The sequence below is a fragment of the Acidobacteriota bacterium genome (assembly GCA_026393675.1).
GTDB lineage: Bacteria > Acidobacteriota > Vicinamibacteria > Vicinamibacterales > JAKQTR01 > JBAXOX01.
Genome location: JAPKZQ010000042.1, coordinates 1 through 57,671 on the forward strand (window position 1 = coordinate 1; position 57,671 = coordinate 57,671).

47 protein-coding genes, 1 tRNA gene and 1 pseudogene (1 of these 49 running past the window's edge) are annotated in these 57,671 nt (G+C 64.1%); 30 read left to right on the forward strand and 19 right to left on the reverse strand.

Translation table 11 applies throughout. The features are described from left to right. Positions 1–1,328 precede the first annotated feature (1,328 nt). The 5 genes from NT151_10250 to NT151_10270 all read right to left on the reverse strand — a co-directional run bounded on the left by NT151_10250 (position 1,329) and on the right by NT151_10270 (position 7,016). Positions 1,329–2,219: a hypothetical protein gene (locus NT151_10250; GenBank protein ID MCX6539295.1), complete on the reverse strand. Its 891-nt coding sequence runs from the start codon at positions 2,217–2,219 to the stop codon at positions 1,329–1,331. Positions 2,220–2,285: 66 nt separating this feature from the next. Further along, entirely contained in the window at positions 2,286–3,554 is a 1,269-nt protein-coding gene (locus tag NT151_10255; GenBank protein MCX6539296.1) for an ABC transporter permease, read from the reverse strand. Beyond that, positions 3,554–4,711 carry an efflux RND transporter periplasmic adaptor subunit gene (locus tag NT151_10260; GenBank protein MCX6539297.1) on the reverse strand — a complete coding sequence of 386 codons (1,158 nt, stop codon included), beginning with the start codon at positions 4,709–4,711 and terminating at the stop codon, positions 3,554–3,556. The genes NT151_10255 and NT151_10260 overlap by 1 nt, the downstream gene beginning before the upstream one ends. 105 nt (positions 4,712–4,816) lie before the next feature. After that, on the reverse strand, positions 4,817–5,161 hold the full coding sequence (locus tag NT151_10265; protein MCX6539298.1) for a hypothetical protein: 345 nt from the start codon (positions 5,159–5,161) through the stop codon (positions 4,817–4,819). A gap of 160 nt (positions 5,162–5,321) precedes the next feature. Then, positions 5,322–7,016, reverse strand: coding sequence for a DEAD/DEAH box helicase (locus NT151_10270; GenBank protein ID MCX6539299.1), 1,695 nt, complete (start codon positions 7,014–7,016; stop codon positions 5,322–5,324). Positions 7,017–7,369: 353 nt separating this feature from the next. Here NT151_10270 and NT151_10275 point away from each other — a divergent pair. Together NT151_10275 and NT151_10280 are read left to right on the forward strand one after the other, a co-directional pair. Further along, a pseudogene (locus NT151_10275) lies at positions 7,370–7,618 on the forward strand (BrnT family toxin). A gap of 22 nt (positions 7,619–7,640) precedes the next feature. Continuing rightward, a complete protein-coding gene (locus tag NT151_10280; protein ID MCX6539300.1) occupies positions 7,641–7,892 on the forward strand; it encodes a BrnA antitoxin family protein in 252 nt (83 codons plus the stop codon). A gap of 46 nt (positions 7,893–7,938) precedes the next feature. Here NT151_10280 and NT151_10285 read toward each other — a convergent pair whose 3' ends face one another. From NT151_10285 to NT151_10300, 4 genes are all read right to left on the reverse strand, one after another. Then, positions 7,939–8,382, reverse strand: coding sequence for a zeta toxin family protein (locus NT151_10285; GenBank protein MCX6539301.1), 444 nt, complete (start codon positions 8,380–8,382; stop codon positions 7,939–7,941). Positions 8,383–9,047: 665 nt separating this feature from the next. After that, the gene (locus NT151_10290) at positions 9,048–9,548 is read right to left on the reverse strand and encodes a hypothetical protein (GenBank protein MCX6539302.1); all 501 of its coding nucleotides are present in this window, start codon (positions 9,546–9,548) and stop codon (positions 9,048–9,050) included. Between the two features lie 134 nt (positions 9,549–9,682). After that, complete coding sequence (locus tag NT151_10295; GenBank protein ID MCX6539303.1) at positions 9,683–10,390, reverse strand: hypothetical protein; 708 nt, start codon at positions 10,388–10,390, stop codon at positions 9,683–9,685. A 1,241-nt stretch (positions 10,391–11,631) separates the two neighbouring features. After that, positions 11,632–13,662, reverse strand: coding sequence for a VWA domain-containing protein (locus NT151_10300; protein MCX6539304.1), 2,031 nt, complete (start codon positions 13,660–13,662; stop codon positions 11,632–11,634). Positions 13,663–14,694: 1,032 nt separating this feature from the next. Here NT151_10300 and NT151_10305 point away from each other — a divergent pair. Together NT151_10305 and NT151_10310 are read left to right on the forward strand one after the other, a co-directional pair. After that, entirely contained in the window at positions 14,695–14,973 is a 279-nt protein-coding gene (locus NT151_10305; protein MCX6539305.1) for a hypothetical protein, read from the forward strand. Positions 14,974–15,296: 323 nt separating this feature from the next. Beyond that, on the forward strand, positions 15,297–15,956 hold the full coding sequence (locus NT151_10310) for a hypothetical protein (GenBank protein ID MCX6539306.1): 660 nt from the start codon (positions 15,297–15,299) through the stop codon (positions 15,954–15,956). Positions 15,957–16,125: 169 nt separating this feature from the next. Here NT151_10310 and NT151_10315 read toward each other — a convergent pair whose 3' ends face one another. The 7 genes from NT151_10315 to NT151_10345 form a co-directional block, all read right to left on the reverse strand. Next, a complete protein-coding gene (locus tag NT151_10315; GenBank protein ID MCX6539307.1) occupies positions 16,126–17,184 on the reverse strand; it encodes a hypothetical protein in 1,059 nt (352 codons plus the stop codon). Continuing rightward, entirely contained in the window at positions 17,144–18,268 is a 1,125-nt protein-coding gene (locus NT151_10320) for a hypothetical protein (GenBank protein ID MCX6539308.1), read from the reverse strand. The genes NT151_10315 and NT151_10320 overlap by 41 nt, the downstream gene beginning before the upstream one ends. A gap of 443 nt (positions 18,269–18,711) precedes the next feature. Next, on the reverse strand, positions 18,712–19,065 hold the full coding sequence (locus NT151_10325) for an HTH domain-containing protein (protein MCX6539309.1): 354 nt from the start codon (positions 19,063–19,065) through the stop codon (positions 18,712–18,714). Positions 19,066–19,648: 583 nt separating this feature from the next. Further along, a tRNA-Pro gene (locus NT151_10330) sits at positions 19,649–19,725 on the reverse strand. Positions 19,726–19,844: 119 nt separating this feature from the next. Next, a complete protein-coding gene (gene surE / locus NT151_10335) occupies positions 19,845–20,747 on the reverse strand; it encodes a 5'/3'-nucleotidase SurE (GenBank protein MCX6539310.1) in 903 nt (300 codons plus the stop codon). Positions 20,748–20,772: 25 nt separating this feature from the next. Beyond that, on the reverse strand, positions 20,773–21,996 hold the full coding sequence (locus NT151_10340; GenBank protein ID MCX6539311.1) for an MFS transporter: 1,224 nt from the start codon (positions 21,994–21,996) through the stop codon (positions 20,773–20,775). Positions 21,997–22,005: 9 nt separating this feature from the next. Then, on the reverse strand, positions 22,006–23,136 hold the full coding sequence (locus NT151_10345; GenBank protein ID MCX6539312.1) for a heparan-alpha-glucosaminide N-acetyltransferase domain-containing protein: 1,131 nt from the start codon (positions 23,134–23,136) through the stop codon (positions 22,006–22,008). Between the two features lie 99 nt (positions 23,137–23,235). Between NT151_10345 and amrS the strand changes: the two genes are divergently transcribed. Together amrS and moaA are read left to right on the forward strand one after the other, a co-directional pair. Next, positions 23,236–24,291, forward strand: coding sequence for an AmmeMemoRadiSam system radical SAM enzyme (gene amrS, locus NT151_10350; GenBank protein MCX6539313.1), 1,056 nt, complete (start codon positions 23,236–23,238; stop codon positions 24,289–24,291). 249 nt (positions 24,292–24,540) lie between these two features. Further along, the gene (gene moaA, locus NT151_10355) at positions 24,541–25,563 is read left to right on the forward strand and encodes a GTP 3',8-cyclase MoaA (GenBank protein ID MCX6539314.1); all 1,023 of its coding nucleotides are present in this window, start codon (positions 24,541–24,543) and stop codon (positions 25,561–25,563) included. Between the two features lie 155 nt (positions 25,564–25,718). On the opposite strand, the gene NT151_10360 is transcribed toward moaA, so the two are convergent. Then, on the reverse strand, positions 25,719–26,804 hold the full coding sequence (locus NT151_10360; GenBank protein MCX6539315.1) for a DUF3810 family protein: 1,086 nt from the start codon (positions 26,802–26,804) through the stop codon (positions 25,719–25,721). A 130-nt stretch (positions 26,805–26,934) separates the two neighbouring features. Between NT151_10360 and NT151_10365 the strand changes: the two genes are divergently transcribed. From NT151_10365 to NT151_10435, 15 genes are all read left to right on the forward strand, one after another. Then, positions 26,935–27,387 (forward strand): hypothetical protein, encoded by a 453-nt coding sequence (locus NT151_10365; protein ID MCX6539316.1) that lies wholly within the window; start codon positions 26,935–26,937, stop codon positions 27,385–27,387. Positions 27,388–27,840: 453 nt separating this feature from the next. Then, positions 27,841–30,150 (forward strand): carbamoyltransferase HypF, encoded by a 2,310-nt coding sequence (hypF, locus tag NT151_10370; protein ID MCX6539317.1) that lies wholly within the window; start codon positions 27,841–27,843, stop codon positions 30,148–30,150. Continuing rightward, positions 30,141–30,437 (forward strand): HypC/HybG/HupF family hydrogenase formation chaperone, encoded by a 297-nt coding sequence (locus tag NT151_10375; GenBank protein MCX6539318.1) that lies wholly within the window; start codon positions 30,141–30,143, stop codon positions 30,435–30,437. Before hypF ends, NT151_10375 begins: the two co-directional genes overlap by 10 nt. Further along, positions 30,424–31,569 (forward strand): hydrogenase formation protein HypD, encoded by a 1,146-nt coding sequence (gene hypD, locus NT151_10380; protein MCX6539319.1) that lies wholly within the window; start codon positions 30,424–30,426, stop codon positions 31,567–31,569. Before NT151_10375 ends, hypD begins: the two co-directional genes overlap by 14 nt. After that, complete coding sequence (hypE, locus tag NT151_10385) at positions 31,566–32,603, forward strand: hydrogenase expression/formation protein HypE (GenBank protein MCX6539320.1); 1,038 nt, start codon at positions 31,566–31,568, stop codon at positions 32,601–32,603. Before hypD ends, hypE begins: the two co-directional genes overlap by 4 nt. Positions 32,604–32,623: 20 nt before the next feature. Beyond that, positions 32,624–33,466 carry an enoyl-CoA hydratase-related protein gene (locus tag NT151_10390; protein ID MCX6539321.1) on the forward strand — a complete coding sequence of 281 codons (843 nt, stop codon included), beginning with the start codon at positions 32,624–32,626 and terminating at the stop codon, positions 33,464–33,466. 278 nt (positions 33,467–33,744) lie between these two features. Continuing rightward, the gene (locus NT151_10395) at positions 33,745–34,782 is read left to right on the forward strand and encodes a cytochrome c3 family protein (GenBank protein ID MCX6539322.1); all 1,038 of its coding nucleotides are present in this window, start codon (positions 33,745–33,747) and stop codon (positions 34,780–34,782) included. Further along, the gene (locus NT151_10400; GenBank protein MCX6539323.1) at positions 34,779–35,465 is read left to right on the forward strand and encodes a cytochrome b/b6 domain-containing protein; all 687 of its coding nucleotides are present in this window, start codon (positions 34,779–34,781) and stop codon (positions 35,463–35,465) included. The genes NT151_10395 and NT151_10400 overlap by 4 nt, the downstream gene beginning before the upstream one ends. A 4-nt stretch (positions 35,466–35,469) precedes the next feature. Then, a complete protein-coding gene (locus NT151_10405; protein MCX6539324.1) occupies positions 35,470–36,447 on the forward strand; it encodes a M48 family metalloprotease in 978 nt (325 codons plus the stop codon). 12 nt (positions 36,448–36,459) lie between these two features. Next, complete coding sequence (locus NT151_10410; GenBank protein MCX6539325.1) at positions 36,460–37,044, forward strand: hypothetical protein; 585 nt, start codon at positions 36,460–36,462, stop codon at positions 37,042–37,044. 110 nt (positions 37,045–37,154) lie between these two features. Next, entirely contained in the window at positions 37,155–39,026 is a 1,872-nt protein-coding gene (locus tag NT151_10415; GenBank protein ID MCX6539326.1) for a HAMP domain-containing protein, read from the forward strand. Beyond that, a complete protein-coding gene (locus tag NT151_10420) occupies positions 39,019–39,678 on the forward strand; it encodes a response regulator transcription factor (GenBank protein MCX6539327.1) in 660 nt (219 codons plus the stop codon). The genes NT151_10415 and NT151_10420 overlap by 8 nt, the downstream gene beginning before the upstream one ends. A gap of 291 nt (positions 39,679–39,969) precedes the next feature. After that, entirely contained in the window at positions 39,970–41,571 is a 1,602-nt protein-coding gene (locus NT151_10425) for an ATP-binding protein (protein ID MCX6539328.1), read from the forward strand. Positions 41,572–41,587: 16 nt separating this feature from the next. Continuing rightward, positions 41,588–42,142: an archaemetzincin family Zn-dependent metalloprotease gene (locus NT151_10430; protein MCX6539329.1), complete on the forward strand. Its 555-nt coding sequence runs from the start codon at positions 41,588–41,590 to the stop codon at positions 42,140–42,142. Next, positions 42,135–43,511 (forward strand): sigma-54 dependent transcriptional regulator, encoded by a 1,377-nt coding sequence (locus tag NT151_10435; GenBank protein MCX6539330.1) that lies wholly within the window; start codon positions 42,135–42,137, stop codon positions 43,509–43,511. The genes NT151_10430 and NT151_10435 overlap by 8 nt, the downstream gene beginning before the upstream one ends. Here NT151_10435 and NT151_10440 read toward each other — a convergent pair whose 3' ends face one another. After that, positions 43,512–44,690: an ATP-binding protein gene (locus NT151_10440; protein MCX6539331.1), complete on the reverse strand. Its 1,179-nt coding sequence runs from the start codon at positions 44,688–44,690 to the stop codon at positions 43,512–43,514. It abuts the gene before it with no gap. A gap of 511 nt (positions 44,691–45,201) precedes the next feature. On the opposite strand from NT151_10440, the gene NT151_10445 reads away from it, so the two are divergent. From NT151_10445 to NT151_10470, 6 genes are all read left to right on the forward strand, one after another. Further along, a complete protein-coding gene (locus NT151_10445; protein ID MCX6539332.1) occupies positions 45,202–45,426 on the forward strand; it encodes a hypothetical protein in 225 nt (74 codons plus the stop codon). Between the two features lie 109 nt (positions 45,427–45,535). Next, on the forward strand, positions 45,536–46,453 hold the full coding sequence (locus NT151_10450) for a 4Fe-4S dicluster domain-containing protein (GenBank protein ID MCX6539333.1): 918 nt from the start codon (positions 45,536–45,538) through the stop codon (positions 46,451–46,453). Further along, entirely contained in the window at positions 46,446–47,669 is a 1,224-nt protein-coding gene (hybB, locus tag NT151_10455) for a Ni/Fe-hydrogenase cytochrome b subunit (GenBank protein MCX6539334.1), read from the forward strand. The genes NT151_10450 and hybB overlap by 8 nt, the downstream gene beginning before the upstream one ends. 27 nt (positions 47,670–47,696) lie before the next feature. Further along, positions 47,697–48,422, forward strand: a complete 726-nt coding sequence (locus NT151_10460; protein ID MCX6539335.1) for a glycine cleavage system protein H — start codon at positions 47,697–47,699, stop codon at positions 48,420–48,422. Next, on the forward strand, positions 48,415–48,771 hold the full coding sequence (locus tag NT151_10465; protein ID MCX6539336.1) for a hypothetical protein: 357 nt from the start codon (positions 48,415–48,417) through the stop codon (positions 48,769–48,771). The genes NT151_10460 and NT151_10465 overlap by 8 nt, the downstream gene beginning before the upstream one ends. Beyond that, a complete protein-coding gene (locus NT151_10470; GenBank protein MCX6539337.1) occupies positions 48,743–49,516 on the forward strand; it encodes a glycine cleavage system protein H in 774 nt (257 codons plus the stop codon). The genes NT151_10465 and NT151_10470 overlap by 29 nt, the downstream gene beginning before the upstream one ends. A 231-nt stretch (positions 49,517–49,747) precedes the next feature. Here NT151_10470 and NT151_10475 read toward each other — a convergent pair whose 3' ends face one another. Continuing rightward, positions 49,748–51,118: a tryptophanase gene (locus tag NT151_10475; protein ID MCX6539338.1), complete on the reverse strand. Its 1,371-nt coding sequence runs from the start codon at positions 51,116–51,118 to the stop codon at positions 49,748–49,750. Between the two features lie 843 nt (positions 51,119–51,961). Here NT151_10475 and NT151_10480 point away from each other — a divergent pair. From NT151_10480 to NT151_10490, 3 genes are all read left to right on the forward strand, one after another. Continuing rightward, positions 51,962–55,282, forward strand: coding sequence for a S41 family peptidase (locus NT151_10480; protein ID MCX6539339.1), 3,321 nt, complete (start codon positions 51,962–51,964; stop codon positions 55,280–55,282). 17 nt (positions 55,283–55,299) lie between these two features. After that, positions 55,300–56,328 carry a DUF5924 family protein gene (locus tag NT151_10485; protein ID MCX6539340.1) on the forward strand — a complete coding sequence of 343 codons (1,029 nt, stop codon included), beginning with the start codon at positions 55,300–55,302 and terminating at the stop codon, positions 56,326–56,328. Positions 56,329–56,654: 326 nt separating this feature from the next. Then, a protein-coding gene (locus NT151_10490; protein ID MCX6539341.1) for a sigma-54 dependent transcriptional regulator crosses the window boundary here: on the forward strand, positions 56,655–57,671 show its 5' portion. It continues 318 nt past the right edge of the window; the window shows 1,017 of its 1,335 coding nt (coding positions 1–1,017); it begins with the start codon at positions 56,655–56,657; the stop codon falls past the right edge of the window.

Below are 57,671 nucleotides of genomic sequence, written 5' to 3' on the forward strand. Positions count from 1 at the left end.
ACCCACCGCATGGAGCGACAACCCCTCATCCAGGAGCGCCAGCGCCCGATGCCGCCGATCTTCCAGCAAGTCCGCCGATCCTCGAAGTCGCATCGCGCACCTCGAGGAACATTGTACCATTATTTATGCAGCAGTCTTTAAAGGGACATCATGTGCAGCCTTCCGCCATCGCATGGTCGCCCGACAGTCAACGGGTGGCTTCCGCATCAGGAGCCACGGACCAGAAGATTCTGATCTGGGATGCGAAGTCCGGCAAGGAGCAACACGCTCTCCGTTGGCATAGCCGAAGCAAGGGGTGGGACAGAACGTGGGTGGAGGGCCTCGCATGGTCCCCGGACGGTGAGGCAATAGCCTTGGGAACGACTGATGGAACTGTATTCCTTTGGGATCTGGATCAAGGAAACACCTCCGTTGTTTTGGAAGCACAGAGTCCTCTCGCCTGGTCACCGGACAGCCGCTTGCTTGCCACCAGGGATGGAAGCGGCAGGCTGATTCTCTGGACGAAGACCGGGACGAAGAGCCTCGAATTGGAAGACGAGTTCGGAGCTGATTCCTGCCCGGCGTGGTCGGCAGATGGGCGCGTCCTTGCTGCCGCAGCGCGGGATGGAACAATTGTGACGTGGCGGCTTCCTCAGGGTCATCAGAGTAGAGTGCTGTCAGGCCCAGGCCCATTACGTCACCTCGCGTTGTCCTCCGGCGGCGAACACGCAGCTTCGGGTCATGAGAACGGGGACGTTTGTTGTTGGGAGACGCAATCCGGAGTAAAGGACCTTGTTCTCGGAGAGCCCGGAAATGTGACCGCCCTGGTCTTCTCTCCGTGCGGTCGGTTTCTTGGAATAGGGTGGGAGAACCGAAGAGTGTGTGTGTGGCGAGTCGACAGTAAGAAGGTGATCGCTACCGCGTTCTGTCTTTCCCCGGTGAGATCGCTCCAGTTCAGCAAGGACGGTCGTGTCTTTCGAGCCTGCGACAATGGCGACACAACCGGTAATCGCCCGAGTCCTTACATCTTTGAACTCTGCAACGGCGATACCGGACCTGCAATGAGCCTTGCGCCAGCGTCGACGTCGGGCAGTGCCGGGTGACGACAGGCATTCCTATCAAGCCGGTTCGCGGCGGACTGATTCGAGGCACGGTCGATGTGGCAATCCACCACATGAGCAGAGAGAAGCGCGACAAGCTCAAGGGCGGGGAGGCGCCGGTGCGCGTGACCGCTGTCGGCAGCGACCTGGTTGCCATTCGCAACGGCATCGTCCAGAGGTGTGACGCCCGTGTCGCTGACGCGGTTCATGTCCGTGCCGGGGGCGATCAGGCGCAGATTCTGTCCCCGGTCACCCCTTTCCGGTCAGCGTGGCTCTATGGCGTCGGCCGAGGCCCAGTGCCTGTTCCTGTTCGGCTGCAAGCGAAGGCGCGTCGATCCCGAGCCACAGCAGGGCGCGGCACGCCTCCCATCCAAGTTCCTCGCGTCTCCAGTCCGGGGCCGTTCGGGCGTCCCGCACGGCCGGAACAGGTTCCTGCAACAGTCGTCGAAGCCGCTCGCCATCGTGCTCGCCGAAGCCCGGCTCCTCAGCCGCAAGCGCTTCGATCCACCAGTCCAGGGCCTCGGGGGTATCGACGTAGCCTTTGCAGAAGAGCGCGAGCGAGCGCACCTCGGCCGAGCCAGATCGCCCGCGCCTCGAGCGCCATCGCGCCTGCCACGCCCGCGCGCCACGCCTCGATCCCGTCCGCCGCGCGGCGGTGGTCGGCCAGTCGCTTTCGCATCGCCTCGCACCAGTGGTCCACGGCACCCACGAAGCGGGCGGCAGCCTTCGGGAATCTCGCCGCGGCCTCGATGGCCCGCGCCGTGCCGGCCACGCGCTCGGCGTCACCACGTCAAGGGCCGTCACCCGGACGTGAAGGGGGCCGCTCGTGGTGCGCAAAGACGGCTCGCGTCGGCTTCGATCAGGATGTGTCCGCGCGGCATCTGGCAGATCCAGTCGCACCGCATAGAGGCCGGCTGGCAGATCGGCCAAACGATCTTGAAGCACGGCCCGCAACGGGAGCGGGGCGTTCTCCAGTCGGGGGATCGCCTCGGGTTCGCCTGTCCAGAAGACCAGCGTGTCGGACAACCAGTCGGTGCGAGGCACGAGCCGTCCTGCCTGCCGGGTTCGCTGGTTCTTGCGGCGTGTCGCGCGGCCGCCCGTGGCCTGGGCATCGAAGTCGTCGGGGACTCCTCTCTTCATGCGTCGCCTATTCAGGGGTTCTCGCCGGTGCGATCGACATTGAGATCGACGAACGACGCGACGCCGCTAGTCTGCCCGTAGCGCCTCGGCCGGGTCCACCGAGGCGGCTCGCCTGGCCGGTCCGACTCCGGCCACCAGTCCGACCAGCGTCAGGAGCGCGATGGACGTCGACGCGGTCACCAGCGAGATGTGCGGGCGCGCGCCGGCGGGCACTTGCGGGATGAACACCGCGATACCGGTCAGCGCCCACGCGATCAGGATGCCGGCAAGGCCGCCAGACAGGGTGATGGCCAGCCCTTCGAACAGGAACCCTATGAAAATGGCTCGCCTGGTCGCGCCGAGCGCCCGGCGGACGCCAATCTCCTGACGCCGTTCGCGCACCGAGACGAGCATCACGTTGGCGACTCCGACAGCTCCAACGAAGAGTCCGATACCGCCCACGAGCCCGACCACGAACTTCAGCGTCGTCAGGACCATGTTGAGTTGTGCCATCCGTTCGATGGTATTGATGACCTGGAATTCTCCGCTCGTTTCGCCGCGCTGCTTCCGCTGGCGATCGAGAATTCTTTTAGCTTCGGCCACCGCGGCATCCGCCGTGTCAGGCGAACGCAGTCGAAGCCGCAGCATGCCCGCGTTCTCATTGCCCTTGAAGGCTGCAGCGCATGCTTTGAACGGCACATAGATAAAGCGGTCCGGCGGAGCCGGCACGCCGGCGGTTGGATCGCCGATCCAGGCGAGCACGCCGCTCACCACGAAGGGCCATTCGCCAATCACGATCGTCTGGCCGATGGGCGACTCCTGGTTGAAGAGGTCCACGGCAACATCGGCACCGAGCACGGCGACGCGCGATCCGTCCGCGTATTCCCCTTCGAGAAACAGCCGGCCTCGCGCGACGTGGACGTCCAGGATGTCGAAACCGCTCTGGGTGAGGCCACGGACGCTCGAGCCCTGCGTGCTCCGGCGTGTGGTGCGGATCACACCGTAGCCGTAGTTTTCGGCCGAGCCGATGTCGAAGTACGCGCTCGATTGCAGTATCGTCTCCACATCCGCGGGTTGCGCCGTCACCGCGAACCCGCGTGGGTCGCGCGTCGATCGCTGCGAACTGGCTGTGACCTGGATGACGTTTCCCCCGACCACACCGAGTGTCTCGAGCATAAAGCGGTGAATGCCCGAGACAATGGACACAAGCAACACGACCGCCGTGATGCCGGTGGCAATCCCGAACGACGACAGCGCCGCCTGCATCCGGCGACTGCGCAGGCTGGCCACCGCTTCGCTGAGGATATTGCCAAGAACGACGATGCTGGCGCCGACGCCGCGAACGACCCTGCCCATCACTGCGCCCGGCAGACCACGGTCTGCCCTTGCTCGAGGCCGGACCGAATCTGAATCCGATCTCTCTGGATGACGCCGACCTCGACGGTGAACCAGCGATCGCCGGTCTTGGACCTGACGGTGACGTAGGAACGCCCGGACGAATCCGCCCGCACACAGCGTTCCGGCACGGACACCGACTGGCTGCTCGCGTTGAGCACAATCTCGGCCTGAGCCGGCACGTTGACCCAGCCGCCCGGCGGCTGGGACTTCAGGGCGATGATCACAGGAAACGTCGTGAGCTTGGTCGATTGGTCAACGTCGCCCGCTGTGGAGACCGACTGCACGGCGCCTGGCAGCACTTCCGCGGCGTCCGAGTCGAGACGCACTCTCGCCACCTGCCCGATGCGCAGGCGTTTTGCATCCGACGCCGTGGCCTTGGCATAGAGCGCCGACTGGCGCGCGTCGCCCAGCGTCATCAAGACGGTTCCGCCCATGGAAGACTGGCTCACGCCGGCGACGCCGCTTCCGATTTCGACCTGTCGCCGCAGGACGAACGCCTCGAACGGCGCGCGGATGGTGGTGTGCTGCAGTTGAGTTCGAACCTGGTCGACGGCTGCGCGCGCCTGGGCGATTCTGGCCTGACTACTGTCGATGTTCCGCTTCGCCCGCTCGAGTGTCCGTTCCGACACCCGCAGGTCCAGTTCGTGCTGTTCGAGCTGGTCCTTCGGAAGGAGTCCCCGCTTGTAGAGCGCCGTCGAACGCTCGAGCGTCTTGCGCTTCAACGCGACCGTGTCTTCGTCGAGCTCGAGCCTGGTTGCGGCGTCCTGTAACTCCGCCTGGCGGAGGTTGGCCTCGGCCTGATCGACCGCCGTTTGCGCCAACTTCGAGTCGAGCCGAACCAGTTCCTGACCCTGGGACACGCGGTCGCCTTCCTTAACGGAGACCGCTTCGACGATTCCCGACGCCTCTGCCCGGAGGTCGATCGTCACGGCCGGCCTGACCTGGCCCGAGACAACCAGCACGTCCTCCATTGCCGCGAGCTGGGCCTGGAACGTCTCTTCACGCGCGCCGGCCGCCGGCGGGCGCGGCCGCAGCTTCGCCCACGCCGCGTACGCGATCGCCAAGACGATCACCAGAGCGACGAGGTACTTCATCACGCGGCGCATGGTCTTCATGTCCTTCGTGCTCGACAGTGTCCGCATCCGAACCTGGTTGGCGTCGAGAGTCTACTGGAATCTGATGAAGCGCCCGGAGGCACGACGATCCTTCTGTGTGTTCTCCTACCGCTTCTTGGCGGGTCGCTTGGTCGCCCAATACTTCTTCATGCGGTCTGACGCCGCCTGACGCTGCGCGGCCGTCCACCGAGACTCCTTCTTGGCCTTGGCCTCGGCTCGGTCGCGTCCCTTTTTGAGGATGAAGCTGATTGGCAGTTCGTCTTTGTCAACACTGTCGCGGACGTGAGGGAACAGGTCGACGAGCAGCTTCGCTTCGTAGACCAGGCCACTCATCGGTGCCGGGGCGCCGGGCGTGGCCCGCGCAGACACATGAGCGCTCTTCTTCAGATGAGTGCCTTTCTTCAGATGAGCGCCTTTCTTCAGATGAGCGCCTTTCTTCGTTTTCGCCACGGCTGATCTCCTTCTGCAGTTGCCTGAACACTATCGGCAATTCGAGAGCCGCCGGTCTGTCTCCTATTGCACAGGCGATTGTCGGCTCTCTGATCGACTTCGTCAGCATGTTGGTCGGAGACGCCGAGACCGAGGCACGGCCCGTGCGGCCGCGGCCGTTTCACCCTCGATCGTGCCGCACGGTGACGCGTTGACCACGAATCTTGGTCGCCCGTAACGCGATCAGGATGGGATCGGCCAGCGCGGCGGGCACCTCGACAAGGGCGTGAGTCTCGGCGATCGTGATTGCGCCGAGCAAGTGTGATGGGATACCGGCTTCGCCGGTGATGGCCCCGACCAGGTCCCCCGGTCGGATACCCGCAGCCTTGCCGGCGCCGACGAACAGGACGGCCATCGGTCCCGCGTGCTCGCTGGTGCGCGGGCGTGACTTCGCGACGTGCGGGTGTGCACGGTCGCCACCCCGGTCGCGTTCACGGGGGCGATCGCGCGCCGGAGCGCTCGCGATCTCGGCCGCGGGCATCGTGGATTCGGCCGCCTCGTGCACCAACGTCACCGCTGCGGCAGCGACATCGAACACGTCGAAGTCCTGCGCCAGCGCCTCGACGATTGTCCGGGCGTCTTCGAACCCCCCTTTGGCGAGTTGTTCGCGCAACTGCTCGCGCGTGGCATCGAGGCGACGGGCACGCAGGTCAGCCAGGCTCGGCAGTGGCAGGACGTCGATCTTCTGCCTGGTCAGTGCTTCGACGGATCGCAAAAAGCGGTACTCGCGCTGGTCGGCCAGGGTGATGGCGACCCCGTCGCGACCGATGCGTCCGGTGCGTCCGATCCGATTCACGTACACCTCGGGTGAGGTTGGCACGTCGTAGTTGATGACGTGCGACACGTGCTCGATATCGAGGCCGCGGGCCGCGACGTCGGTGGCCACCAGGATCTCGGCTTGTTCCTTCCGGAACACCTGCATGACACGGTCCCGTTGCTTCTGTTCCATCCCGCCGTGGAGCGCCTGGGCGGCGAACCCGTGTGCGTTCAGCGTGTCGGCCAGTTCATCGACCTCGATGCGCGTCCGGCAGAAGACGATCGCCGACTTGGGATTCTCGAAGTCGAGGATCCGCCCGAGCGCCGCCATCTTCTGGGCGCGTCCGACGACGTAGGCGGTCTGACGGATGCGGGGAAGTTTGCCGGCGGCGCGTTTCTCGTGGGCGATGGTCACTCGGCGGGGATTCCTGAGGTGCTTCCCCGCAATCGCGGCGATGCGCGGCGCCATGGTCGCCGCAAAGAGCGCGGTCTGCCGAGTGTCCGGCGTCTGCGTGATGATGGTCTCGATGTCGTCGGCGAAGCCCATGTCGAGCATCTCGTCGGCTTCGTCGAGCACGAGCACCTCAAGAGCGGTCAGGTCCAGGGTCTGACGCCGCAGGTGATCGAGGGCGCGTCCGGGTGTGGCGACGACGATGTCGGCGCCGCGCCGAAGCGCGCGGATCTGCTGGTCCATCGGGGCTCCGCCGTACAGGGGCACGACCGTGAGGGGGAAACCCTTCGCGTACTTGTGAATCGCTTCCGATACCTGCATCGCCAGTTCGCGTGTCGGGACGAGCACGAGCGCCCGAGCGCCCGCCGGCTTGCCCGTGGTGTGGATGGCAAGGCGGTCGAGTATGGGCAGCGTGAACGCGGCGGTCTTGCCGGTGCCGGTCCCCGCGAGGCCGATGAGGTCGTGTCCTTCGCGCAGGAGCGGGATGGCCTCGCGCTGGATGGGGGTCGGCTCTTCATAGCCGAGGGCTGTGACGGACGCGACCAGTTTCGGGGCAAGTCCAAGCGAAGAAAAGCCGGATACAGTAGCGGTCTTGGGCGGAGTCGTCATCTCACTATCTTAACCGCTTGGATGGACGCCTGCCGGATCGCCACTCCTGTCCCATCGCACACGGGGTCACCAGGGGTCGGACCTGATTTCAATTATTGTGATCCGACCGGGATTGCACTTCCTGCAACTCTGCGTCCTGAGCCGCGTTCACATTTCTGCACACGACCACCGTCGACCCAAGCTTCGCACAGCATAAGCCACGACGCTGCACCACGTTGTAGCGGGACACGGACCACTCCACAAATGGCCGCGGTCTTGCAAACGATGTCGCGATGGCCAGACCGAAACGCCTTGATCGTGGAGGGATGGTATTCCACGTTCCTAACCGCGCTGCATTGACGTGGGCAGCGAGTATGCATATTATACATATATCGGTCGCCTGGGATCCGCGGAAGGCGAGGGCCAACCTGGCGAAGCTCGGGGTTCGGTTCTCGGACGCCGACGCGGTGCTGTCGGATCCGAACGGGATGAGCCGCGACGACCCGACCCCCGAGGGGGAGCCACGCTTCGTCTCACTTGGCTTGGATGCAATCGGGCGGGTGCTCGTTGTGGTGTATGCATATGACGGAGAGGACGTGCGCCTGATTTCGGCGCGATCGGCCACCCCAAACGAGAGGCGTCAGTATGAAAAGGGAATACGACTTCAGCAACGCCCGGCGCGGCGCGGTGGTGCCACAACTGGGAAAATCCCGGATCACGATCTACCTCGACGACCAGGTGCTCGAAGCGTTTCGCGACAGGGCCGACGCCGCGGGTCGAGGGTACCAGACGATGATCAATGAGGCGCTTCGGGAGTCCCTCGGCCAATCCCGAAGATCCGTCGACGCGGGCACGATTCGGCGAATTGTACGGGAAGAGCTTCGGAAGACCGGGTGATGGCGGTCTCCTGGCAGACGCCGCGCAGACCCTACGGTGGGCCGTCTTAGGGCAGACTTTTGACGATGGCGGCCAACCACGCGGGGAGGCGCGCGGCCAGGAACACGGACCGCCCGGATTCGAAGACGCCGACCTTGCGGAATGCCCGACGTAAGTCCTGGTTATCGAACACCCAGACGAACGGAAGGGCGGCGATGGCCGACTTCAGATTGGCCAACGTCCGGGGAAACCGGGACACCAGCCTGTCACTCGGCACATCGTGACCGCCCTGGGAAACACGCATAGAGACGCGTTCCTCAGACGTCTCCGGGCCATCGATGCCGATGTAGCACACCACCACGGTGTAGCCGGAACGCGCGGCCTCTTGCAGGAACGCCAGCTTGTCGCCCACCGGGTCCGAAAACACCGTCTCGAGGACAAAGCTCTCCCGGACGCGCACGAGTGCTTCGCGGAGCGCCGTCGTGACGAGCATCGCAGCCTGGTCACCCATGCCCATCTCCCGCGCCATGACGTCGGCGTTCACCAGCCGGAGCCCGGTCGGCTGAAGGTGTGCGTGGTAGAAAGGGGCCGTACAGCAGAAAAGGCCTGATTCTTCAGGCCTTCCTTGCTGGGATGTGTTGGTCGGGGCGAGTGGATTCGAACCACCGACCCCTCGGTCCCGAAGCGGTCCCGGAGGCCGGGCGCAGCAGGGCGGACCCAGCTTCTTGGGCCTAATCTCGGTCCCGTCAGGGCTCAGGAGCGCGCCTGCGACGACTTCCTTTACTGAACTTTACTGGTCTGACTCCGACCGACCCCCGCTCACGTATTTCAACTCGTGGAAGACGCAAGCGGAGCGGCGCGCCGACGCAAGTAGGTGGAACAGGAGTGTGGAGGCGCCGTCCGGATTTGAACCGGAGAATGGAGGTTTTGCAGTTGTGCAAGCCACCCTAAAACGCTAGTGAATACGCATATTTCCTAATGATTTTGCACGGGACGCGGTGCTGAGTGGTGCCAAGTGGTGCCCAATGGTGCCGAACGGGTTACGGTTTGGGTTACGGTCACCGTGCAACCCGGTGCCGACTGCCGCCGTTTGGTGCGGTGTTCACCGCCAACGGCCCTACCAACGCGTGGAATACCAGCTTGTCAGGAGCGACCGTGGCCGCTTGTGGAACGACCTTACCAGCCGAACGGAATCTGGACGCCTACGCCAAACGTGAAGATCGTATCCTTCGAGCCGGATGATCCGGCAATTCGGTGTGAAACGCCTGCACTCAATCTCGCGCCCATCAAGACAAGTCCCGCCTCCACTCCCGCATAGGTCGCATCGGCGGTAGCGTTCGTCGGATTGCTGGTCGTACGCGTCACTCTGAGCAGTCCATCGAATCCGGTCGTCAACAGTCGCCCTTCGCGGGCGAGGGCCGCACCACCAACGGCGATGCTGAGGCCGCCGACACCGCCAGTGCCAACCAAGATGAGACCTTTTCGGCCGGAAGTAGGGTCTGCTCCGGCCTTGGCAGGAAAGGTCGGCCCGAACAGGAACCCCACGCTACCGGAAAGACCTGTCGGAGTGCCCCACTGGCCTCCCACTAGGAAAACCGCGCTGGCCGAACCAAGTGGCGCCGGCTCGCCAGCGTACAGAGGAGTGGCATGGTACGCCAGCACTACCAGGACAAGCATGACTTGCGAGGATCGCCCATTCATCGAATTTGTACTCCCGCTTTGTCCCTCTGCGTAGGTACCGCGTCGAAAGCGGCGTGAAAGCAGACACCCTGCGGAGAGGTAAGGCCCCTACGGCCTGAGGTAGATCGTCGTCAGCGTACGATTGTCGCCAGGGAGTCGATACCCGAGGAAGCCGCCAGCGATTGGTGTTCCGAAGAGGGAGAGGGGAATGAGGATTCCCTGGCCCCAAAACTCCTCCCATCCCTCCCCGCCCACGACAAGAAGGCATACTCCGCGAAGAGTCCGACGCCTGCGCCAAGCACCGCGCCTGCCACCGACCCGCGCCGGCCGATCCATTGGCTGACCTCGTCGACATCCGCCCGCGCAATCCAAAGCGTGGAGCGGTTGGGGCTATCCAGATCCACTGCTGTCAGCCCCGCGTCCTCGAATACGACGAGCCGGCACCTTCTGGCAGGCAGCCCCTGAGCACGAAGCACGATCTCGCTGCCCGTCAGTTGCCGAAGACGTGACCAGTCGCGGCGCGGGTCCTGCGACGCCGTGCCCGTCGCACTCAGCGGCTCGTAGCGCACATGTGCGAGCGAATCCCGAAGACTTGACGGCGCACTGCCGCGAAGTGCCGATGTCACCTTGTATTCTGCTGTCTCCTCGGCGTCGGCATGAAGGGACACGCCGTCGAACCTCCAGACGACGTCTTTCTCGAACTTCATCATTCCGCTCGACAATACAGAGATCTTCTGCGCCGTCACCTGTCCGACAGGAAGCGGCTTGGCCCCGGATGTCTGAGCTGACGCTACGGAGGCAACCAGAACGGCCACAGCTACGAGAACCCACGACTTCATGACGGCTCCTTTGAAGACGAGGACGCGCACACTGTGTCTTCCGCCGCCACGACTGTCAAGGTCCCTTGCACCGAAGATCAGCAGGGCCGATCGGATCGCTTGTGATACAGCCGAGCCGCGTTAAGGGTTGCGGGCCACGAGCCGCAATAACTATGCCCAACGGCGCAATCCCGGCTCCTGCGATGCGGGTGGCGTGATCGCTGCTTCCACCAGCGACGAGTCGCTTCTTACTGCGGCGACTTCGGCTCTCTTGGTGAATCAGGTTTGGGATGTTCTCGGAGAAGCAGTGTGCCGAGTTCGCGTCCCACAGCCTCGGGGCTGGTATCGCGCTGCGCGCTTTCTCGCAGGCGCTCGCCCTCTTCCCGAATGGACGCCAGGTCCTCTTGGGAGTATACCGTGGTGTCTACTCCATCTCGCCCGAGGGACGGCAGCGATGACTTCGGTAGAGCGGTACGCCCTGACGAGGACGAATCCACCGGCGTCACCATTGTCACCATGAATTGCGCTTGCCCGGTATACTCCGCCGCGAACCTCCGCGCCAACGTCTCGAATGGAGCGACGTCTCCTAAGGGAGCGTATGCAAGTCCCTGCCAGAGCGGGTTCTTCAACCATTGGGAACCGTCTCTTGGTTCTGTTCGATAGACCGTCACAGGAACCACAATAGCCATCAATCGTGTCGTGGGAGCGGACATGGGATTAACAGCCCCTCGAGGGATCATCCGGACAACGATACGAGCGGCTGTCGGTAATGGCGCTGTAGAGATGGGACCCCTCGTGGTCTCCATTTCGACGTACAACACGACCTCCGCCGTGTCGAGATCGGCTACAGGCTTGAACCGTCCGTCTTTTCGAAGAACCTTCTCAAGCGTGGACTTAACCTTCGTAGCCTTCACCACGGCTTTTGGAAGGCTTACGGGTGCGAAACTCCACCCGGTTGACCGAAACAGCAGGCTCTCCGGAGCGCCGTCATTCACTACTACACACACTCGTGTCGTCGGAGTCGTTGAAGAAGCCGCAGGATGGAGGAGGAAGAGGAAAATAACTGCTAGAGAAAGGACCATCGACGTGGAGCTTCTTCGACCCATGTGACGAGCCCTCCTACGCAGATGATACGCCTGCCGCCGGCAAAGAGCATCTCGGCGGCGACCGCCCATCCCGGCTCCCGCGAGGCGGGTGGCGGGACCGTCGGCCCCGGCAGACAGTTCGGTGAATGGTCCGAACGGTCGCACGGCGGCAACGCCTCAACGCACGTCGAACCTGACCGCCCTTCGGGCAACCTCCTTGCCGAGCGTGGCATCAAGAGTCAGAAGGTGAGGTCCCGGGGCAAGGCGGCTGAGCGGCAATACAAGCCGGTACTCCGTCGACCGGTCCCTACCGAATCGACTCGGCCCAAGCGTCTCGTGGCTCTCAAACACCGCTTCGCCGAGGGCGTCGATAATCGCCGCTGAGAGGGCGGCCGTCACCGTCGCATCCTTGCCGCCCTGATAGACACGCACCAACGCCGTGACTGTTTCGGACGGCGAGAAGCTGCGCCTGGAGGTAGGGACGACGGGCAGGATCGACCGCAGCGCGTCCCGCGGTGCGACCATGCCTCCCGGCTCTGCGCTCAGGACCACGCCGGACAGCGACAGTCGGTCCTTCGCGAAATTGGGAACGTCCACCTCGCACGTCACGCTGCCTGTCTTAGCCCCGAACGTCGTCGCGGCAGCGATTCGCAGGTCGTAGTGCCCCGGCCCCACCTCTATCCGTGTCAGCACCTCGTATTGGACCTTCTCCGCCCCCGCGGGCAGCCCGACCTTCACGTGACTCGTGACGGAACCTGCCGGCTTGCCGTCCGCGCGATAGGCGCTGATCACAACGTCCACGTCGTCGAGCGTCGCCTTCTGACGCGTGGGTGTGGTTTGGTCGACTCCGAGGACGACCGCCACGTTGGGCTGCGCACCACCGGGGACCATGAATGGTGCCGCCGCCGCTCGCAAGCCAACGTCACGCACCGGCAGCAGACCGCGCAGCGCGCCGGTGAGGAGCGGGTGCGCAGACACGGAGGCTTTGCTGGCAACCGCAACATCAGTGGAGTATCGCGTCCGGCTGTGCACCGTAAGGTCTGCCCGATTCACGCGCACGTCCAGTTTGTGCACCTTCTTCCCCGGCGGGTTTGAGGATTGGTAGCCAAGCAGGTAGTACGAACCGGTCTCAGCAAAGACCTGCGCGATGCCGGGGCCGGGATCGTTGCTGCCGGTCACCGCGAACCCACCCGTGTTGGCAGCGACGTCCTGGAGAAACCGGCGATTGATCAGACCCTCTTCGCGCGTACCGCCTGGCGCCAGTTCGCTTCCCCCTATGTTCCAGGTGGTCGGTCCAATCTGAAGATCGAGTGCCTGACCGCGCAGCCCACCCGGGTCGAGCCCATAGATACTCACGTTCGCGCGGCCAGCCGCCGCCAGCAATTCTGCCCATTCGTCCTTCAACTGATCGGCGAATGCACTCCGGCTCGGGCCTCCCTCCAGGGCAATTGGAATGCCGGCACTAATCCAGAGCACGGCTATTCGACGCGGTCCGAGGCCGGCGAGCCCCTGAACCAGATTCCGGATTGTCGCCGTCACCGAGAGATAGATCGGGCCCGACGACTCCTCGAATCGGTCGAAGTCGCGCCTCATGCGCGGGACATACCGCCTAACGGCGGACGTCAGGCGCGCGTGGTCCGTCGTGACATTCTGGCTCGCCTCGCGGCCCGCGGTGAAGACAACGGCCGTGAGGTCCGACGGGGAGAGCTTGTCGATGGCAAGCGTCGCGAGACCCTTGGCTCGTACCGCTTCGCCCGGCGCCATGGGCGATAGATCATCGAGCACAAGCACGATCACGCGACCATCTACCGCGAGGCTGTTTGTCGTGACATCAGCGGGTACGTCGCTTAGCCAGGCCGTTTCCGGCCTGCCGACGCTGCCCGTCGCGGCCACGTCAGGGAGGTCGACGGCTGAGAAAGTTGCGATCGTCTGCGGCTTGCCATCCTCGATAATTGTGAAATCTGCGGCAGTGAGATCACGTACCGGGCGACGGTCCTTGTCGAGGACCGACACGTCAACCACAACCGCATCGACGCCGGTCCTGAAGGTCGGAGGAGGGAGTTGCTGAGCTGAAATCCCGACTACGACGGCAATCGCGCAAGATGAGAATAGCGCCGAAGAAAGGCCGCAGACGGTACGCCTAACGTGTCCCGACCTGGCCCATAGGCCCGCCAACTGTGGATGGGCAGACGCAACCGGGTGTTCCATGGTCGGAACTCCTTCTCCGACGAGGTGATCGCGCATATTATGCCACAGCTCACACGGTCGGAACGTATACGACGGCCAGCGAGAAACGCGGGTGGACGGGGAGGCCGTGAACGGCGACGCTCACTCATAATCTACGCTCCCCTGCGCGGTTGTTGGCATGTACTTGACGACGATCCCGGATGAACTTCGCGCGCAAGGCCATGTTGTGGGAACGTCCTATATTCAGAACGGTCACGGGCAACTCGTCGTCGTTGATGATGTGGCGATGTCCATACCAGACGCAAAGGCAGTCGCCAAGAAACGCTCAACGGTTGCTGAGATCGCTGCGGCTAGGAAAGCAAACTGACCCACTACCGAAAGCTCAAGTAACCCCCTGTCCAACCGTTGTGTTGGTGGTGGTGGCCTATACTTCGTGTTACCGTGTCACGCTGGAGGCCGCCGGTGTACCCGAGAACGCTCAAGGTCGGGCCGCGGCCGCGTGGCACGTGCTGAACTCGTGGAAGTCCCTGCCTGGACTCGAAGGCGGGGTCCTGAACGTTGTACAGCTGGACGCTTGGGTAACCAGGGCGCTCGCTCTAGCCGTCGAAAGGCGGCAGGCGACGGTCGTCGCGGATTACGTCGGGAAGCTTCTGAGTAGTAGCCCCGCTGGCCCAGACGGAGGCTGGCCGCACGAGGCGGTTCGGGACGTTATAGAAAGGGTGGAAGATCCGGATCTCGAGAGCGGGTTTGAGGTGGGCGTGTTCAACAGGCGAGGTGTCGTCACTCGTCACCCAGCTGAAGGCGGACGGCAAGAGCGGGTGCTGCCCGATCAGTATCAAGCGTGGGCTGCGCAGATCGCGGACCGCTGGCCGCGGACCGCTGCTGTTCTCCGGAATCTCGAAAGGACGTACCGAAGCTACGCGCAACGTGAGGACGTCGAAACCGACCTGCGGAATGACGGCCTCTGATAGGCAGCGACAATATCGCGCGCTTGGCTGTATGGATGGCCCCCCCGTGCGACGCCCCGAACTGCGAGGCCACGAGTTCGCTCTAATGAAGCGTTTCAATGTGCCCGCTGTGATGGCAAGACGGACGCGAAAGATACTTGCCGTGGCCGTCCCGCGTCAGCAGTATCGCCTCATCCTCGGCGCATGGGGCTGCGTGGCGTTCGGGATCGAGATCTCGGTCATGGCGCGGTTATTCCACGACGCTCTCACAACCACCTTTCGAGAAGTGTTCGACACCATCACCTTCGCGAGCACGAACTGGTCGGAGGAGCGCATGTCCATCGGTCCGCTCGCAAGGCTACTCGCCACCCGGGTAGCACCGTGACGATTCGCGCCTCGCTGGACTGTACCGTGTGCGAGCCATGCATCTACTGCGCGTCATCAAGGCCGCCAACGAAACGCGAGCACGTGATGCCTCGGTCGTTGGGAACATTCGCGCATAACTGGACGCTCAATTGCGTGTGTGACGAGTGCAATAAGTACTTTGCCGACAACCTGGAGCTTGCTCTCGGCCGAGACAGCCGGGAGGCGTTTCTGAGAATTGAGCTTGGGCTCAAGCCTGCTGCCGGCGCGGCGGAGCTTCTGAATCGCCGGGTCAAGTCGCGCCTACAAGATCCCGGTCAATTCGACGGTGCCCGCGTCGTGATGATGGCATCCGACGACGGCACCGACATGATTCCTGTGCCTGTTCCGCAGGTCGGATTTCGGCATAAAGGCGAGGACTGGAGTTCTCTAATAGAGAAGGAACTCACGCCCGAGAACGTCCAGAAGTTCAGAGGGCCGACCGTAGAAGTCAGGATTCTCGGCGTTGGCCCCGACTGCGAGCGGTTGAGGCAGCGGCTCGCAGATCTGGGAATTGGCTTCGACGAACGCTCCCGAGCAATGAACCAGCCAATCACGGAGCAGCCATCATTCACTGTTGTGCATGACATCGATGTCGATCAGACGGTCATTCGCGCCGCCTGCAAGATCGGGTTCAACTACGCAGCCAAGATCCTGGGTTGCGCAACGGTCCGCCGTCCTGCTTTCGACGCCTCAAGGCGGTTCGTGAGGTACGGTGAAGCACCTGTTCGGCTTGCGACCGTACAGAGGGCCTCGGTCCTTGTCGGTCCACACGCCGACTCATCGAGGGTTCACGCCTGCGCGATTGGGTGGGATTCTGGCCATCTCGTGGTTCTGGTGAGCCTGTTCAACGAGATCACATATGGCATGCGGATGTGCGCGGCTGACCCCGACCAGTTTCCGACGTCGCGTCACTTCTTCGACCCTCTGGAGCGAACCATCTCGCAGGCTGGTGTTTCCGACTGAACGGACCTGAGCTTGACTATCTGCACGACGGGCGTATAAACATTGTTGGGCGGGATCTTGCCGTTAAGGATCAGACGCAGACGAACTCGACGAAGCCACACTCGACGTTGCCGACCTACTCGGTCAGTGGTACACGGTCGAGCCGATGATAAGCGGCGCCGGCCGGCGCCTACATCCCGGCAGGCTCACCGAATAGGAGCATCTGGCCTTCGGCCGGTGCTTCTGCCGGACCCTTCTCTGCCTCCAGCTCCGCGAATCTCTCCCGCACGTCCTTCTTGAACGGGCCGTAGAAGACGGTGTAGAAGTCGTCGTCGCCATTGGGTGGCAGGGCGAGTTGATGCTCGACCAAACGTTCGAGGGCGCGTCGAATCCACGTAGTGGTGGGAAACTGAACCGCTCGCTGATCCTGATGTAGAACGGCGGACCCATTCGCCGCCTGCAGTTCTTGCGTCACAGCAGCGATGGACACTTGTAGCTTGTGCTTACCTGTCTGCTCGTCGTACTTTCCATCCGGAATCAGCGATGGCAGGTAGTCCACCCAAAGGCGTTCGAGCAGCAGGACCATCGGCGGCCGGTAGTCGTAGTACCGCACATTACCGAACGACTGCAGCACTTCGTCGATGGGGATGTTGACTCCCTCATCGAGCCTCGCCGAAAGCTCTGGGTCGCCGACTTGGCCGGCCGCTAGGCGGAAGAAATAGTAGGGGACGCGTTCCGTCGACTCGTTAAACTCAATGACGCTGGAGTTTGGTCCAACTGAATCGTCGGCTCTGACCCTGCGTTCGTCGAAGTAACGCGCGAACTTGCGCCCTCGGCTCTGGTGAACGAGGATGGCAGCGTCCGAGTGCTGGATCTGTTCGGACTCGGTCCACCATCCTGCCAGCGCCGCGTCGTACTTGCGAAGCTGCTGGATGTGCTGCTCGTAGTGGCCGTCTCGGTCAAGCGACTTCTTCGCCTCGGCGACGATGCCGTACGTCGCAGTCTTTTGAGCGACCAAGTCGGGCGTCACATCGTCGGGCTGAACGACGGCCTCGGGGTTGTCGGCGGTTGGAGCAGGGACCGGTGCCGGAGTCATCCGGCGACCAAGTCCGAATTCCGCGCCTTCCCGCTTCGAAACGCCGTTGTGAGTGACTAGCGCTGCGAACGCGAGTAGTGCGTGAACCGTCTGTTCGTAGTCGATGGCCGCGTCAATTAGTCGCGCCGTCGAGTCGCCGTTCTTCTTGGTCATAGGTCGAGACCTGGCCCTCGCGGAAACGATCGAACACGTGGTGAACTAGCCGAACGAAAGCCGCCTCTGACGCCTTCAGCCCGGGCATTAGAGCCAAGCGACGGGGTGGTATCGCCCATACGTCGAACGATGACCCATCGAACATGTCTGCCACTGCCACGTGTGCGTACGGATTTCCGTGGGCGACGGCGTGAATAGAGTGGGGGTACTTCACGAGGACCTGGACGAAGTCTCTGACGTTTTGAAGATCGTCGAATACCGGCCTCGAGAAAGTGATTGAAAGGGGACGCGGGACGTAGTGTGACTCTCGTAGCCCGCGGCCTCTGTAGTACCGGAGCTTCCGGTCACCGACCTCCGCGATGTGAGCGGCGACCGTTGAATAGGCAAGCCTGAAGCTGCCAGAAACTTCGACTTCTCCGTTCTTGCGGATCTTGCAGGTCGCTGTCGGCCGAATATGCGCGTGCTCCCCTATGGTTGGGAAGAACTCGACATCGAGAGAGGTCAGATTCTGTTGCCGGTCTTCGAAGTTCGCAATCGCCGAATCAAGCTCCTCCGCAGTCCATCCCCGCACGGAACGGCGGGTCTTCTCAGTGCCGGCGTGCAGTCGTTCAGTGGCAGAAAACGCGCGCACTATCATTGAATGGCCGGTCGCCCGCTTCAGCGCCTTTACGCCGCGGACCATCTCGGACTGGGATAACAGAATCGAGACAAGCCGCGGGTAAACGTGACCGACAGCGCTGCGGAGATGCCGCCACTCGTCGCTCTTGCATACGCTCACCAGCGCTCGGACGTGTTCGCTGACAGATGAGTCGGGGAACGGAAGCGCCGCCAACGGGACCTGTTCCTTACCTTTGACGAAGAGGTACGCGGCCGGCCCCAGTTGCTTCAGATTCCGGCCCGCTTCGACTTCCCCGTTCAACACCGTTTCCGGCGATTGCGCCGAATAGACGACCTTCACGCGACATCGGTACGGCGGTGGCACCTCAAGTTGCGCGAGCCGTTCGAGGACCGTTGAGGCATCACCGTTGCTGAACAGCGCCTTGACATACGCCCGGAACCGGTGCTCTTCTCGCCCAGTGTGCATTCGCGCAGGCACTTGCCCCCCCTTTCTCGCGGTACGCTCCGTTGAGCGTCACTGTATATCACTTTTCTGTACTGGATGGGCGCGGGAGAGGGGGATTCGAACCCTGCAGGTTTCCCTTTCGCCGGTGTTGGAGTCCGTCATCGTCTCTGCGGCCTAGCACACGACGTCGGCAGGTGATGCTGCGCCCCGTTGTTGTTGTGGACGGCGCAGTGCAAACTCAGCTCATGGGATGAGTCGTCGCCGCCGTTATGACGGTCGGGATCGCTGTAACTGGCGTAGTCACAGGGATCGTCGTCATCCTTCCCGTCTTCAGTGTCGTTAGGCTTGGCCTCGTTATGTCGTTGGGGCCTCGGGAGAAACGTCAGGGGTGGCCTTCGATGCACAGGCGAATCCAACGTGATCAAAACGGGAACGTCAGACTTCTGGTTGTTCCTGGCCCGAAGTCAGCCGACGCTCTCCTCTATCCGGAGCCCGGCGTGCGCCGACAGCCGCTCCCGGAGTCCGAGCCTGAGGATCGCATCTCTGGCCGCCGCCGGGACAAGCAACTCCCATTCTGTTAACCCTTCCCGGATGGACTGGCTCGGTGTCTGGCCAGAGCTGACCAATAGGCCACGGGCGGACGCGATTTCGATGATCTCGTCCACCGACAGAGGATTCCCCTCTTGGCTCAGAACTTCGTAGGCGAGGTCCAAGAAACGGGACATCGAGTATCGAGTCCTCCTAAGTCCACGGACCCTGAGCACCGCAGAAATACCGACCTCTGGGCCAGCGTCCGCCGCCACTGTACCCTGTTCCATGGCTGCGCGGGTCCGGCGCAGCCGGATGGGGAACTAGTCAGAAGAGCCAGTGGCCGGAGTCAATGTGCAACGGCGGCAACCAACGGCGGATTCTAGCAGGTATGGCCGCCGCCACGCTTGGACGTAGGACCTTCCTTCGTAATCAGCAGGTCGTTGGTTCAGGTCCGACCGCCGGCTCCACAAACGCTTGTCCGCACAGCCGGACCTTTGTCTCGCGCAGCGGCCGGATTGCCAGGTCACCGCCCTCGACCTGGCGATACTCGCTACCCCACGTCTTCCACAGCCTCGATGCTTTGCGTAGTCGCGTAACTGCCCATCAGCGTAGATGGCCACCTGTCGGTCGCCCATCGATGCTTCCAGGTCCGAGGGGCCGAGCGCGTTGAGCGTAACATCAGCGTAACAACCAGCGGCCGTCCATGGCGGCTTTCGCCCTGTCATCGCCCGTCATCACGGCTTTGTCGCTAAAGAGGATGGAAGAACGGAGCGCGCAACCGCTGAGGACAAGACGAGCAGAATCACTAACATAAAAGCCCTTCACCGGCCATCATGGCCTATGAAGGGCTTCTGTCCGAAGGTAAGAAGTTGGTCGGGGCGAGTGGATTCGAACCACCGACCCCTCGGTCCCGAACCGAGTGCTCTACCAGGCTGAGCCACGCCCCGACGTTCAATCAGTCTACCGCACTCGACCGTGCCACCGAAAGCCATTTCGACGATCGGGTTGCCACCCCGGGTCTGTGACCGCCTCCACCGATGGGCGGCCACGGGGGGCCGCCCCTGCGTCAACGACGACGCGAGCCAGCCCCCTTCAGCCGCCGCGACGGCCGCCTCTTCACCGTCGCCACTGGCTTCACCACCCGTTTCACCCCGGACGCCACCAAGGTCGTCGTCGCCGGGCGCTTCACCAACCGCTTCACCCCGGGCGCCATCACGGTTGTCGCCGCCACTGGTTTGAGCAGACGTTCCACTAGCCGCAGCGCATCGTGCGCCGTCAGGTCAGGCTGAAGCGGCGTCACCGAGATGTAGCCCTCACGCACGGCCTGGTAGTCGGACCGGTCGTGCGGTTCCCACTCGTCCAGCGCCTCATCTATCCAGTAGTACGGCCGTCGCTTGGGATCGACCCGTTCATCAACAGAGGTCACATGATTCCGCTTCGCCTGGACGGTTACCTTGAACCCGCGTGTGACGACGCGCGGCACGTTGATGTTCAGGAGCGTGCGCGGCGGAAGTCCGTTTTCAAGGACCCGTTCGGCAATCTGCGCCGCGGCTCCGGCGGCCTTCGAGAAATCGAACCGTTCCCGCGTTCGCTCCAGCGACACCGCGAGGCTCGGCACACCGAGCAGGGCCCCTTCGAGCGCTCCCGATACCGTTCCCGAATACGTCACATCGTCGCCCAGATTCCAGCCGGTGTTGATGCCCGACACGACCAGGTCCGGAAGGTCCTTGAGGATGATGGCCACGGCGATGTTGACGCAATCAGTGGGTGTGCCATCGACCGCGTACACGCCCTCCCCCATCCGTTCGAGCCTGAGGGGATGGTGCAACGTGAGCGCGTGCCCCACAGCGCTCGCCTCTTTCGCCGGCGCGACCACGACAACTTCACCGAGGTGTTTGAGTGCATCCGCCAGAGCCGTCAGACCCTCTGAACGGACGCCATCATCATTGGTGACAAGGATTTTCTTCATGGCAAACAGTTGATTATAGCCTGCCCTACGATGCGGAGCGTGCCCGAGGAAGGGGAACCACTGCGAGCAGAACTGCCGAAGCCATCGCGAGTACTGCACCGGTCATGAACGCGGAGGGCGCGCCGGCAAACTTCCAGATGCCGCCAAAGAGCAGGCTCGCGCACAACGCTCCGATGCCAATGACGGCGCTGTAGACGCCAAACGCGTTACCCCTGGAGTTCTCCGGCACCAGGTCGGCGACAACCGCCTTCTCGACGCCTTCGGTGAGTCCGTAGTAGAGGCCATAGACCAGGAACACGGCGACGAGCGCCGGCAGCGACGACACAACCGCGAACCCGGCGTAGACGCCGGCATAGATGACCCAGCCACTGGTGATGATGACCTTTCGGCTCACGCGATCGGATAGTCGCCCAGCGATGGGCGACGCCACAGCCTTCACCACGTGCAGCGCGGCCCAGACAAGCGGGATCCACGTCCCGCCGATGCCGGCCTCGTTCAGCCGGAGCAGGAGAAAGGCGTCGGTCGAGTTCCCGAAACTAAAGAGGAGGAGGACGCCCAGATAGCGATAGAACGACGAGCCCAGAGGCGATCTGACGGTCGCTGCCCGGGAGTCTGATGCGGCTCCCGGGGTTAAAGCCCCTGGGCTCCACGGCGGGGGAACGTCCGGCACCGGCAACAGCATCAAGACGGCGATGACGCCAGGAATCAGCGTCAACGCGAACAGCAGCCGATACTGTTCAGGAAAGAAATAGAGAAACAGTGTCGCCAGCAGCGGACCGACGACAGCTCCCGCGTGATCCATGGCGCGATTCACGCCAAAGGCATAGCCCCGGATAGACGGATCGGCCCACGACGCAATCAGGGCATCGCGCGGCGCACCGCGCACGCCTTTGCCAACCCGATCGGCCAGCCGCACCAGCAGCACGTGGGGCCACGTCGTTGCCAGCGCCACCAATGGCCTCACCGCCGACGACACGGCATAGCCGGCAATCATCAGCGGTTTTCGCGTGCGCCACCTATCGGCCATGCGTCCCGAGATGATCTTCAGTACGCTGTTGAGCGCTTCGGCGGCGCCTTCGATAATGCCAATTGAAAGAGCCGTACCTCCCAGCACCCGCGTCAGGTAGAGCGGCATCAGGGGATAGACGACTTCCGATGCGGTGTCGGTGAAGAAGCTCGTCCACGACACGAGCCACACCGGTCGCGGCAATGTCGGCCGCGGCCCCTGTGGAGACGGCGAGTTGGCCATCGACACGCGTCAGGCCTTCAGGTAGAGACCGCGCCGGTCCATCAGATAGAGCACACCAAAGAGCACCACAAGATTCGCGAACGCATAGAGCAGCGACGCATTGTAGGGATCGGCCAGGGGGACGAACCAGCTCGTGTAAATGTAACGGCTGAGCGAGGTCACCTTGCCATCCACACCGGCGAACTTGATCAGTCCCATCTGCTTGGCAAGGTATCCCGACAACACGAACAACGTGATGGCGTTGAGTCCGAGAATCACGAACGGCCGAGCCCAGCGCCGCCATCCATACACGTCGATGACCATGTAGCAGAACGCCAGAAACAGGGCCGCCCCGCCACCGGTGAACCAGACGTAGGAACTGGTCCAGAGACTCTTGTTGATCGGGAACGCGAAGCCCCAGATGTAGCCCACGACCATGGCAATGACGCCGGCAACGGCCATCTTGATGGCCTTCTCTGTCTTCGTCGCGCCCGAAGCCAGCCAGAGGCCCGTCACGGCCCCGAGCAACGTGGTGGCAATGGCCGCGAACGTGCTCAGGATCCCTTCCGGATCCCACGTCTTCGATTGCGACCACAAGTGCCCGCCAAGCAGGGTGCGGTCGACCCACGCGCCGAGGTTGCCGCTCGGCGTCAGATCGCCAGCCACGCCCCCTGGCGCCGGAATCCACGTCATCACGAGCCAGTACCCGATCGTCAGCGCGACCGCGATCGCGCCCAGTTTCACGCCGTGCGCGAACCGGCTGGCATCAGTGGGCTCGCCGCGCCGCGCCGTCGCACGGAAGACGAACGCCGCAATCAGGTAGCAGACGGCAATGCGCGCCAGCACGCCGGGAATCCGGACGATCGACAGGTCGAACCGCGGCCAGAATGTCAGGAGGAAGCCAAGGCCGAAGATCACGATCGACCGCTTGACGATCTTCCAGGGATTGCCCATCGTGCCGCGCGACAGCGTCATCGACACGCCCACGATGAACAGGAAAAACGGGAAGATGAGGTCGGTGGGGGTGCATCCGTTCCACTCGGCATGCGACAACGGCCAGTAGACATGTCCCCAGTCGCCGGGATTGTTCACAATCACCATTCCGGCCATCGTCAGGCCCCGGAAGGCGTCGAGAGACTCCATCCGCGTCGGGTTGGTCACCAGATGTCCTCCGTGTGCAGGCCATGATGCCGTTTTCAGGCCGCAATGAAAAGGGGGGGGCGGATTGCAATCTGCGCGCGTCGGCGTTACAACAGTGTCATGCTTGCGCTCTCCGACGTCCTGGCGGCACGCACGCGCGAAGGCGAGTTGTACGAGACCTACGACGGCACATGGGTCCGCTGCTTCGCGTGCGGGCACGTCTGCCCGATTCCGGATGGCGCACAGGGCGTCTGCAAGGTGCGCTTCAACGACGGCGGCCGCTTGAGAGTGCCGTGGGGCTACGTCGCGGGCGCGCAGTGCGATCCGATTGAGAAGAAACCGTTCTTCCACGTCGAGCCGGGATCGCTCGCCTACAGCTTCGGCATGCTGGGATGCGACCTGCACTGCGCGTACTGTCAGAACTGGGTCACGTCGCAGGTGCTCCGCGATCCGGACGCGGGCTCACGGATCACCGACGTCACCCCTGACGCCCTTGTACGAGAGGCTGTCCGCGCCCGCGCCCGAGCGGTCATCAGCACCTACAATGAGCCCCTCATCACCAGCGAGTGGGCCGTCGCCGTGTTCCGCGAGGCGCGGCAATCGGGTCTGCTGACCGGATTCGTGTCGAACGGCAATGGCACGCCGCAGGTCCTCGCGTACCTGGCGCCCTGGATCGATCTGTTCAAGGTCGACCTCAAGGGCTTCGACGACAAGGCCTACCGGAAGCTCGGTGGACGCCTGCAGCCGGTCACCGAGACGATCCGGGCGTTGCACCAGATGGGCAAATGGGTCGAAGTGGTCACGCTGGTCGTGCCCGGCCTCAACGATTCGGATCACGAGCTGACAGCCCTCTCCGCGTTCATCGCGAGCGTGTCGCCTGACATCCCGTGGCACGTCACGTCGTTTCACGCCAACTATCGCATGACCGACGCTCGCAGTACGACGCCGGCCATGCTGGCGAAGGCCGCGGACATCGGACGGAGGGCGGGTCTACGGTTTGTCTACGCGGGAAACCTGCCGGGTCTGGTCGGCCGCCTCGAAGACACCATGTGCCCAGCGTGCGACACGCTGCTGGTCGAGCGAGCGGGCTACCAGATTCGCCAGAACCGCCTCGCCGGACATGGAACGTGCCCGTCGTGCGGGACCGTCATTCCGGGTCGCTGGTTCAAGCACTGACTCTTCTGCCGGCCCCCGCGGCGCCTTTTTCCACCGTACGGGGACGGGCGAATCCTGGGAACGCCGGGCTCCCCGACTTCGCTCGTCGAGCTTCGTCGAGGTCTCGCCGTAGCGCCGCGCGCGGAGGCGGACAGCCCGGCCACGCTGGAGCGTGGCGATCCCGGGGGGGCGAAAACTGCGTACCTGTGGAAACCTCACCGGTTCGTCTAAACCGCCGCCCTCCCCCTTGAACCCGGCATAATAGACACGATGTCTCCCGTCGATGCCCTCGGCCGGTCACTCACAAGTCTCCGGGTCTCGGTGACTGATCGGTGCAATCTCCGTTGTCAGTACTGCATGCCCGAGGACGAGTACACGTGGCTCGCCCGCGAGGACCTCCTGCACTTCGAGGAAATCAGCCGACTGGTCGACCTGTTCGCCGCGATTGGGGTTGACAAGATCCGCCTGACCGGCGGTGAACCGCTCCTGCGCCGGGACCTGCCCGAACTGGTCGCGCAACTGGCGCGCAAGTCTGCACTCGCCGACATCTCGCTCACGACCAACGGGATTCTGCTCGGTGAATCGGCTGCCGCTCTCAAGGACGCAGGTCTTCGCCGGCTGAACATCAGCCTTGACACGCTCCTGTCGCAGCGGTTCATCGAACTGACACGTCAGGACGCCCACGCCCGCGTGATCAGCGGGATCGAGACGGCCGCACGGCTCTTCGACGGCCTCAAACTGGATTCCGTGGTGATGCGCGGTGTGAATGATGACGAACTGGTGCCCCTGCTCGACTATGGTGCGCGCATCGGTGCCGAGGTTCGCTTCATCGAGTATATGGATGTGGGTGGCGCGACGCGCTGGGCCTCGAATCTTGTCGTCTCGCGCCGGGAGATCCTCGAACGGCTGACGGCGCATTTCGGTGCTGTTCAACCCGTCGAGGAACCTGCCAGCACGGCGCCGGCTGATCGATTCGTCCTGCCCGACGGCCGCGTCTTCGGCATCATCGCGTCGACGACCGAACCGTTCTGCCAAGCCTGCGATCGCGCGCGCATCACGGCCGACGGCATGTTCTACACGTGCCTCTATGGCACCGATGGACTCGATCTGCGTGGACGGCTGAGGGCCGGGGCCAGTCCGCAGGAACTCATCGAGACGCTCAACACGCGCTGGGTCCGTCGCGCCGATCGCGGCGCCGAAGAGCGCCTCTCGATGCGCGACCGATCAATCTATCTGCCTGTGGAAACGCTGAAGGCGGACCCGCATCTGGAGATGCACAAAAGGGGCGGCTAGCGAGGCGCCGCCTCAGACCGCCGAGCGCGCTCGCAGGCAAACCGCGCCAGAAGACGCATTCCCAGCCCGTCATTCCCGCGAACGCAGGAATCCACGACTGGACCCCGGCTTCCGCCGGGGTGACGAATCCTTGCTCCAGGCAAAAGACGATCGAGTCACTTTTTCTGATCCCTCTTCCTGGCGGGGATCCAGCCGCTCTCGAACCGGGTGCCGAGGACGAGCCGCACCACTTCGTTGTAGTTGCGAACTCCGCTCGCCACTCTGTTTGTCTTCAAGTACGAGTCGTAGGTCCGCCAGGCGACGAGGCTGACCATGCGGATCTGATCACGCTCATTGCGTTGGCGCATCAGTTCGATATCCCGGATGACCCGGCTCGGAAGGCTGACCATCACCAGCCGGCGTTGGTTCGCATCGAGCGAGCCGACGACCCGCAGAAACAGATCAAGCCAGCCGCTGTACTGCGCCCATTCGTCCGAATGGATGCACGCCAGCCATCCCACAAACGACGCTTCCGACTCGCGAGCCAGGCCCGCCAAGTGTGCCCACTCGTGCGCGATCACCGCGGGCTGCTCGACTGGCAGAAGGTTCGTCGCCGCGAGCGTCTCGAGAAAGAACGGGTCGGTCATGCCGCTCACGCCGGCCCGCGTGAAGTACGGATCCAGCAGCGACACTTTCGGTCGCCCCGGACGCGTGCCACCGGGCAGACCGATGGCGCGCGCGGCCTCGTCGAACGCGGGCGCCAGCCGCCGCGCCTGTTCCTGCCGAGTCTCTTCCTCCGACTGCGGCGGCACGACACGCTGCAGCCGCACCAGTGCGGCCACGACCTGGTCAGCCAGCGTTCCTGTCCGCTCCTGCGTGAGCCTCGACTCGTCGAAGTCCAGCCAGGCGGTCACCGGCTCGCGCTGGTAGTTCAGGCCCCAACACCCGTAGAAGGCGATATAGGCCGCAGCTGCGATTGCCCCCATGTTCAGGACGGCCCGCCCCGTCGTTCGCCACCGCCGGCCGCGCCCGGACCCGATGATGCGCACGGCGCCCCAGGCCACCCCGAGGAGCCCGACGACAATCAGGACGTCAAGTAGCGCAAACGGAGCCAGGTTCGACACGCCGGTAAGCACCGACTGTATCTGCGGGTAGGCGGACCGCGCGTACCACCGCTCGACCAGGCTTGCCGGCCACCGCACGGCAATCAAGAGCGCGGCCGTGCCCATCAGCCCGAGCCGCCAGGCTATCCTGCTTGTCACGCGGTCATTGTGGCATATGGCGCGTGGACGCCCGGCCACACTCTAACCTGCACACCCCGACCGACCGATACAACCGAACAAGGGGACATTCTCGAACCCCTGTTCGTAGTTCCGTCGGCTGGAGGGTGACATGTCAGGTCAGCGATCGAGATTGGTGGTGTGGTTCGGTATCGTGGCTCTTGCCGTGGCGGCGACTGCCTGCTCCGAACTCCTCAATCCCTTCAAGCCGTCGTCAACGACGTCGAACAGCGGGTCGACATCGACGACCACGTCGTCGGCATTTGCCATTACGACCGCCACTGTCGTCGTCGACAACTCCGCGCTCAACGTCACATGCCCGGGGAATGTCACGTTCACGGCCACCCTGACATCAAACAAGGATGGCGTCATCGCCTACAAGTGGGAACGCAGCGACGGCTCGGCCACGGCGACTCAGACCCTCACCTTCCCCAGCGCGACCTCGCTCACGGCCGTCAACACGTGGCAAGTCCCCGCTACGACCAGCGCGTGGCAACTCCTGCACGTCGTGACGCCGAACGATATCTCGTCGAACCCCGTGAACTTCACGGTCACCTGCAAGTAGCAACTGACCTCTTGCAGCATCGGGCCGGGCCGCGCGAGCCGCCTGGCCCGTCGTCTTTTCAGACGCCCTGCCATCCTCGCCACCGCGCTCCACATCTGCCATCAAACCCCATCGGTCGGCTTCGTGCTCTAGACATCTTCGATGGGCTTCATCTTGCCGAATAAAGCAGGTTCTTCGTCACCCCCGCGGAAGCGGGGGTCCAGTCCTCGGGCTGGAAGTGCCTCTTCGGGCGCCGATTGCCGGCGAGAGCGCTCCGCGGTTTGGGGCGAAGCTTCGCGCTTCGACTCGCAACTACGGTTGCGAATTCTCGCGACGCGATCCGGTCAACAAGCTCGCTCAGCACTAAGTCCTGAGGGAATAGGTTCGTCACCGAACTGATGAATCGAAGGACTAAGCTAGACTCCTGCGGCTCAAACAGTTATAACGGCTGAAGTCGGTAGGATTTCCAGAAGCATGGCACACGAAGGACGTCGCATCGAAGTCAGGGGCATCGTCCAGGGCGTCGGATTCCGCCCGTGGGTGTTCCGCCTGGCATCGGCCCACGCCATCGGCGGATGGGTCCGCAATGACGACGCCGGTGTGACCATTGAGGCGTTTGGCACGGGCGCGGCGCTCGACGCGTTTCTCGGGGATTTGCGTGCGTCTCCCCCACCCGCGGCGCAGATTCGTTCCGTGCGCAGCATCCGCGTGCCTCCTCGTCTGGTTCGGACCTTCGAAATCGTCGAATCGGCGAGATCCGTCGACCATCACGTCTCCATCCCTGCCGATCTCGCCACCTGCGCTGAATGTCTGGCTGAGGTCCACGACCCCGACAACCGCCGGCATCGCTACGCCTTCACGAACTGCACCAATTGCGGACCGCGCTTTACGATTGCGACCAGCGTGCCGTACGACCGGCCGCACACCACCATGGTCTCGTTCGCGATGTGCGACCAGTGCCGGTCGGAGTACGAGTCGCCGACCAATCGGCGGTTCCACGCGCAGCCGAACGCGTGTCCCACGTGTGGACCTCGCCTGTGGCTGACCGATTCGGCGGGCATCGAGACGCCAACTCCTGACCCGATTCGCGCGGGTGCCGACGCGTTGCGGCAGGGCCTCATCGTGGCCGTCAAGGGACTCGGCGGCTTTCATCTGGCCTGCGACGCCACCAATGAGGCGGCCGTCGCCCAACTGCGCCTCCGGAAGCGCCGCGACGAGAAGCCGTTCGCGGTGATGGTCGGCAGACTCGCCGAGGCCGAGGTGCTGGCCGATCTCACCGACCTTGAACGCGGCCTGCTGACGTCGATTGAGCGGCCCATCGTGCTGGTGTGGCAGCGAGGAGGCAACGGGCTCGCGCCGAACGTGGCGCCGGCCAATGCCACCGTCGGTCTGATCCTTCCGTACACGCCCTTGCACCACCTGCTGCTGGCCGAGTCGCAGCGGCCCCTGGTGATGACGTCGGGCAATCTGGCCGAAGAGCCGCTGGTCTGCGACAACGACGAAGCGCTCGCGCGCCTGGGCAGCGTCGCCGATCGCTTCCTCATGCACGACCGGAACATCGCGACGCGGTGCGACGACTCGGTCGCCCGCGTGATCCGCGGAAGACCAACCGTGCTGCGACGGTCGCGCGGCTACGTGCCAAGGGGTGTGGCGGTCGTCGAGTCGTTTGCCGAGCCGGTTCTGGCCTGCGGAGGGCTGCTCAAGAACACCTTCTGTATCGGTGTGGGTGATACGGCGTACCTCGGTCCGCACATTGGTGATCTGGATAATCTCGAGACGTACGAATCGTACGAGCGGGCGGTCGAGAAATTCGAGCACTTCCTCGCGGCGAAACCCGCTGTGGTCGCCCACGACCTGCACCCCGAATACCTCTCGACGCGCTACGCGCTCGAGCGCCCGGAGCCGCTCAAGATTGCCATTCAGCACCATCATGCGCACGTGGCAAGCGCGATGGCTGAACACCGGATCGAGGGATCCGTTATCGGTGTCGCATTTGACGGCTCGGGGTTGGGAACCGACGGCACGGCGTGGGGCGGCGAGGTCCTGCTCGCCGATTACACCCGGTTCGAGCGTCTGGCGACATTCAGGCCCATTGCACTCGCGGGCGGTGACCTCGCGATCCGCCAGGTCTGGCGCCAGGCCATCGCGATGCTTGACGATGCGCTTGGAGGCGATACGCCGATCGACAGACTGCCGCTCTTCAGGCATGTGCCGGCCGCCGAGATCACCGTGGTCCGGCAGATGATCGCCGGGCACGTCAACACGACAGCCGCTCACGGCGTGGGCCGCTATTTCGACGCCGTCGGCGCACTCGTACTGGGAAGGACCGAATCCCGCTACGAGGGGCAGGTCGCCCTCGAGTGGAATCTCGCGGCCGACCCCGCCGACGACGCGCAGTACGAGTTCGCCGTCACGAGGCGGGGCGCACTGTTTGAAGTGGATCTTCGTCCGGCGATCCGGGCCATCGTGTCAGACACGCTCGCGGGTCGGTCGCCCGCGGCGATCTCGGCCCGCTTCCACAACACGCTGGCCGCCGCAACGGCCGATCTGGTTCGAACCGCCATTGCGCGGCACGGGCGGCTGCCGGTGGTGCTGTCGGGTGGCTGCTTCCAGAACGCCCGGCTGACCGAAGGCGTGGTTCGCGAGCTTGGTCCGAACGTGCACGTCGTCTTGCACGAGTCGGTCCCGCCGGGTGACGGCGGGCTCGCGCTCGGGCAGGCCGTGATTGCCAACGCCGTCGTGCAGTCGGGGTCGCAGATTGTGTCGGAGGGACTATGTGCCTAGGCGTTCCGGGCAAGGTGATTGAGGTGGCCGGCAATGTCGCCATCGTGGACTTCTGGGGCGTGCGCCGGCAGGTGCAGCTCGACGTCGTTGACGAGCCTGTCGCGCCAGGTGACTACATCCTGAATCATGTCGGCTTCGCCATCCGGCGCATTCCCGAATCGGAGATCGGCGAGACCCTCGCGCTCTACGAGCAACTGATCGCGCAGGCCGAGCAGGATGATCTGATGGCCGAAGACGTCCGCAACGAGATCGCCGCGTCCAGAGATGACCCACGTGCCGGGAACTGATCGCGACCAGGCCCTCTCCGAACTGAAGTTCCGCGATCCGGTGCGCGCGCGCGCCCTGGTCGAGGCACTGGGGCGACGAACCGCGGAACTGGGCCGTGCGCCGGTGTCGGTGATGCACGTCTGCGGCAGCCACGAACAGGCCATCGCGAAATTCGGCCTGCGATCGACATTCCCCCGCGGACTCAACGTCATCATGGGTCCGGGATGCCCCGTCTGCATTACCGACACGCCCGAAGTCGACGAAGGGGTGGTCCTCGCGCGCCAGGGTGTTCACATCGCGACCTACGGCGACATGGTCAGAGTCCCGGGCACGAGTCTGTCGCTCGCGGATGCCCAGGCCGAGGGCGCGAAGATTCACGTCATCTACAGCGCCGGCCAGGCAGTCGAACTCGCGCGGTCGACCAGCGACCAGGTCGTGTTCTTCGCCACCGGGTTCGAAACGACGGCGGTGGCCACGGCCGCGGTTGTCCTCGGCGGGCTTCCGCCGAACCTGTCGATTCTGTCCGCCCACAAGTACATCCCCCCGGTCATGGAGATTGTGGCTGAAATGCCGGAGACCAAAGTTGAGGGGTTTCTGGCGGCGGGCCACGCGGCCACCATCACCGGCTCGGCCGTGTTCGAGCCGTTTGTCGCCCGGCACGGTCTCCCCGTCGTCATCGCCGGGTTCGAGCCCCTCGACATCCTCGCGGGCCTCGTCAAACTGGTGGAACTGATTCGCGATCGCACACCACAGGTCGTCAACATGTTTCCTCGCTGCGTCACTCGCGAGGGCAACCTCCGGGCGCAGGAGCAGCTGTGGAAGGTGTTTCGGTCGACGGGTGGCCGCTGGCGCGGCATCGCCCATGTGCCCAACGGGAATCTCCGTTTGCGCGACGAGTTCGCGTCGATCGATGCGCGGCGTCGATTCACGATCGATCTGGCGTCGCTGTGGGATTGTGCACCGCCCGCACTGGCGCAGTCGTGTATCTGCGGCAACATCATGGCGGGCCTGTCGTCGCCGACCGACTGCAAGCTGTTCGGCCAGGAATGCACACCCGAGAAGCCCGTCGGCGCGTGCATGGTGAGCAGCGAAGGCGCGTGCAAGATCTGGCACCAGTACGGCGGCCATCCTGATCTCGGAGGCGACGCGTGATACGGCGTGGGTTTGTCGACGACAAGATCGGTCTCAAGTACGGCGCCGGCGGACGGGCCATGCGGGCCTTGATCGAGCGCGTGTGCCTCGCCGGCATCGGGCCCGCTCCCGTTGATGGCATCGGCCTGGCGGCCATGGACGATGGCGCGGCGCTGCGCATCGGCGACAGATGGCTCGTCATCACGACCGACTCGCACGTCGTGCACCCCATCGTATTTCCGGGAGGCGACATCGGCCGGCTGGCGGTCTCGGGCACGGTCAACGACCTCGCCGTGATGGGCGCGACAGAACCGCTGGCGCTCACCTGCGCCATCATCATGGAAGAGGGGTTCGCGCGAACGGATCTCGAACGCATCTACGCCTCGATTCACGAGGCATGCCATGAGGCCGGCGCGACCATCGTGACCGGCGATACCAAGGTGATGGGACGTGGAGAGATTGACGGCCTCGTGCTGAACACGGCCGGTGTGGCCCTCTGCGATCGGGTGGTGCCCGACTCCGGTCTCAAACCCGGCGATTTGCTGATCCTGACCGGCACGGTTGGCGATCACGGCATGGCGATCATGGCCGCGCGCCATAAGCTGGCGTTGGAAGGCGATCTTCGCTCCGATGTCGCGCCCATCAATGGACTGGTCCGTGCCGCACTCGAGGCGGGTGGTCTCGACGTCGTTGCCATGAAAGACCCGACCAGGGGCGGCGTGTCGAGCGCACTCCATGAGATGGCGGAAAAGAGCGGCGTCGGCATCATCGTCGAGGAGATGAAGGTGCCGGTGCGCAACCAGGTCCGGGCCGCATGCGATCTGCTCGGCATCGATCCGCTCGTCGTGGCCAACGAGGGCAAGGCCCTGATTGGCGTGCGCGCGAGCGCTGCCGAAGACGTGCTGGCCGCGATCCGCCGGCACCCGCTTGGTTCCGACGCCGCCATCGTCGGCCGCTGCATCGAACAGCACGTCGGCGCGGTCATTCTCGACACCGGACTTGGCAGGCGCATGCTGGCCGAACCCGAGGGCGAACTGCTGCCGCGCATCTGCTGACCTCCAACGGGGGAGACTCCATGACGCACATCCGGGTGGACCATCACGACCGCGTCGCCGTCATCAGCATCGACCGGCGCGAGCGATTCAACTCGCTCGATGTCGGCACGGCGCGCGACCTTCGCAAGGCGGGTCTGCAGTGTGCGCGCGACGCACAGGTCAACGTCGTCATTCTGCGCGGCGAAGGCGGCGTCTTCTGCAGTGGCGCCGACCTGAAATACATCAGGGCGGGCGGCCGCGCGGAAGATCTCGGATATCTTTCACCCGACTCGCGTCCCGCCGACGCAGGATACGGCGCGGTCTTCAAACAGATTCTCGAGTACATCCACAGCACGATCTCGGAGATCAAGCGGGCCTCGAAACCCTTTGTCGCAGCCGTCGATGGCATGGCGGCGGCCGGTGGTCTGGGGCTCGCGATGTCGTGTGACCTGGTGGTGGCGTCGGACCGCGCGACGTTTGAATGGGCGTATGGCAAGACAAGCCTGACAGGCGCGGAGAGTTCGACCTTCTTTCTGCCGCGGCTCGTCGGACTTCGGCGCGCGATGGAACTGGTGCTGTTGAACCCGCGGCTCGACGCGACGACCGCCCTCCGGTGGGGGCTCATCAACCGGGTGTTCCCCGCCGCCACCTTCGATGCCAACGTGCTTAGCCTCGCGCAGGAGATCGCTCAGGGACCCGCCGCCGCCTACGCGGTCTCGAAGCGCCTGATCAATCAGGCCGCCACCGTGGATCGGCTGGATTTCCACCTGGACCAGGAACTGGAACAACTCCGGCGCATCGCCGATTCCCCCGATTTCGCCGAAGGCCTCGCGGCGTTCTTCGAGAAGCGCCAGCCTCGATTCGGTCAGGGCCCCGAAGACTGACCATCCCGGGGGGTAGCGGAAGCCCGCCGGATTGTCGGCAGCGCCCCTTCCCTGCCCCACCTTGTCGCGGCCAACTTCTGCTTTTTCAAGGAGTTTGAGAGAGTTCTCAAGCTGGCAATCGGCTTGCTGTAGAATCAGCGCGGTGGAGGACTCTGCACGCCCGAGGTGTAGCGTGCTGGCGCCCCCGCGTCCCGCCACGGCTTGCAGGATCACACCCCGGCATGGTCCTGTCGTACCCGCTTACGCCCGATTCATTGCCAGTTCATCCCGGATCGCTCATGTTATCAACGTTCCTTCTTCTTCTGACCCTGTCGTCACAGCCTGGGCAGGTCGCGGCAGGCAAGACCGCCGATGTGGAGACCTGCCTGGCCTGTCACGGCGATCGGAGCATGGCTGTCACGCTCCCGAGCGGCGAAACCCGGTCGCTGTATGTCGATGTCGCCACATTCCGCGGTTCCGTACACGGGAACAAGATCGGCTGTGCGGACTGCCACCAGGACATGACGTCGGTGCCCCACGAGGCGCGCCCGTTCAAGACGCTGCGAGAATTCACCGTCGCGTACTATGAACAGTGCAAGCGGTGCCACTTCGACAACTACACGAAGACGCTCGACAGCGTGCACTACCAGGCTCTTGCGCGCGGCGATCGCACGGCCCCGCTTTGTGTCGACTGCCACGGCGCCCACGACGTCAGGTCGCCGCAGAAGCCCAAGGCCCTGGTGTCGCGCACCTGCGCGAAGTGCCACGAGGGCGTGTTCGCCGTTTACAACAAGAGCGTCCACGGACGCTTCCTCGAGAAGAGCGACGACGTACCGGGCTGCACCGACTGCCATCGCTCCCACGACGTCGCCGGTCCCCGTGATACCAACTGGCAGCGCCGCACGCCGGAACTCTGCCGCGGTTGCCACGAGAACAAGCGCCTGATGGAGAAATACGGCTTGTCCACGGCCGTCGCGCAGACCTACGTCGCCGACTTCCACGGCATGACGGCATCGCTCCACGAAACCGATACAGGACGCGAGGTCAGCGTCGTCGCGCTTTGCACCGACTGCCACGGCGTGCACGACATCGCGAAGGTCAACGAACCGGGCTCGCGCGTGCTGCGTGCGAATCTGGTCAAGACCTGCGCCCGCTGCCACGCCGGCGCCACGGAGAACTTTCCTGGCGCCTGGATGTCGCACTACGAGCCCAGCTGGAAGAAGGCGCCGCTGGTCTACGGCGTGCAACTCTTCTACAACATCCTGATTCCCTTCATGATCAGCGGCCTGGTCCTGCAGATGCTGCTGCACTTCTGGCGAGTGGTTGTCAACCGATGAGCACCTATCTCACACGCTTCACGCGGCGTCAGCGCACCGAGCACGTGCTGGTCATGTCGCTCTTCATCGTCTTGTCGGTCACGGGACTTCCCCAGAAGTACTTCGACGCGGCATGGGCGCGCTGGTTCATCAACCTGATGGGCGGCATCGACCACGTCCGGTGGTTCCACCGGGCCGCCGGCCTGTCGTTCGCGGCGTTGACGGCCTGGCACGTGATGTTCGCCATCGGGTCGGTCGCGGCCGGGCGGTCGCCACTCTCAATCGTGCCCAACCGAAAGGATTTTGACGATGCGATCCAGATGATGCGGTATTACCTGGGGCGCATCGATCAGCCGGCGCAGTTCGATCGATTCGACTATCGCCAGAAGTTCGAGTATTGGGGGCTCGTCCTCGGCGCTGTGGTCGTCATCTCCACCGGCCTCATCCTCTATTTCCCGATCCTGTTCACCCGTTTCTTCCCGGGAGAACTGATTCCCGCCGCCAAGGTGGCCCACAGCAACGAAGGCCTGATGGCGTTTCTGGTGGTCATTCTCTGGCACATCTATAACGCGCATCTCAACCCGGATGTGTTTCCGTTCGACAAGACCATCTTCACGGGCACAATCAGCCTGGAGCGCATGCATCACGAACACCCGCTGGAACTGGCGCGGTTGAAGCAGGTCCAGGACATCGAGGAGCCATAGCCTGTTGCTGGACACCGCGGGCCTGGTCATCCTGCACGGTTGTATCGCCGCCCTCCTGGTCGAGGCCGTGCTTCGGCTCTGGCGAGTGCAGGATCCGGGCGAGCGTCTGGCCCTGCGGTGGCTGGCCCTGGTTGCGCCCATCGTCCTCCCGGTTGCCTTTCACGTCCTCGCCCCTGGTCGTTCCACAGAGTGGTTTGGCTCGGCACGGGCCCTCTTTGCGGGCGAGCACTGGAATCAGCTGGCGCTTGGCCATACCGGCGCGGCCTCTCTTGCGACGGTGGCGCTGTTGATCGTCGGTGGTCTGCTCTACCTGCGCGATGCCCTTCCCTTTCTCGACGACCGGGTCCGCGGCCTCGGCGAACGCGACACGATCTCAGGACATCCGGAGCTCGCGCGGGTGCAGACCCTGCTCGACGAGCTTCAGCAGGCCGTCGGCGCACCGGCCATGGCGGTTGTCCTCCTCGATCGTCAGACGCCGGTCCTCCTGTGCTCCGGAGTCGATCGTCCCACACTGGTGATCTCGACTGGCACGCTCAGCCGCCTGGGCGACGACGAATTGCGCGCCGCTCTCGCCCACGAACTGGCGCACGCGGCGCGCCGGGATCCCCTGATGGGCTGGCTGCTCATGGTGGTTCGCACCGTGGCGTCGTTCAGCCCTGCCGCGCAGATTGTCGCGCGGCAGGTTGTGCAGGAACTGGAATACCGCGCCGACGTCGCGGTCGCGCGGCTTGGGTACTCGGCGGCGCTCAGCCGGGCCATTGCGGCGCTGGCTGACACGCCCGAGAGCGACACCGATCTCGTGCCGCCCCGTTCACCGCTCGGCTTCCCCCGGGGGCTGCTTGCCCGCGCGGAACGCGTCGCGGTGGGACATCGGTGCGAGCGCGTGTTTGCCCAACCAGAACCCATCCGAACCGGCCTCGGCGCGTTTCGCCTCGGCCTGGCGGCCGCCGGCATGACGGCCCTGCTCTTTTTCGTCGTATAGCGAAACGACGACATGAACACCGCTCCTGCCAGGAGAACGATCGACGCCGGGCACAGACCGGTCTGGATCGAGGTGGCACGAGCCGTCGTCGCGCTCGCCGCATTGCTGGCCGTCGTCGCGCTCGGGCTGCGCGTGCTCGACGAACTGCCGGGAATGGCCGCTGGCGTCGCTCGGGGCGTTCGACGGGTTGACTCGATCGCGGCGCTCGAGCGCCAGGTCTCGCACAAGATGCCGATTCCGGCCTACTTCCCCGACACGCTCATGTGGCCGCCCAACGACCTCCTGATTTTCGGTGGAACCTCTGCATCGATGTCGTTCCGGAACCGGCGCGCCGCCGACACGTGGCTGATCGTCGCGATGGCTGTTGGAACCACCACAGTCGCGCCCCAGGTCTTGCCGCCCGCGACACCCCTGCAGACCGAGACCACGACGGTCCGAAACCTCCCGGCGACCGTCGAGCGCCTGCGCGATCTCGATGGCGTCATCTGGTACCAGCTGACCTGGCAGACATCCGGCGCCACTCGCCTGGTGCGGTATCGTGGTACCCTCGACGAGATCATGCTGATCGCCAACAGCATGGATGAACGGGGACGGTAATGGCCAAGTGCTTCGACTCGCCACTGCCATGGCACATTCCTGCGAGACGATTCGGTGAACATTGCTCGCTCAGCACTAGGCCCTGAGTAAATGCATCCGTCTTTGAGGTTATGAATCGAAGGGCCAAGGCGGCTTCCTCCAGGTGGCAGATGCGCGGCCTGCAGGGCCGAGTGGCCCTTCTCGTCGTGCTCGGTCTGTTCGCGTCGATGGTGGTGCCCGGCTGGATTGCCTGGCACAGCCTGGCCGCGCTGACCGAGCGCATCGTTGTCGAGCGAGAGGCCGACGCCGCCGTCGCCGCCCGCCACGTCGAGAACGTGCTCCAGCGCGAATGGCGCCGCCTCCAGGAGGTGGCCGCCGCCCCTGAAGCGGCGACGAGACGAACCGACGGCGCCCTCTCGCCCCGCGACGAAGCCCTGCGCAACGCGTACCTGCAGGGCGAACTCATCGACCGGGCGTTCGTCACCGATGCCGACGGACGGGTCCAAGCTCAGGATCCGCCGCTGCAGCCGGGTGCCGAGACGGTGATTCCAGCCAGCCGCGACGCGCTCAAGGCCGGGCGGCCATCCGTCTCCGCCGTCGCCAGGACGCCCAACGGCGATCGCCTCTACCTGTTCGTGCCCATCAAGGACTGGCGCGGCGCGCCGATTGGCGTCGCGGGCGGCGAGATCGATCCGGCCAGCCCGCGCATGATCGCCGTGCTCCGTGAGCAGCCCGTCGCGGAGGGCGGGTCGATTGACCTGGTCGATGCGCAGGGAATGGTGGTCGCCAGCTCCGACGTGCAGCGGCGCGGCCGACGGGACGAGCATCCCCGGCTGGTCGCGTCACTGATTCAATCAGGCACGAGCATCCGGGGCATGTGCACGACCTGCCACGACCGCAGCAAGGTCGATGTCGAGCAGGTGACCGCCATGGTGCCCGTCCGCCAGATGCACTGGGCGCTCAGCCTGCGGGAACCCGAGACCGCGACACTCGCCGATGCGAATCGACTGCGCCGGTCTCTGTTTTTCTGGATGCCGCTGCTCGTGGTCCTCGGGCTCCTCTTTGCCGACGGCGTCGCCCAGAGCGTGTTGCGGCCGATCGGCGTGCTCCGTCGTGCCGCCGAGCGCATCGCCTCTGGCGACATGGATCCCGCGATCCCTCCACTCGGCGATGATGAGGTGGGGCGCCTCGGCCGCTCGCTCGAGCACATGCGGTCGGCGCTCAAGGCGTCGATGGATGCGATCGAGCAGGCCAACGCGACGCTCGAAGCCCGCGTCGAAGAGCGCACGCGCGAGCGTGAGGTGCTCTACCGCCAACTGGCGGAGCGCGACGAAGCGCGCGGCCGGTTGCTTCGCCAGGTGATCACGGCGCAGGAGGATGAGCGCAAGCGCCTTGCCCGCGAATTGCACGATGAGACCTGTCAGACGGTCAGCGCCCTGGCGATGCGCCTCGAGATGGCTGTCGCCCGACTGCCGCCGGGCGTAGACAATGGGCCGCTGGTGGAGGCGCGGACGCTCGCCGTCCGCACGCTCGACGAACTCCATCGCGTCATCTACGACCTGCGCCCGTCCGTGCTGGATGATCTCGGGTTATGGTCGGCGATCGCGTGGTACGCCGATCGACACTTGAACAAACAGGGCGTGGCGGTCCGCTGCGAGTTCAACGATGTCGAGCGCCGGCTGCCGCCGCTGATGGAAACCGCCCTGTTCCGGGTCGTGCAGGAGGCGATCAGTAATATCGCCAAGCACGCGCGCGCCGAGCAGGTGCTCATCCAATGCGGCATCCGGGGCGATCTGCTCACGATCGAAATCGAGGATGATGGCGAGGGATTCGATCTGGCGGCCGTCAGCCGACCCACGGGAGATGGGCACGGCTGGGGCCTGCTCGGCATCACCGAGCGCGTCGAGGCGCTGGGCGGCAAGGTCTTGATAGATACCGCGCCGGGCCAGGGGGTTCGCGTGGTCGTGTCGGTACAGGTGCCACCGGAGGCTGTACGTGTCTAAAATCCGCGTTCTGATTGCCGATGACCACGCGATCGTCCGGGAAGGCGTCAAGGCGTTGCTGAATCTCGCCGACGATATGGAAGTGGTGGGCGAAGCCGCTGACGGCCGCGAGGCCATCGCCCGGGCTCAGGCCCTCGAACCAGACGTCTGCCTGATGGACATTGCGATGCCAGGGCTTGGCGGTCTCGAGGCCACAATCGAAATCCGGAAGATCTGTCCGCGCACGCGCATCCTGGTGCTGTCCCAGTACGAGGACCGCGAGTACATCCGGCGCTTCCTCAAAGCCGGCGTCTCCGGCTACGTCCTCAAGAAATCCGCCGGATCTGATCTGACCGCCGCGATCCGTGCCGTTCACCGGGGGGGCCTGGTACTCGACCCGGACGTCGCACGCGAGGCTATGAAAGAGCGCGATGGCCTCGGACCGGGTGGTGGAGATGTCGACCCCTATGAGTCACTGACCGACCGTGAGAAGCAGGTCCTGAAGCTGGTCGCCGAAGGCCACAGCAACAAGGAAGTCGCCGATCTGCTGGGCATCAGCATCAAGACCGCGATGTCGCATCGCGAGCGGGTCATGGAGAAGCTGGGGCTCCACAGCCGAACAGAGCTGATTCGGTTCGCCCTCAAACAAGACATCATCCGGGTCGAGGGCTAGGCTGTTGGGAATCTCGACAGCCGCCGCCGGATTTCCGCAACCTCCCAACGGCGACCTCAGGGACTGCGGCGAAAATAGGCACAAAATCCAGCAATTTCCAACTGGCAGTTGAATTGCTCTACACTATAGCAAGCGCGGCGATACTTGCCTCCCCTGCCGCGCCGCTCCGACAACAGCCCCCGCACCTCGCATCGCCCTCAGATGAGGTCGCTTTCGACTCGCCCCCTGTCTCTGGTGGTTCTGGCGGGAATCTGACAGGCCGCCTGGCGCGTTTCGCAAGGGGTTTCTCGCATGCCACTGTCATCGGTCCGTTGGTGGAACCGGCTGAGCGTCCAGCTGCCGCTCGTGATCGCGGTTGGCACGCTGGCGATTGTGGGCACGGCGGCCGCCTTGTTCCTGGGCGCGCAGGAGCAGTACCTGCACGCCGAGGTGGTTCGCGGCGCCGAGCTGTTCAGCGAGACCATCAGGAGCAGCACGTATCACGACATGCTGCTCGACCGGCGCGAGAACGCGTACCTCGTGATGGACACGATTGGGCGTCAGTCCGGGATCGATCATGTCCGGTTCTTCAACAAGGAAGGGCGCGTCACGTTCTCAACGGACCGGATGGAAGTCGGCGCCATGGTCGACAAACGCGCCGAGGCCTGCTACCAGTGCCATGCGGCGGACCGGCCGCTGGAGCGCCTCACGACCGGGACTCGATGGCGGATCTACGAAGCCCGCGGACATAACGTGCTGGGCATGGTCACACCGATCTACAACGAACCGGGCTGTTCGAGCACCGCGTGCCACGTCCACCCGGCGAGCAAGCGTGTGCTGGGCGTCATCGATATCGGCATTTCGCTCAGGGAGATCGACGAGAATCTGATGCGCATCCGGCGCAACACCCTCCTGATGGCGGGCGTGGCTGTCGTGCTGCTGGGAGCCTTCGTCGGCCTCTACGCCCAGCGGCTCGTGGTCAAGCCCGTGGTCGAACTGGCGATCGCCACCCGCCAGATTGGCGCCGGCGATCTGACCCGCAAGATCCCGGTGTCGCGAACCGGCGAGCTGGGCATGCTCGGACAGTCCTTCAACGACATGGTCGGGGCCTTGAGCAAGGCGCGGGCGGAACGCCTGCAACTGCTCGAAACGCTCGAGCACCAGGTGGAGGAACGCACCGCGGATTTGAAGCAGGCGCAAACCCAGCTCGTGCAATCCGAGAAGCTCTCGTCGCTCGGCAGGCTTGCGGCGTCCATCGCTCATGAGATCAACAACCCGCTGGCGGGCATCCTGACCTACGCCAAGCTGCTCGTCCGGATGCTCGAGGGTGGAGACCTCGACGATCAGACGCGCTCGACGTGCGTCCGTCACCTCAAACTGGTCCAGCGCGAGACGGAGCGGTGTACGGCGATTGTCCGCAACCTTCTCGAATTCGCCAGGCAGCGGCCTCTCTCTTTGAAAGAGGTCGATACTTCGGCAGTTCTTGATGAGGCGGTGTCGCTGGTCGGCCATCAGGCCAAGCTGCATGGCATCGCCATCAACCGGCACGTCGACGCACTGCCGCCCATCCAGGCCGATTTCGGGCAACTGCGGCAGGCGTTTGTCAACATCATGCTCAATGCCTGTGAAGCGATGAAGGACGGCGGCACCCTGAGCATCTCGTGCCGGCCGACCCCGGGGGCCGCCTGTGTGGAACTGGTGTTCACGGATACCGGCGCGGGAATCCCACCCGACAGGCTTGCGAAGATCTTCGATCCGTTTTTTACCACCAAGGAGATGGGCACGGGGCTCGGCCTCTCCGTGGTGTACGGCATTGTCGAACACCACCACGGCACGATCGGCATTCAGAGCGAGGTGGGCAAAGGGACGACCTTCACGATCGTACTCCCGGCCGCCCGGAAGACGGATGCCTGATGGGTGCTGACACACCATGACCGCGGACGTGCACATCTGGTGGCTCGGCGCCGATGCGCCAGACGAGCGCCTGCTCGACACGGTGCGGCACGCCATCCAGGCCGTGTTTGGCGTGACCGTCCGGGTCGATCGTCGACCCGATCGTCCCACCCACGTTTTCGATCCGGGGCGCGGCCAGCACTCCTCGACGCAGATGCTCAAGTGGCTGGTGGGCCAATCGCCCGCCGGCGGTCGCACGCTGGCCGTCACCGACGTGGACCTATTCATTCCCGTGCTGACCTTCGTGTACGGCGAGGCCCAACTGGGCGGCGATGCCGCCGTCGTGTCGACCGCACGGCTCGCGGTCGCGGCCGGACCTGATCCGGACCGGGCCCTGTTTGACAGCCGCATCATCAAGGAGTGCGTCCACGAACTCGGCCACACCTTCGGCCTGATTCACTGCGACTCGAGAGCCTGCGTCATGGCCCGGTCGGTGAACCTGATTGAGGTCGACGCCAAGCGCACGTCGCTCTGCGGGGACTGCGATGCCCGCTACCGGGCGCTACACCAGAAGGACAAACATCATGAGTAAGGAACGCACCCGGGTCTTGGTCGTTGACGACGAGGAAATCGTACGGGAATCGCTGTCGGGCTGGCTGGCCAAGGACGGCTATACGCTCGACACGGCGCCAGACGGGCCGTCGGCCATTGACAAACTCAGGCAGGAGCGCTGGTCCATTCTGCTGGTCGACTTGAAGATGCCCGGGATGGATGGCCTGCACGTCCTCGAAACCGCCAAGACGATCCAACCCGACGTCGCCGTCGTCATCATGACGGCGTACGCCACGGTCGAGACGGCCGTCGAAGCGATGAAGATGGGTGCCTACGACTACCTCGTCAAGCCGTTCGATCCCGAGGAACTCAGTTTGATGATGGTGAAGATTGTCGCCCAGCAGCAACTGGTGCGTGAGAACGTTCTGCTGCGCAAGGTGCTGAAGCGCGACTATCACTTCCGCGACATGATCAGCAAGAGCCCGGTGATGCAGCGGCTGTTCGACCTGGCCCGGAGCGCGGCGCGCAGCCAGTCCACCGTGCTCATCCTCGGCGAGAGCGGCACAGGCAAGGAACTGCTGGCGCGGGCCATCCATGCCGAAAGCCCGCGGCAGTCGGCGCCGTTTGTTGCGGTGTCATGCGCCGCACTCACCGAGACGCTCCTCGAGTCCGAGCTGTTCGGGCACGAGAAGGGATCGTTCACCGGCGCGGTCAACCGGCGAAAGGGCAAATTCGAATCGGCGCACGGCGGCACCCTCTTCCTCGATGAGATCGGCGACATCTCCCCGAAACTCCAACTCGATCTGTTGCGTGTGCTCGAGGAACGCAAGTTCTTCCGCGTCGGCGGGTCGGAACCCGTGGAGGTCGACGTGCGGATCATCGCGGCGACCAATCGGGATCTCCGGAAGGCCTCTGAGACCGGCCAGTTCCGCGACGACCTGTACTACCGGCTGAACGTCATTCCGATGACCTTGCCCCCGCTGCGCGAGCGGCTCGAGGACGTCCCGCTGCTGGTCGAGCATTTCCTGGAACACCTGAATCTCGAGATGAGCCACCGCGTCGAGGAGGTCAGCGCGGACGCGTTGTCGGCCCTGATGCGCTACGACTGGCCCGGCAACGTCCGCGAATTGCGTAATGTGCTGGAACGCGGCATGGTGGTGGCGAAGGGCTCGCTCATCATGCCCGAGGATCTCGGCCTCGACGCCGGCACGCCGCGGCAGGGCCCCATCGATGTCACGCTCTCACTTGATGAGGTCGAGCACCGCCATATCGCGGCGGTCCTGCATCATGGGGGTGGCAATGTCACCCAGGCGGCCCGGACGCTCGGCATCGATCGGGTCACGCTCTACAACAAGATCAAGAAATACGGATTGCGCCGCGTCGAGGAGCACGACGGGGAGGCGAAGTAGCTAGTTGCCTGCCACCTTCAGATCGAACGAGAACCGGGTACCCTTCCCCGGTTCGCTCTCCACGGCAATCGTGGACTGGTGGCCCTCGATAATCATCTTCACGAGCGCCAGGCCGAGCCCCGTGCCGCCCTGGCGGCGCGTGGTCGAGCCGTCAAGTTGGTGGAACGCCTCAAACAGCTCCGGCATCTTCTCGGCCGCGATGCCCTGACCGGTATCGGCCACCCACACCCGAACGCTGTCGCCGACGACGGCGGCACCCATCGTCACGCTCCCGCCCTGAGGGGTGAATTTGACGGCGTTATCGATCAACTGGTTCAGCACCCAGCGGATCTTCTCGCCATCAGCCACGACCTGAGGCAGCGCGGCCGCCACGGATACTAGCAGTTGGACGCCGCGGCGCTTCGCCTTCTCGGCCGCCGCGCCCGCGCATTCCGCAAGAATATCGCCGGCTGCGGTCGCCGCCTGATGCAGCACCATCTCTCCGCGGGCGCCCGTGGCGAACTGGATCAGATCGGCCACCAGTCGCTCCAGTTCCGCGACGCCGCGGCCCATCGTCTGCACCGCCTGTACCTGGTCATCAGTGAGCGGACCGAGATCGCCAGCGGCCAGCAGCAGATTGAAGCCTTTGATCTTCGTCAGCGGCGTGCGCAGCTCGTGGGAGATGTTGTTGATGAAGTTCCCTTTGAGCCGATCCAGTTCCGTGAGGCGCTGATACGCGGCCTGCAGTTCCTGCGTGCGCTCGGCCACCCGCTGCTCGAGTTGGGCATTCACCTGCCGGAGGGCGTTCTGGAGATCCTGCACCTGCTCGACGCTGGCCAACTCCAGCTGCTCGCGCGTCATCAATCGCATCTCGAGCAGGACCTGGCCAAGCGTCTCACGCGTGCCACGCGCCGACATCTCCCGCTGGCGTTGCAGCGCGGCGTCAAGATGGGCTGACGTGATGTAGCCCTTCTTCATCAGGAACTCGCCGAACCGCGACAGCATGGCGTCGCCGAGGAACGGCACGCCTGGCTCGGCGGGAATCACACTCAGCGCGAGACGCTCCATCAGCACGGCAGCCAACGCCAGGTCGACCCCACACTGCGGACACGTCGCCTCCCTCGCCGGCACGTCGGCCCGACACCGCGGACACGGATACATCAATCGATCAGCATCGCCTGGTCCCGGCATGGCTGGCATGGTACTCGAAAATCCTCTCCTACGCGCCGTGTGTTGCGGATACGGGGTTCGGGATTCGGACCGTGCAGCGGGTGAATCCCTGGGAACGCCGGGCTCCCCTTCGAGTTCCCTCAGGGCTGGCAGCCCGGCCCGCGGCCTGGCCACGCTGGAGCGTGGCGATCCCAGGAAGCCCGTCCTACCGATTACCGACTACTGACTTTCGACTACCGACTACCGACTACCGACTACTTGCTACCGTTCTTGTGCCGATGAATAGTTCATCGCGCACTGTTGAAATCCGCAATTCCGCGGTTTCTCTCCGCAAATGGCCTGATCGAGCGGCGACCGAGCCATGAGGCCCGATTCCGCTGTTGTGGTTTACAACGCCCCTTGATTGCGCCGTCTGACAGCGCGCCAGATCGTACCAGCACAACTTATTCGTTCGCAATGAGTTAGCGAAAATACTGTATCTCGAAGTATACGTGGCGAGGAACTTGCTCTCTTTCCGGGCGGAGGAAAGGAAGGCGCAAGAATGGCCTGCCCATACTTGAAGGAAGTGGTGATGCTCTACTGCCAGGCCTATCCGGTCAAGAAGCTCGTGCCTCTCGACCGCATCGCGTCGGCGGACCCATGCCTGGGCCTCGAGTACGAGGCCTGCCCCCTGTTCAAGGACGTGGTGACCCGCATCCGGGCAAGTACGCAACGCGCGACAGCCTCTTTGCCACCTGACTCCACTCGCCGGGAGGTTTTCCGATGATGTTCATTCCCTTACTCGCACTCGTCGGCCTCGTGCTGGTCGGGTGCTCAACACTCATCGCGGCACGCAGCCGCTCGTGACACGACGATTCACGTAGAGGAATCGCACCATGAAGCTCAATCGACGATTGTTTCTGAAAGTGGCCGGGGCAGCAGGGGCTATCGCCGCCGTCCCGGCAGCCACCGCCGGAGCTACGACCCTCGAGGAGCAGGCAGCCGTCAATAGCGCCCGACGCGGCGTACTGGTCGACACGACCAAGTGTGTCGGGTGCCGGGCCTGCGAAGCGGCGTGCACGGAAACCAACAACCAGCCCGAACCGGTGCGGCTCGATGACCCGGCGGTCTTCAAGACCGTGAGGACGACCGACACGCGGCACTACACCGTTGTGAACGCGGCCAATACAGGAGCGAGCGCGGTGCCGGCGCGGTTCATCAAGCGCCAGTGCATGCACTGCCTCGAACCGGCGTGCGCATCAGCGTGCCTCGTGCGCGCGCTGGACAAGACGCCGACCGGACCGGTGGTGTACCACAAGGACCGATGCCTGGGCTGCCGGTACTGCATGGTGGCCTGCCCGTTTGGCGTGCCCAAGTACGAGTACGACTCTCCCACGCCGTTCGTCCAGAAGTGCACGTTCTGCGCCGACCGCCAGTCGCGGGGCGAGGCGCCAGCCTGCACGTCGGTCTGCCCGAGCGGTGCGCTCACCTTCGGCATGCGTGACGACCTGATCGAAACCGCGCGCGAACGGCTCTACGCCAAGGGCAGTAAGTACGTGCGCTACATTTACGGCCAGCGCGAGGTCGGCGGCACGAGCTGGATGTACATCACGGACATTCCATTCGAGAAGCTCGGCCTGCCAACCGACCTCGGCACCTACGCGTACTCGTCGTTGACACAAGCCTCGCTGGCGGCAGTGCCGTTTGTCCTGACCCTGTGGCCGCCGCTCCTGATGGGGATGTACACCTTCAGCAAGCGACGCGAGCAGGTGGCCGCACAGGAAGCCGCCGGGAAGGAGACCAGCCATGAGTAGCACAACGGCACGCGCCCTGCCCTCCGGTAGCTGGGTCACCGACAAGATCTTCCTCGGCCTTCCGTTTGCCGAGTACCTCAAGAGCCTCGCGACCCCTGGCAATTTCGTCTCGGGCCTCATCATGGCGATCGGCATCCCCCTGATCGTCTACCGCTTCGTGTACGGTCTCGGGGCGGCGACCAATCTGTCGCAGACCAATCCGTGGGGAATCTGGATCGGCTTCGACATGCTGGCGGGTGTCGCGCTCGCCGCCGGCGGCTATACGGTGGCCACGGCGGTGTACATTTTCGGGTTGAAGGAATACCACCCGATCGTGCGACCCGCGATTCTGACAGGGTTCCTGGGATACCTGTTCGCGGTCCTCGGCCTCTGCGCGGACCTTGGGCGCCCGTGGAACCTGCCCGTGCCGATCTTCATCTCGTGGGGCGGGCCGTCAGTCATGTTCGAGATCGCCTGGTGCGTCGTGCTCTACCTCACGGTGCTCGGGCTGGAATTTCTGCCGCCCGTGTTCGAGTGGCTGGGATGGAAGAAAGCCCTCGTGTTGGCGACAAAGGCCACCATCGGCCTGACGGTCGTCGGCGTCATGTTGTCGACGCTGCACCAGTCGTCGCTCGGCGGTCTCTTTCTGATGGCCCCGACCAAGCTGCACCCGCTCTGGTACTCGCCCTTCATTCCGGCGTACTTCTTCATCTCGAGTATCGCGGCGGGCCTGAGCATGGTCATCGTCGAGAGTGGCCTCTCGCATCGGGCCTTCCAGAGCCGCATCGACCACCACGTGAACCTGGACAAACTGGTCGTCGGCCTCGCCCGGGGAGCCTCGATTGTCCTGTTCGCATACTTCTTCCTGAAGGTCCAGGGGGTCGCCGACAGCGGCCGCTGGTCGTTGCTCACGACCGGGTACGGCTACTGGTTCCTGGTCGAGGTTTTGGGATTCATCCTCCTACCGTCGCTGGTGTTCGCCTATGCCGCGCGCCGCGCGAAGGTGACCCTGATTCGGTGGACCGCCGCGTGGACCGTGCTTGGCATCATCGTCAACCGTCTCAATGTGTCGGTGATTGCGCTCAACTGGAACTCTCCGGATCGGTACGTTCCGAGCTGGATGGAAGTGATGGTATCGCTCACGCTCGTGACCCTTGGCATCTCGGCCTTCCGGTGGATCGTCAACCGGATGCCAGTGCTCAACGAGCATGAACTGTCAGGGATCCGCGAGTCGTAGCCGCGGACGCGCGAAGAGGAGATACGCATGATTCCGCATGACATCCTGACGCTCTACTCGGCGAAGATGATCGAGTACGGCATCGCGATTTTGTTCCTGCTGTTGTTTATGCCCTTCTGGAAGTACGTGCAGGGGCCGAGCGCAGCCGCCGTCCTGGCACACGCCAGGGTCCGCCAGCCGGCGACGACGGGGGCGGACTGGTTCCCGATCCCGCTGGATCGCCTCTTCCACCGCGGCCACGCGTGGGCCCGTCCGGAATCCGACGGCCTGGTCACTGTGGGTCTCGATGGATTCGCCGCGAAGCTGGTAGGGCCACTCGCGGCTGTCGCGCTGCCCCAAGTGGGTGCCGCCGTCGGTCAGGGCGAAAAGGCCTGGCGACTGATCGCCGACGATGGCCGCGCGGTCGAGATGCTGTCGCCGCTTGACGGGACCATTGCCGAGATCAACACCGATCTGGCCAGGGCCCCGGAAGCCGCGCAAGTTGACCCCTACGGCCGCGGATGGTTGTTTCGCGTCCGGCCGCAGAGGCTCCGCGCCAACAGCACCAGCCTTCTGTCGGGAACGACGGCCAGACGCTGGATGGACGAGGCCGTCGCCGGATTGCAGCGCACGCTGTCGCCGGAACTGGGCGCCCTGGCCCAGGACGGCGGCGTGCCGGTGACCGGCATGGCGCGCATCATCGACGCGGAACACTGGGACAACCTCGCGCGGACGCATTTCCTCACCGACGACAAGGAGGACGCCAATGCGTAACCTCCGCTTCGGGACGGTACTGGTCGCCGTGACCCTCGTCGGCCTACTCGCCACTGCCGCGGGAATCGCGCAGGGCCGACTGCCCAATCTGCCCCAGCCATTCACCTTTGCGCAGACGGGAGACAGCCCGGGAAAAGTCACGTTCAATCACACGTCACACGTGGATGAGAACGCGCCCGGATGCACCGCGTGTCATCCCAGGCTGTTCAAGATTCTGAAAGGCGGCACCGCCGCCGACGGCAAGACGATCACGCACGACGCCATGAAGCAGAGCCGGGCCTGCGGCGCGTGCCACGACGGCAAGAAGTCGTTCGGATTCGATGACTGCACGACGTGTCATCGCAGTTGAGAGTCACCAACGGGTCAGTGAGAAAGACGAGGAGATCATGGACACGCTACTGAGCGTCCTGGAATCAGCGGCCATACTGGTGGCGGGACTCACCGTCAGGGTGGGCCTCCTGCTGCTCGTGCTCGCCGTCCTCTCGGTGCCGGTGTTCCTGTTTCTGACGGGCATGAAGGGCGTCGACGCCATCCGGCGGCGCCTGGTAGGCGTGATGCGAGTCGGCCGCCTGTTCTGGAGCGACCAGGTGTACTACGCACCTGGTCATACCTGGATTCGCCCGATGTCGCGTCAGCGGGCGCTGGTCGGCATCGACGACCTCGCGCAGCGCCTGTTCGCCGCACCGATGGGATTGAAACTGCCGCAGCCGGGCACCGAGGTCCGCGAGGGACAGCCCATCGCCGAGGTCCGGACGGCGGGCCGCCGCGCCGCGATCATGTCGCCGATTTCGGGCGTGGTCACGCGCGTCAATGAAGCGGTGCGCGAGGACGCTTCCCTGGTTCACCGCGATCCGTATTCGCGGGGCTGGCTGTTTGCCGTGATCCCGTCCGATACGGCGTTTCAGAAACTACCGGCGGGCCGGACCGCGAGGGCCTGGCTGTCTGAGGAGGAACATCGGCTGTCGCGGTTCTACGAGACCCAGTTGGGCATCGCCGCCGCCGACGGCGGCGACTTCGTCGAGCATCCGCCGGCGCTGCTCACCGACGAGCAGTGGCAGGCGCTCACTCACGAGTTCCTGGCCAATCCGTCCTAGTCGGATCGGCACGGGTGTGACCCGGAGACGTGGCAGCCACGGGAATGGCGTGTTCCCTTGGGAAGGTCGGCGGTCGCGTCTTCGGGTCAGTTATTCGGTTGCGAATCAACGTAGAGACCGGCACGGTGATGGGGCTGTCCCAAGGAGTGCAGGGGCTTCCTGGGTTTTCTCCTCCACCCACCAGGGGGCGCCTCCCGAGGGCGGCTCCGTCACCGGCCGTCGACAGCAGATTCAGGCTGGCTCGAAGCGCGCGGTGAAGTGCCGCAAGGCCCTGGGGGCCGCGACCAGTCGATACCCGCGAAGCTCGTCGCGGCGGGACGCGACATGGATGACGGCTTCGGCCACATAGTCGATGTGCGATTGCGTATAGACCCGACGCGGAATCGCCAGCCGAACCAGTTCCATTGACGACGGCACCTCGGTGCCATCCGGACGCATCCCAAACATCACCGTCCCAATCTCGACCCCGCGGATCCCCGCCTCGACATACAGGGCATTCGCCAGGGCGATGCCCGGATACTGCAAGGCCGGGATGTGCGGCAACAGCATCTTGGCGTCGATGTAGATCGCGTGCCCACCCGGGGGACGGATAATCGGCACGTCGGCCGCGATGAGCTTCTCGCCCAGGTACTCGGTGGATCGAATCCGGTAGTGGAGATATGACTCGTCGACCACTTCTTCGAGACCACGGGCAATCGCCTCGAGGTCATAGCCAGCCAGACCGCCGTAGGTCGGGAAGCCTTCCGTGAGGATCAGGAGGTTGCGGGCGGCCTCGGCCCACGCGTCGTTGTTCATCGCGAGGAAGCCGCCGATATTCGCCAGACCGTCCTTCTTGGCCGACATCGTGCACCCGTCGGCCAGCGAGAACATCTCCTGCGCGATCGACTTGGGCGTCCGGTCCGCATACGCAGGCTCCCGGAGTCTGATGAACCAGGCGTTCTCGGCAAATCGGCACGCATCAAGAAAGAACGGCTTGTTGTACTTGTCGCACACCTCGCGCACGGCTCGCAGGTTCTCCATCGACACCGGCTGTCCGCCTCCCGAGTTGTTGGTCACCGTCACCATCACCAGGGGCACCAGGTCTCCGCGTTCGCCCAGGAGTCGATCAAGCGCCGCGATGTCGACATTGCCCTTGAACGGATGAAGGAAATGGGGGATGCGACCCTCTGGGATCACCAGATCGACCGCCTCGGCCCCCTCCACTTCGATGTTCGCCCGCGTCGTATCGAAGTGGTTGTTGTTCGGCACCACCTGGCCGGGTCTGAGAATCGTGTGGAAGAGAATCCGCTCGGCGGCCCGCCCCTGGTGCGTGGGAATGATGTGCGTAAAGCCGGTCAGATCCTTGACCACCTGCTCGAAGCGATAGAACGACCGGCTGCCCGCATACGACTCGTCAGCCTGTATCATCGCCGCCCACTGCATGGCCGACATCGCACCAGTGCCCGAATCGGTCAGCAGATCGATCAGCACGTCTTCGGCGCGCAGCCGAAAGACGTTGTACCCGGCCGTCCGCAGCGCCTCGGCTCGATCCTCGCGGCGCGTGAACTTGACGGATTCGACCGACTTGATACGGAACGGCTCGATGATGGTTCTGAAATTCATGGTTGTATGACTATAACGATTCCTTGTCACCAAGTGGGTGATTGGTGAATCCTACATGTAACAACCATTCCCGGAGTGATTGTTACAATGTCGGCGCGGGCTCACGAATGTAATAATCACTCCGGGAGTGATTTTTTCAGGGAGTTCAGGGAATGCCACTCTTCGAGTATCAGTGCAAAACGTGCGGACATCGTTTCGAGGCGCTTGTCATCGGCACCCGGCAACCCGACAGATGCCCGCGGTGCGAGGCGCCCACCATCGAGAAGCAGGTCTCGACGTTCGGGGTGGGGGGAACCAACGGTGGCTATGGCACCAGTTCGCGGCTCGGATCGAGCTGCGCGCCTGGCGGTGGTTGAGGGATCTAGTCGCGGGCCGTGCGCCCGTCCGTACAAAGGAACCCGCGGGTGGCTGACCCCACCCGCGGTTGTCAAGGTGCCTTGGTGGCCTCAGAGTACCCAGGTCAGACCCATACGATATTCGACCGAGTCCGCGGCGATAGTTGCACGGTGGCCTCCACACGACATCGGGGTGATAACGGCGGCTTCGACCGGCCTTTGCGGTATGCCCACCAGGCCGTCTGACCCTCGAACCGCCCTTCTCACTCCCCGGCGTCCGTCTTCTTCTTTAGCAATCCTTGTGGCGGATCGCCCAGCCAGATCAACTCCGACCCATGTGCACAAGTTCCGTGGCATTCCGCGCTTTTCCCAGTTTGACGCCGCGGCGTCTGCCGTCTCGGACACACACCAATCGGGGCGAGACTCAAAATCGAACACCGCGGATGGTGGGATCCCCCGGCCGATTCGGCTAGCGAGTATAGAATCAGATCACGGAGTGACCGCCACCATGAGAAAAGCGCTCGTACTGTTTCTATCGGTGTTTACGCTGACCGCCGTCGCCAGCAATCTCGCCCAGTCGCCCGCGTCTCCGGAAGCCCGGCTGCTGCGCTTTCCGGCGATTCACGGAAACCAGATCGTATTCTCCTATGCTGGCGACCTCTTCTCGGTCCCAGCCACTGGCGGTGTGGCCCGCCGCCTGACCAGCGACGCCGGCAGCGAGATGTTTCCGCGCTTCTCTCCCGACGGCAAGTGGCTGGCCTTTACCGCACAGTACGACGGCAACACCGAGGTGTATGCGATGCCCGCCGAGGGCGGCGTGCCCAAACGCCTGACGATCACGGCCACGCTCGGGCGCGACGACGTCTCCGACCGCATGGGGCCGAACAACATCGTCATGGGGTGGAAGGATCAATCGCACATCCTGTTCCGGTCCCGCCGCATCGAGTGGAACGACTTCCGCGGCCAGCTCTATCTCGCCTCGCTCAATGGCGGCGCGCCCGAGATGCTGCCCCTCCCGCGCGGCGGCTTCGGCAGCTATTCGCCCGACGGCACCAGGCTCGCGTACAACCGGGTGTTCCGCGAGTTCAGAACCTGGAAGCGTTACCGTGGTGGCCAGGCCGACGATGTGTGGGTGTATGACTTCGCGTCGAAACAGACGACCAACATCACCAGCAACGAGGCGCAGGACATCATTCCGATGTGGAGCGGGAACAGGATCTACTTCCTCTCCGACCGTGATCGGCGCCTGAACCTCTTCGTGTATGACTTCGGCACAAAGCAGACGCGCCAGTTGACACGCTTCACCGATTACGACTGCAAGTTCCCCTCGCTTGGCGACCGCGCCATCGTGTTTGAAAACGGCGGGTACATCTACACCTTCGACCTCGCGACCGACAAGACCGACAAGGTGTCGATCGTCATCCACGAGGATTCCGACAGCGGCCGAACCACATTGGCCGACGTCAGCAAGAACATCACGAACTACGAGATCGCTCCCGACGGCAGCCGCGCGCTCTTCGGGGCGAGGGGCGACGTGTTCACGGTGCCCCTGAAGAACGGACCGACGCGAAACCTCACCAGGACACCCGGCGTTCACGAACGGGGATCGAAGTGGTCGCCTGACGGCCGGTGGATCGCCTACATCTCCGACGCCACCGGCGAGGACGAGATCTACATCCACCCTCAGGACGGCAAGGGCTCCGCGGTTCAAGTGACCACAGGCGGCGACGTCTACAAGTACCAGCCGCTCTGGTCGCCTGATTCAAAGAAGCTGCTCTGGTCCGATCGCAAGCAGCGGCTGAGCTTCGTGGATCTCGACACCAAGGTGACGACCACGGTTGGCAGCGCCACGGCGTTCGAGATCACCGACTACGCGTGGTCGCCAGACAGCAAGTGGGTCGCGTACGCGCGGCCGGAAGACGCGGAAATGGCGAAGGTCTGCCTGTACGGCCTCGAGACGAAGCAGACGCACGCCGTCACCAACGGCTGGTATCCCTCCTACTCGCCCGCGTTCAGCCGCGACGGCAAGTTTCTGTTCTTCGTGTCAGACCGGACGTTCTCGCCGAGTTATGGCGAGGCCGAGTTCGAGCACATCTACCAGGACATGGCGCGGATCTACTTCGTGACGCTCGCCAGGGATACGAAGAGTCCGTTCGAACCGAAGAGCGACGAGGTCAACGTCAAGGACACAGCCGAGTCGAAACCGCCCGCGGCGAAACCGGAGGAAAAGGCTGCGGCCAAGCCCGACGCCAAGCCGGCGACGCCAGACGCCGCGGCCGCCAATGATGCGACGCCGGCGGTGAAGGTGGATGTCGAAGGCCTGCAGACCCGGATTGCGTCCGTGCCGACCCCGCCGTCGGGCTATCGCAACCTTCAGTCGGTGGGCAGCCGTCTGTTCTACGTGCGCCAGGGCGCGAAGGACGCCGGGCCGCACCTGTGCGTGTTCGACATGGACAAGCCGGCGGAGACCGACCTCGGCGGGTTTGGCGGCTTCGAAATCTCCGCCGACGGCAAGAAGATGATGGTGCAACACGACAGCGCGTACGCGATCCTCGATCTGCCTTCTTCGAAAATCGAATTCAAGGATCCGCTCAACCTGGCGGATATGAAGGTGACGCTGGATCGGCACGCGGAGTGGCGGCAGATCTTCAACGAGTCGTGGCGGCAGATGCGCGATTTCTTCTGGGCGCCCAATATGGGCGGCGTCGACTGGCCGGCCGTGCGCAGGGCGTACGAGCCGCTGGTGGCCCACGTGAACACGCGTGCGGACCTGACGTACATCATCGGCGAGATGATTGGCGAGTTGAGTACCGGTCACACGTATGTCGGCGGGGGTGACCTGCCCCAGGCCCCGCGTGTTCCTCTGGGGTTGCTTGGCGCCCAGATCGACAAGGACCCCGCATCAGGCTATTACCGGATCAGCCGCATCCTCAAGGGCGAGAACTGGACGAAGGACCGCCGGTCGCCGCTGACCGAGATCGGCGTGACGGCCAGACCAGGCGACTACATCCTCGCGGTGGATGGCAAGCCCGCGAACCAGATGGCCGACATCTACGAGGCCCTGATCGACCGGGCGGGAAAACAGGTCACGCTCACGCTCAACGGATCGCCGGCGACAGCCGGCAGCCACGACGCCGTCGTCGTCCCGATCGACAACGAGGTGCCGCTCTACTACTTCAACTGGATCGAAGACAATCGCGAGAAGGTCTCGAAGGCGACCGGCGGACGAGTCGGCTATGTGCACATCCCGGACATGGGACCGGGCGGCCTGAACGAGTTCGCGCGCCAGTTCTACCCCCAGTTCGGGAAAGAAGCCGTCATCATCGACGTGCGCAGCAATGGCGGGGGCAATGTCTCTTCCATGATCGTCGAGCGGCTGCTCAGGCGGCCGGCGATGATCGACATGGCCCGAAACACATCGGCGACCACAGATCCGGGAGGCCTCATCATGGGGCCGAAGGTCGCCCTTGCCGATGAGTTCTCCGCGTCTGATGGCGACATCTTTGCCTACCGGTTCAAGTACTACAAACTCGGGCCGGTCATCGGTAAGCGCACGTGGGGTGGCGTCGTCGGCATACGCGGCACGCTACCGCTCATCGATGGCGGCGTGCTCAACAGGCCCGAGTTCTCTCGGTACGACGTTGCCGGCACAAGCTGGGTGATCGAAGGTCACGGCGTCGATCCCGACATCGTCGTCGACAACGACCCGGCGAGGGAATTTGCCGGCGAGGACCAGCAACTCAACAAAGCCATCGAGGTCATCCTCGATCTGCTGAAGAAGAGTCCGGCCAAGATTCCGCCGCCGCCACCCTACCCGATCAAGAAGTAGGAAAGGCATCGGACCGCATGCGTCGGGTTGTGGAGCGGATGCGCGGCTGGCAGGGACTGGCAGCACGCCACGAGGGGCTGCTCTGGTGGATCCACAGCCTGTACGCGCTCGCGCTTGGCGTCGTGTTCATGTGGCTCGGCGCGCGCAACTTTACGTGGCTCCGGCTGGCCGCCCTGCACATCATCGTGATCTGGGGCGCCAGTCTCGCGCTGGCCAATGTCATCGACCGGCCCGGCCACGAGTCCGTATGGTGGCACCGGCTGCGCCTGGTCATCAACTACGTCACCAAGAACTTCTATCAACAGATCCTGTTCTTCATCCTCCCGATCTACTACGGGAGCGCGACGTTCGGTTCCCGCAACATGGCGTTTGTCGGGCTGCTCGCCGCGTCTGCCGTGATGTCGACGCTGGACATTGTCTATGACCGGCATCTCTCGACGCGGCGGGAGCTGAACGCCCTCTTCTTCGCATTCAACCTGTTCGCCGCCGTCGCCGTCGCCCTTCCGATTCTCTGGAGCATCAGCAATGTGGCGGCGCTTCGCATCGCGTCGCTCGCCGCGGTGGTCGGCTATATCACCATCGCCAGGCAGCCAACTGATCTTGCACGGCGACGGACGTGGACGGCGAGCGCGGCTGGCGCAGCCATCCTGCTGGCGCTCATCCAGCTGTTGCTGCCGTTTGTCCCGCCTGCCCCACTTCGGTTGGCCGACACAGCGTTCTCGCTCGCGTTCGACCGCCAGGGTCTCCGCGCCATCACGCCTGTCGTCAGCATCTCGCCGGCCTGGACGGGACGCGTGTTCGTGGTGACGTCGCTCCATGCCCCGCTCGGGCTCAAAGACACCGTTGAGATTCGCTGGTATCGCGGCGCGCAATTGCTCTGGAGTTCCCGGTCGGTCGACGTCGTAGGCGGCCGGGAGCAGGGATTCCGCCTCTGGAGTTCGGTGATGGTTGCCGAACCCGGCGATCCGGGAGCGATGAGGGTGGACGTGGTCACCGGCGCGGGCCAGTTGATCGGGCGGGCCAGTCTGCCGATTACCGACCAGTAAGTTTCTGACTCCAGAGACCTTCGCGCCTCAAGTCTGTGCGACTTCTGCCGACCACATGAGCAGGAGGTGCACACGAACCAGTGCAACAGGTGCCTTCGAGCCGACGCAGATACTGCCCGATCAGGTGTCATCTGGCCGGACGGCGATGTCGTGTTCTCATACACTTTCTGGAGCCTCGGGCCGATTTCTGGCCACATTTTGTGTGGCGATGGCCGGAAGAACTCGCTCCAGTGTCTCGAAAACTGCCCGGTTTTACCCGGAGTGTCCAAGACTGGTACGCGTGGCACGTTTCTTGGACACGAAGTCACCGAGCAAGAGACTGATCTATGTTGAACAGACTACCGACACCGCTCGTTCCGACCCCTGTGGCGACCATCGATAACGGCCGGGCCACGGCGCAGACGCGAACCCGTTTCCGGGCACTGGTCCAATCGCCGTTGCGGGCCGGCATTCTGCGATATCTGCACGCCCGGCCGCACGAGGGATTCGACCTCGAGTCGATCATGGCGACATTTGGCCGCCTCAGAAGTGACGTCGACAACTGCCTCCGGGAACTCGTCGCGTCCGGCCTGGTCCAGGCTGATGGCAGCCCGGCCCCGTTCTTCACGGCCGTCATGCCCTCCGAACCGGATATGGAGCGGGTCCTCGACGACTTTCTGACAGACAAGCAGAGCGATTCGATCGAGGACCGGTCACCGTCGGTCCAGCGATTCCGCGAGATGATTGGCCGCGACGAGAAGATGATGATTCTCTTCGAGTCGATCCGGACCGTGGCCAAGACCGATCTCTCGGTGCTCATCCTCGGCCCGACCGGGTCCGGCAAGGAAGTCGTGGCCCGCATCGTTCATGAGCTCAGCAGCCGCCAGCACGAGACGTTTCAGGCGGTCAACTGCGCGGCCTTGCCTGATTCGCTCTTTGATTCGGAGGTCTTTGGGTACGAGCGGGGGGCGTTTACCGGCGCCTACGAACGAAAGCCCGGCCGCATCGAACTCGCCAACCAGGGCACGCTGTTCCTGGATGAAGTGGGCGACCTGTCACCCATGGCTCAGGCCAAGCTGCTCAGGGTCGTCGAGGACCGCCGCGTCGAGCGTCTCGGGAGCCGGTCGCCCACCGACGTCGACTTCCGGTTGATCTGCGCGACCAGCCGCCCGCTCGAGGCGCTGGTCGGCGACGCCGCCTTCCGCGAGGATCTCTATTATCGAATCAACGCCTTCACGATCCGCCTGCCCGCCCTGCGCGAACGGCCGATCGACATTCCGGTGCTCGCGGAACGATTTCTGGCCCGGTATTGTGCGGCCCACGGATTCCCCCTGAACGCGCGGAAACTGGCCCCAGATGCCATC

Excerpts from the sequence above, each read along its gene's own strand:
- NT151_10435 (MCX6539330.1), top strand. The coding sequence starts at position 42,135 with ATGAGTAAGGAACGCACCCGGGTCTTGGTCGTTGACGACGAGGAAATC.
- NT151_10430 (MCX6539329.1), top strand. The coding sequence starts at position 41,588 with ATGACCGCGGACGTGCACATCTGGTGGCTCGGCGCCGATGCGCCAGAC.
- NT151_10465 (MCX6539336.1), top strand. The coding sequence starts at position 48,415 with ATGCGTAACCTCCGCTTCGGGACGGTACTGGTCGCCGTGACCCTCGTC.
- surE (MCX6539310.1), bottom strand. The coding sequence starts at position 20,747 with ATGAAGAAAATCCTTGTCACCAATGATGATGGCGTCCGTTCAGAGGGT.
- NT151_10310 (MCX6539306.1), top strand. The coding sequence starts at position 15,297 with ATGGCATCCGACGACGGCACCGACATGATTCCTGTGCCTGTTCCGCAG.
- NT151_10325 (MCX6539309.1), bottom strand. The coding sequence starts at position 19,065 with ATGGAACAGGGTACAGTGGCGGCGGACGCTGGCCCAGAGGTCGGTATT.
- NT151_10250 (MCX6539295.1), bottom strand. The coding sequence starts at position 2,219 with ATGAAGAGAGGAGTCCCCGACGACTTCGATGCCCAGGCCACGGGCGGC.
- NT151_10295 (MCX6539303.1), bottom strand. The coding sequence starts at position 10,390 with ATGAAGTCGTGGGTTCTCGTAGCTGTGGCCGTTCTGGTTGCCTCCGTA.
- NT151_10460 (MCX6539335.1), top strand. The coding sequence starts at position 47,697 with ATGATTCCGCATGACATCCTGACGCTCTACTCGGCGAAGATGATCGAG.
- NT151_10475 (MCX6539338.1), bottom strand. The coding sequence starts at position 51,118 with ATGAATTTCAGAACCATCATCGAGCCGTTCCGTATCAAGTCGGTCGAA.
- NT151_10300 (MCX6539304.1), bottom strand. The coding sequence starts at position 13,662 with ATGGAACACCCGGTTGCGTCTGCCCATCCACAGTTGGCGGGCCTATGG.
- hybB (MCX6539334.1), top strand. The coding sequence starts at position 46,446 with ATGAGTAGCACAACGGCACGCGCCCTGCCCTCCGGTAGCTGGGTCACC.
- NT151_10480 (MCX6539339.1), top strand. The coding sequence starts at position 51,962 with ATGAGAAAAGCGCTCGTACTGTTTCTATCGGTGTTTACGCTGACCGCC.
- amrS (MCX6539313.1), top strand. The coding sequence starts at position 23,236 with ATGCTTGCGCTCTCCGACGTCCTGGCGGCACGCACGCGCGAAGGCGAG.
- NT151_10255 (MCX6539296.1), bottom strand. The coding sequence starts at position 3,554 with ATGGGCAGGGTCGTTCGCGGCGTCGGCGCCAGCATCGTCGTTCTTGGC.
- hypF (MCX6539317.1), top strand. The coding sequence starts at position 27,841 with ATGGCACACGAAGGACGTCGCATCGAAGTCAGGGGCATCGTCCAGGGC.
- NT151_10450 (MCX6539333.1), top strand. The coding sequence starts at position 45,536 with ATGAAGCTCAATCGACGATTGTTTCTGAAAGTGGCCGGGGCAGCAGGG.
- NT151_10425 (MCX6539328.1), top strand. The coding sequence starts at position 39,970 with ATGCCACTGTCATCGGTCCGTTGGTGGAACCGGCTGAGCGTCCAGCTG.
- NT151_10260 (MCX6539297.1), bottom strand. The coding sequence starts at position 4,711 with ATGAAGACCATGCGCCGCGTGATGAAGTACCTCGTCGCTCTGGTGATC.
- NT151_10375 (MCX6539318.1), top strand. The coding sequence starts at position 30,141 with ATGTGCCTAGGCGTTCCGGGCAAGGTGATTGAGGTGGCCGGCAATGTC.
- NT151_10390 (MCX6539321.1), top strand. The coding sequence starts at position 32,624 with ATGACGCACATCCGGGTGGACCATCACGACCGCGTCGCCGTCATCAGC.
- NT151_10410 (MCX6539325.1), top strand. The coding sequence starts at position 36,460 with ATGAACACCGCTCCTGCCAGGAGAACGATCGACGCCGGGCACAGACCG.
- NT151_10440 (MCX6539331.1), bottom strand. The coding sequence starts at position 44,690 with ATGCCAGCCATGCCGGGACCAGGCGATGCTGATCGATTGATGTATCCG.
- NT151_10290 (MCX6539302.1), bottom strand. The coding sequence starts at position 9,548 with ATGCTTGTCCTGGTAGTGCTGGCGTACCATGCCACTCCTCTGTACGCT.
- NT151_10270 (MCX6539299.1), bottom strand. The coding sequence starts at position 7,016 with ATGACGACTCCGCCCAAGACCGCTACTGTATCCGGCTTTTCTTCGCTT.
- NT151_10415 (MCX6539326.1), top strand. The coding sequence starts at position 37,155 with ATGAATCGAAGGGCCAAGGCGGCTTCCTCCAGGTGGCAGATGCGCGGC.
- NT151_10340 (MCX6539311.1), bottom strand. The coding sequence starts at position 21,996 with ATGGCCAACTCGCCGTCTCCACAGGGGCCGCGGCCGACATTGCCGCGA.
- NT151_10395 (MCX6539322.1), top strand. The coding sequence starts at position 33,745 with ATGTTATCAACGTTCCTTCTTCTTCTGACCCTGTCGTCACAGCCTGGG.
- NT151_10305 (MCX6539305.1), top strand. The coding sequence starts at position 14,695 with ATGAAGCGTTTCAATGTGCCCGCTGTGATGGCAAGACGGACGCGAAAG.
- NT151_10445 (MCX6539332.1), top strand. The coding sequence starts at position 45,202 with ATGGCCTGCCCATACTTGAAGGAAGTGGTGATGCTCTACTGCCAGGCC.
- NT151_10280 (MCX6539300.1), top strand. The coding sequence starts at position 7,641 with ATGAAAAGGGAATACGACTTCAGCAACGCCCGGCGCGGCGCGGTGGTG.
- NT151_10365 (MCX6539316.1), top strand. The coding sequence starts at position 26,935 with ATGTCAGGTCAGCGATCGAGATTGGTGGTGTGGTTCGGTATCGTGGCT.
- NT151_10400 (MCX6539323.1), top strand. The coding sequence starts at position 34,779 with ATGAGCACCTATCTCACACGCTTCACGCGGCGTCAGCGCACCGAGCAC.
- NT151_10485 (MCX6539340.1), top strand. The coding sequence starts at position 55,300 with ATGCGTCGGGTTGTGGAGCGGATGCGCGGCTGGCAGGGACTGGCAGCA.
- NT151_10315 (MCX6539307.1), bottom strand. The coding sequence starts at position 17,184 with ATGACCAAGAAGAACGGCGACTCGACGGCGCGACTAATTGACGCGGCC.
- NT151_10470 (MCX6539337.1), top strand. The coding sequence starts at position 48,743 with ATGACTGCACGACGTGTCATCGCAGTTGAGAGTCACCAACGGGTCAGT.
- moaA (MCX6539314.1), top strand. The coding sequence starts at position 24,541 with ATGTCTCCCGTCGATGCCCTCGGCCGGTCACTCACAAGTCTCCGGGTC.
- NT151_10285 (MCX6539301.1), bottom strand. The coding sequence starts at position 8,382 with ATGGGTGACCAGGCTGCGATGCTCGTCACGACGGCGCTCCGCGAAGCA.
- NT151_10320 (MCX6539308.1), bottom strand. The coding sequence starts at position 18,268 with ATGCACACTGGGCGAGAAGAGCACCGGTTCCGGGCGTATGTCAAGGCG.